At 64.0% G+C, this 57671-nt stretch carries 49 protein-coding genes and 1 pseudogene (2 of these 50 cut by a window edge); 26 read left to right on the forward strand and 24 right to left on the reverse strand.

Annotated features, from left to right (window positions below):
• A protein-coding gene (locus QCE64_RS22245; protein WP_309933341.1) for an SDR family oxidoreductase crosses the window boundary here: on the forward strand, positions 1-631 show its 3' portion. 119 nt of this gene lie to the left of the window's left edge; the window shows 631 of its 750 coding nt (coding positions 120-750); its start codon lies off the left edge, out of view; its stop codon occupies positions 629-631.
• A 30-nt stretch (positions 632-661) separates the two neighbouring features.
• Positions 662-1699, forward strand: a complete 1038-nt coding sequence (locus tag QCE64_RS22250) for an NAD(P)-dependent alcohol dehydrogenase (protein WP_309933342.1) — start codon at positions 662-664, stop codon at positions 1697-1699.
• 17 nt (positions 1700-1716) lie between these two features.
• Here QCE64_RS22250 and QCE64_RS22255 read toward each other — a convergent pair whose 3' ends face one another.
• Positions 1717-2082, reverse strand: coding sequence for a VOC family protein (locus QCE64_RS22255; protein ID WP_309923624.1), 366 nt, complete (start codon positions 2080-2082; stop codon positions 1717-1719).
• A 94-nt stretch (positions 2083-2176) separates the two neighbouring features.
• Between QCE64_RS22255 and QCE64_RS22260 the strand changes: the two genes are divergently transcribed.
• Positions 2177-2965 carry an aspartyl/asparaginyl beta-hydroxylase domain-containing protein gene (locus QCE64_RS22260; protein ID WP_310006290.1) on the forward strand — a complete coding sequence of 263 codons (789 nt, stop codon included), beginning with the start codon at positions 2177-2179 and terminating at the stop codon, positions 2963-2965.
• A gap of 5 nt (positions 2966-2970) precedes the next feature.
• On the opposite strand, the gene QCE64_RS22265 is transcribed toward QCE64_RS22260, so the two are convergent.
• Together QCE64_RS22265 and QCE64_RS22270 are read right to left on the reverse strand one after the other, a co-directional pair.
• Positions 2971-4095 (reverse strand): VIT1/CCC1 family protein, encoded by a 1125-nt coding sequence (locus QCE64_RS22265; RefSeq protein WP_309933344.1) that lies wholly within the window; start codon positions 4093-4095, stop codon positions 2971-2973.
• A gap of 118 nt (positions 4096-4213) precedes the next feature.
• Positions 4214-5218, reverse strand: a complete 1005-nt coding sequence (locus QCE64_RS22270; protein ID WP_309923631.1) for a zinc-dependent alcohol dehydrogenase family protein — start codon at positions 5216-5218, stop codon at positions 4214-4216.
• Between the two features lie 101 nt (positions 5219-5319).
• On the opposite strand from QCE64_RS22270, the pseudogene QCE64_RS22275 reads away from it, so the two are divergent.
• From QCE64_RS22275 to QCE64_RS22290, 4 genes and pseudogenes are all read left to right on the forward strand, one after another.
• Positions 5320-6187: pseudogene (locus QCE64_RS22275) on the forward strand (LysR family transcriptional regulator).
• Positions 6188-6493: 306 nt separating this feature from the next.
• Positions 6494-6949 carry a 2Fe-2S iron-sulfur cluster-binding protein gene (locus tag QCE64_RS22280; protein ID WP_309815769.1) on the forward strand — a complete coding sequence of 152 codons (456 nt, stop codon included), beginning with the start codon at positions 6494-6496 and terminating at the stop codon, positions 6947-6949.
• 1 nt (position 6950) lies between these two features.
• Complete coding sequence (locus tag QCE64_RS22285; protein ID WP_310006292.1) at positions 6951-9185, forward strand: xanthine dehydrogenase family protein molybdopterin-binding subunit; 2235 nt, start codon at positions 6951-6953, stop codon at positions 9183-9185.
• A gap of 12 nt (positions 9186-9197) precedes the next feature.
• A complete protein-coding gene (locus QCE64_RS22290; RefSeq protein WP_404987427.1) occupies positions 9198-10496 on the forward strand; it encodes a c-type cytochrome in 1299 nt (432 codons plus the stop codon).
• A gap of 33 nt (positions 10497-10529) precedes the next feature.
• Here the strand turns inward: QCE64_RS22290 and QCE64_RS22295 are convergent, their stop codons facing one another.
• Positions 10530-10799, reverse strand: a complete 270-nt coding sequence (locus QCE64_RS22295) for a DUF1488 family protein (RefSeq protein ID WP_309923637.1) — start codon at positions 10797-10799, stop codon at positions 10530-10532.
• 460 nt (positions 10800-11259) lie between these two features.
• Between QCE64_RS22295 and QCE64_RS22300 the strand changes: the two genes are divergently transcribed.
• On the forward strand, positions 11260-11706 hold the full coding sequence (locus tag QCE64_RS22300) for a DUF3331 domain-containing protein (protein ID WP_309923638.1): 447 nt from the start codon (positions 11260-11262) through the stop codon (positions 11704-11706).
• A 374-nt stretch (positions 11707-12080) separates the two neighbouring features.
• Positions 12081-12575, forward strand: coding sequence for an H-NS histone family protein (locus QCE64_RS22305; protein WP_309923640.1), 495 nt, complete (start codon positions 12081-12083; stop codon positions 12573-12575).
• 5 nt (positions 12576-12580) lie between these two features.
• On the opposite strand, the gene QCE64_RS22310 is transcribed toward QCE64_RS22305, so the two are convergent.
• The 6 genes from QCE64_RS22310 to QCE64_RS22335 all read right to left on the reverse strand — a co-directional run bounded on the left by QCE64_RS22310 (position 12581) and on the right by QCE64_RS22335 (position 18503).
• Entirely contained in the window at positions 12581-14062 is a 1482-nt protein-coding gene (locus tag QCE64_RS22310) for an amidase (protein WP_310006295.1), read from the reverse strand.
• 26 nt (positions 14063-14088) lie between these two features.
• On the reverse strand, positions 14089-15021 hold the full coding sequence (locus QCE64_RS22315) for an LLM class oxidoreductase (RefSeq protein WP_310006298.1): 933 nt from the start codon (positions 15019-15021) through the stop codon (positions 14089-14091).
• 123 nt (positions 15022-15144) lie between these two features.
• Positions 15145-16626, reverse strand: a complete 1482-nt coding sequence (gene mctP / locus QCE64_RS22320; RefSeq protein ID WP_309923647.1) for a monocarboxylate uptake permease MctP — start codon at positions 16624-16626, stop codon at positions 15145-15147.
• Positions 16623-16823, reverse strand: a complete 201-nt coding sequence (locus QCE64_RS22325; protein ID WP_309923649.1) for a DUF3311 domain-containing protein — start codon at positions 16821-16823, stop codon at positions 16623-16625. The genes mctP and QCE64_RS22325 overlap by 4 nt, the downstream gene beginning before the upstream one ends.
• A gap of 205 nt (positions 16824-17028) precedes the next feature.
• Positions 17029-17772: a tRNA (5-methylaminomethyl-2-thiouridine)(34)-methyltransferase MnmD gene (gene mnmD / locus QCE64_RS22330; protein ID WP_309923651.1), complete on the reverse strand. Its 744-nt coding sequence runs from the start codon at positions 17770-17772 to the stop codon at positions 17029-17031.
• Between the two features lie 17 nt (positions 17773-17789).
• Positions 17790-18503 carry a YceH family protein gene (locus QCE64_RS22335; RefSeq protein ID WP_310006300.1) on the reverse strand — a complete coding sequence of 238 codons (714 nt, stop codon included), beginning with the start codon at positions 18501-18503 and terminating at the stop codon, positions 17790-17792.
• Positions 18504-18900: 397 nt separating this feature from the next.
• Here QCE64_RS22335 and QCE64_RS22340 point away from each other — a divergent pair, with 397 nt between their 5' ends.
• Both QCE64_RS22340 and QCE64_RS22345 read left to right on the forward strand, forming a co-directional pair.
• Positions 18901-20373 (forward strand): circularly permuted type 2 ATP-grasp protein, encoded by a 1473-nt coding sequence (locus QCE64_RS22340; protein ID WP_309933348.1) that lies wholly within the window; start codon positions 18901-18903, stop codon positions 20371-20373.
• 75 nt (positions 20374-20448) lie between these two features.
• A complete protein-coding gene (locus tag QCE64_RS22345; RefSeq protein ID WP_310006301.1) occupies positions 20449-21495 on the forward strand; it encodes an alpha-E domain-containing protein in 1047 nt (348 codons plus the stop codon).
• A 16-nt stretch (positions 21496-21511) separates the two neighbouring features.
• Here QCE64_RS22345 and QCE64_RS22350 read toward each other — a convergent pair whose 3' ends face one another.
• Positions 21512-22585, reverse strand: coding sequence for a putative zinc-binding metallopeptidase (locus QCE64_RS22350; RefSeq protein ID WP_309923659.1), 1074 nt, complete (start codon positions 22583-22585; stop codon positions 21512-21514).
• Between the two features lie 171 nt (positions 22586-22756).
• Here QCE64_RS22350 and QCE64_RS22355 point away from each other — a divergent pair, with 171 nt between their 5' ends.
• Genes QCE64_RS22355 through QCE64_RS22365 form a run of 3 tightly spaced genes read left to right on the forward strand, consistent with a single transcriptional unit; the run spans position 22757 to position 29754 of the window.
• The gene (locus QCE64_RS22355; protein WP_309933350.1) at positions 22757-26203 is read left to right on the forward strand and encodes a transglutaminase family protein; all 3447 of its coding nucleotides are present in this window, start codon (positions 22757-22759) and stop codon (positions 26201-26203) included.
• A gap of 36 nt (positions 26204-26239) precedes the next feature.
• A complete protein-coding gene (locus QCE64_RS22360) occupies positions 26240-28861 on the forward strand; it encodes a circularly permuted type 2 ATP-grasp protein (protein WP_310006304.1) in 2622 nt (873 codons plus the stop codon).
• On the forward strand, positions 28858-29754 hold the full coding sequence (locus tag QCE64_RS22365) for a transglutaminase family protein (protein ID WP_309923663.1): 897 nt from the start codon (positions 28858-28860) through the stop codon (positions 29752-29754). The genes QCE64_RS22360 and QCE64_RS22365 overlap by 4 nt, the downstream gene beginning before the upstream one ends.
• 12 nt (positions 29755-29766) lie before the next feature.
• Here QCE64_RS22365 and QCE64_RS22370 read toward each other — a convergent pair whose 3' ends face one another.
• Positions 29767-30621, reverse strand: a complete 855-nt coding sequence (locus tag QCE64_RS22370) for an oxidoreductase (protein ID WP_310006306.1) — start codon at positions 30619-30621, stop codon at positions 29767-29769.
• A gap of 233 nt (positions 30622-30854) precedes the next feature.
• On the opposite strand from QCE64_RS22370, the gene QCE64_RS22375 reads away from it, so the two are divergent.
• A complete protein-coding gene (locus QCE64_RS22375) occupies positions 30855-31832 on the forward strand; it encodes an aldo/keto reductase (RefSeq protein WP_309923667.1) in 978 nt (325 codons plus the stop codon).
• Positions 31833-31862: 30 nt separating this feature from the next.
• Here QCE64_RS22375 and QCE64_RS22380 read toward each other — a convergent pair whose 3' ends face one another.
• The 3 genes from QCE64_RS22380 to QCE64_RS22390 all read right to left on the reverse strand — a co-directional run bounded on the left by QCE64_RS22380 (position 31863) and on the right by QCE64_RS22390 (position 35861).
• On the reverse strand, positions 31863-33419 hold the full coding sequence (locus QCE64_RS22380; RefSeq protein ID WP_310006308.1) for a phospholipase D family protein: 1557 nt from the start codon (positions 33417-33419) through the stop codon (positions 31863-31865).
• Positions 33416-34786, reverse strand: coding sequence for a TAXI family TRAP transporter solute-binding subunit (locus QCE64_RS22385; protein ID WP_310006310.1), 1371 nt, complete (start codon positions 34784-34786; stop codon positions 33416-33418). The genes QCE64_RS22380 and QCE64_RS22385 overlap by 4 nt, the downstream gene beginning before the upstream one ends.
• A 169-nt stretch (positions 34787-34955) precedes the next feature.
• Entirely contained in the window at positions 34956-35861 is a 906-nt protein-coding gene (locus QCE64_RS22390) for a hypothetical protein (RefSeq protein WP_310006312.1), read from the reverse strand.
• A gap of 273 nt (positions 35862-36134) precedes the next feature.
• On the opposite strand from QCE64_RS22390, the gene QCE64_RS22395 reads away from it, so the two are divergent.
• A complete protein-coding gene (locus QCE64_RS22395) occupies positions 36135-37088 on the forward strand; it encodes a D-2-hydroxyacid dehydrogenase family protein (protein ID WP_309933355.1) in 954 nt (317 codons plus the stop codon).
• Positions 37089-37097: 9 nt separating this feature from the next.
• Here QCE64_RS22395 and QCE64_RS22400 read toward each other — a convergent pair whose 3' ends face one another.
• Positions 37098-37520: a hypothetical protein gene (locus tag QCE64_RS22400; RefSeq protein ID WP_310006314.1), complete on the reverse strand. Its 423-nt coding sequence runs from the start codon at positions 37518-37520 to the stop codon at positions 37098-37100.
• A gap of 163 nt (positions 37521-37683) precedes the next feature.
• Here QCE64_RS22400 and QCE64_RS22405 point away from each other — a divergent pair, with 163 nt between their 5' ends.
• Positions 37684-38832: a peptidyl-alpha-hydroxyglycine alpha-amidating lyase family protein gene (locus QCE64_RS22405; RefSeq protein ID WP_309923679.1), complete on the forward strand. Its 1149-nt coding sequence runs from the start codon at positions 37684-37686 to the stop codon at positions 38830-38832.
• Here the strand turns inward: QCE64_RS22405 and QCE64_RS22410 are convergent, their stop codons facing one another.
• Both QCE64_RS22410 and QCE64_RS22415 read right to left on the reverse strand, forming a co-directional pair.
• A complete protein-coding gene (locus QCE64_RS22410; protein WP_309923681.1) occupies positions 38833-40773 on the reverse strand; it encodes an MFS transporter in 1941 nt (646 codons plus the stop codon). It lies immediately after the preceding gene.
• Positions 40774-41074: 301 nt separating this feature from the next.
• A complete protein-coding gene (locus tag QCE64_RS22415; RefSeq protein WP_309933357.1) occupies positions 41075-41998 on the reverse strand; it encodes an AlkA N-terminal domain-containing protein in 924 nt (307 codons plus the stop codon).
• Positions 41999-42190: 192 nt separating this feature from the next.
• Here QCE64_RS22415 and QCE64_RS22420 point away from each other — a divergent pair, with 192 nt between their 5' ends.
• Positions 42191-42367 carry a hypothetical protein gene (locus QCE64_RS22420; RefSeq protein WP_310006316.1) on the forward strand — a complete coding sequence of 59 codons (177 nt, stop codon included), beginning with the start codon at positions 42191-42193 and terminating at the stop codon, positions 42365-42367.
• A 27-nt stretch (positions 42368-42394) separates the two neighbouring features.
• On the opposite strand, the gene QCE64_RS22425 is transcribed toward QCE64_RS22420, so the two are convergent.
• Together QCE64_RS22425 and QCE64_RS22430 are read right to left on the reverse strand one after the other, a co-directional pair.
• Positions 42395-42757, reverse strand: a complete 363-nt coding sequence (locus tag QCE64_RS22425) for a hypothetical protein (RefSeq protein ID WP_309933359.1) — start codon at positions 42755-42757, stop codon at positions 42395-42397.
• 104 nt (positions 42758-42861) lie between these two features.
• The gene (locus QCE64_RS22430; RefSeq protein ID WP_310006318.1) at positions 42862-43602 is read right to left on the reverse strand and encodes a GntR family transcriptional regulator; all 741 of its coding nucleotides are present in this window, start codon (positions 43600-43602) and stop codon (positions 42862-42864) included.
• A 162-nt stretch (positions 43603-43764) separates the two neighbouring features.
• Here QCE64_RS22430 and QCE64_RS22435 point away from each other — a divergent pair, with 162 nt between their 5' ends.
• The 5 genes from QCE64_RS22435 to QCE64_RS22455 all read left to right on the forward strand — a co-directional run bounded on the left by QCE64_RS22435 (position 43765) and on the right by QCE64_RS22455 (position 51712).
• Positions 43765-44985, forward strand: coding sequence for an aminotransferase class V-fold PLP-dependent enzyme (locus tag QCE64_RS22435; RefSeq protein ID WP_310006320.1), 1221 nt, complete (start codon positions 43765-43767; stop codon positions 44983-44985).
• On the forward strand, positions 44982-45746 hold the full coding sequence (locus tag QCE64_RS22440) for a 2-keto-4-pentenoate hydratase (RefSeq protein WP_310006323.1): 765 nt from the start codon (positions 44982-44984) through the stop codon (positions 45744-45746). The genes QCE64_RS22435 and QCE64_RS22440 overlap by 4 nt, the downstream gene beginning before the upstream one ends.
• 25 nt (positions 45747-45771) lie before the next feature.
• Positions 45772-48825, forward strand: coding sequence for an FAD-linked oxidase C-terminal domain-containing protein (locus tag QCE64_RS22445; protein ID WP_310006325.1), 3054 nt, complete (start codon positions 45772-45774; stop codon positions 48823-48825).
• 250 nt (positions 48826-49075) lie between these two features.
• Entirely contained in the window at positions 49076-50365 is a 1290-nt protein-coding gene (locus QCE64_RS22450; protein WP_309923699.1) for an MFS transporter, read from the forward strand.
• A 198-nt stretch (positions 50366-50563) separates the two neighbouring features.
• The gene (locus QCE64_RS22455; RefSeq protein WP_310007330.1) at positions 50564-51712 is read left to right on the forward strand and encodes a DSD1 family PLP-dependent enzyme; all 1149 of its coding nucleotides are present in this window, start codon (positions 50564-50566) and stop codon (positions 51710-51712) included.
• Between the two features lie 7 nt (positions 51713-51719).
• Here QCE64_RS22455 and QCE64_RS22460 read toward each other — a convergent pair whose 3' ends face one another.
• From QCE64_RS22460 to QCE64_RS22475, 4 genes are all read right to left on the reverse strand, one after another.
• On the reverse strand, positions 51720-51842 hold the full coding sequence (locus tag QCE64_RS22460; protein ID WP_310006327.1) for a hypothetical protein: 123 nt from the start codon (positions 51840-51842) through the stop codon (positions 51720-51722).
• The gene (locus tag QCE64_RS22465; RefSeq protein ID WP_310006329.1) at positions 51839-52756 is read right to left on the reverse strand and encodes an FUSC family protein; all 918 of its coding nucleotides are present in this window, start codon (positions 52754-52756) and stop codon (positions 51839-51841) included. The genes QCE64_RS22460 and QCE64_RS22465 overlap by 4 nt, the downstream gene beginning before the upstream one ends.
• Before the next feature lie 175 nt (positions 52757-52931).
• A complete protein-coding gene (locus QCE64_RS22470; RefSeq protein WP_309925265.1) occupies positions 52932-53576 on the reverse strand; it encodes a LysE family transporter in 645 nt (214 codons plus the stop codon).
• A gap of 167 nt (positions 53577-53743) precedes the next feature.
• Entirely contained in the window at positions 53744-54472 is a 729-nt protein-coding gene (locus QCE64_RS22475) for a hypothetical protein (protein ID WP_309933368.1), read from the reverse strand.
• A 387-nt stretch (positions 54473-54859) separates the two neighbouring features.
• Here QCE64_RS22475 and QCE64_RS22480 point away from each other — a divergent pair, with 387 nt between their 5' ends.
• The 3 genes in view from QCE64_RS22480 to QCE64_RS22490 are tightly spaced (at most 6 nt apart) and all read left to right on the forward strand, a layout consistent with a single transcriptional unit that may run on beyond the window.
• The gene (locus QCE64_RS22480) at positions 54860-56068 is read left to right on the forward strand and encodes an efflux RND transporter periplasmic adaptor subunit (RefSeq protein ID WP_309933369.1); all 1209 of its coding nucleotides are present in this window, start codon (positions 54860-54862) and stop codon (positions 56066-56068) included.
• Position 56069: 1 nt separating this feature from the next.
• Positions 56070-56762 (forward strand): ABC transporter ATP-binding protein, encoded by a 693-nt coding sequence (locus tag QCE64_RS22485; RefSeq protein ID WP_309933370.1) that lies wholly within the window; start codon positions 56070-56072, stop codon positions 56760-56762.
• Positions 56763-56768: 6 nt separating this feature from the next.
• On the forward strand, positions 56769-57671 hold the 5' portion of the coding sequence (locus QCE64_RS22490; protein WP_310006331.1) for an ABC transporter permease. It continues 252 nt past the right edge of the window; the window shows 903 of its 1155 coding nt (coding positions 1-903); the start codon lies at positions 56769-56771; its stop codon lies beyond the right edge, outside the window.

Consider the following 57671-nt stretch of genomic DNA (forward strand, 5'->3'; position numbering starts at 1 on the left):
GATCGCGCTGAGCCGCAGCCCCGCCGATCTCGATGCGCTGCGCAACGAGACCGGCTGCGAAACCATAGCCGTGGATCTCGCCGATGCCAACGCCACGCGCGAGGCCGCACGCAGCGCGCAGCCCGTGGACCTGCTGGTCAACAACGCGGGTCTCGCGGTGCTGCAGCCGTTCCTCGAAACGAGCGTCGAAGCCTTCGACCTGACGATGAACGTCAACCTGCGGGCCGCAATGATCGTCGCGCAGGAATGCGCGAAAAACATGATCGAGCGCGGCGTCGGCGGGTCGATCGTCAACGTGTCGAGTCTCTCGGCGAACGTGGGCTTTGCGTTGCATGCCGCGTATTGCGCCTCGAAGGGCGGCATGGACGCGCTGACCCGCGTGATGGCCACCGAGCTCGGACCGCACGGCATTCGCGTGAACGCGGTGCTTCCCACGGTCACGATGACGCCGATGGGCGAACGCGCCTGGAGCGATCCCGCCAAGTCCGGCCCGATGCTGGCGCGCATCCCGATGAATCGCTTCGCGCAGCCGCTCGAAGTGGCGCGCACGATCGCTTATCTGCTCGGTGAGGATTCGAGCATGGTGAGCGGCGTGAGCCTGCTTGTCGATGGCGGATTCCAGGCCTGCTGATCCCGCTTGTTCAACATCAAAGGAAAGATGATGGAAGCACTGGTTCTCGAGGAAGCAAGGCGCATCAGTCTGCGCCCGTTCAGCCTGCCGCAAGTGGTGGGACCGCGCGATGTGCGCATCAAGATTCACACCGTGGGCATCTGCGGCAGCGACATTCATTACTACCAGCATGGGCGCATCGGGCCGTTCGTCGTCAATGAACCGATGGTGCTCGGGCACGAGGCTTCAGGGACCATCGTCGAAGTGGGCGAGGAGGTCACGCACCTGAAGACGGGCGACCGGGTGTGCATGGAGCCGGGCGTGCCCGACATGGAATCGCGCGCCTCGCGCGAGGGGCTGTATAACCTCGACCCGAAGGTGCGCTTCTGGGCCACGCCGCCGGTGCATGGCTGTCTCGCGCCCTATGTCGTGCATTCGGCGGCCTTCACCTACAAGCTGCCGGACAACGTGAGCTTCGCGGAGGGCGCGATCGTCGAACCGCTCTCTATCGGACTGCAAGCCGCGAAGAAGGCCGCGATCAAGCCGGGCGACGTCGCCGTGGTGCTCGGCGCGGGCACGATCGGCATGATGTGCGCGCTGGCCGCGCTCGCGGGCGGGTGCAGCCGCGCGATCGTCTGCGATCTGGTGCAGGAGAAGCTGGATCTGATCGGCGGCGTGCAGGGCGTGACGCCGGTGAATATTCGCGAACGCCGTGCGCTCGACGTGGTCAAGGAACTGACCGATGGCTGGGGCGCTGACATCGTGTTCGAGGCGAGCGGCAACGAGAAGGCCTTCGACGGCATCGTGGACCTGCTGTGTCCGGGCGGCTGTCTCGTGCTGGTCGGCATGCCGCAGCATGCCATTCCGCTCGATGTGGTCGCGGTGCAGATCAAGGAAGCGCGGATCGAATCGGTGTTCCGCTACGCCAATATCTTCCCGCGCGCCATTCAGTTGATTGCCTCCGGCAAGCTCGATGTCAAGCCGTTCATCTCGCGCACGTTCCCGTTTGCGGAAGGCATCAAGGCATTCGAGGAAGCGGCGAGCGGCGTGCCCACTGACGTGAAGGTGCAGATCGTTCTGGAAGAGTGATTCGCGGAGCGCCCGGGTCAGAACAGCGCCTCGGCGACGTGCCACAGCACGCCGGAAGGATCGAACACGAAGCCGACCTTCATTCCCCAGCTCTGCACCGCGGGCGGACGCGCGGGATTGACTGGAAAGCTTCCGCTCAGCGCGGCAGGGTTCGTGTCGCGCCACCAGGCATCGAGATCGCGCACGAGCATCTGCAACATGAAGTTCTCGGCCAGTTCCTTCACGTAGAAGTTCTGCAGGATGAAGCTGAAGCCTTCGGACTTCAGCATCGCGATGTTCTCGTCCTGATGCGTGATGCGAAAGCCGAGTGCTTCATAGAAGCGCTTGGACAACTCGAAGTCTTTAGCGGGAACGAAAGGGCGCAGCGAAAGAAGTTGGCTCATTCGGAAGGTCGGCGAAGTCAAAACGGCAGTGTACCGCGCGCGTCACTCGGTACTATGATGTAACGGTCACCGTGGATCATCGCCGAGGCCGAATGTGAAACGCAAGGATCTGCTCTACATACTTGTTCTGTCGATTCTTCTGTTTTTTGCGCCGGCCTTCTGCATAGCCTTCATTGCATGCGGATTCGCCGACTTCCAGCGCAGCCGGCAATTCAATCTCGCGAGCTGGCGTCGCTACTTTCTCGGCAATGGCCTGCTCACGTGGGTGCTGTCGCCCTTCAATCTTTTGGTGGATCTGATGTGCACGCGCAATCGCGGCATCTATGCGCTTGCGGATTTGCCCGAAGGGCATCAGGAAGAAATTCGTCACGTCATTGGCGCGTTCCGGAAAAACCTGCCTTATGTTCAGGCGCATCTTGCCGCGCAGATGCCCGACAAGCGCCGGGGCATGTGCTTCGCGCGTTGGTATGGCGTGCCGGTGGAAAGCTCGATCGACTTGCCTGAATTCAGCCGCAGCTTCAAGTATGTGCAGACCATCGGCATATCTGTGTTCAATGAGCGGCAAAGCACCTCGGTCCATTACGGGCCTTTGCGGCTCACGTTACGTTGCCTGTATAACCTGAATCCGGTGCAGGACGAGAACGTTTATATCAATGTGGCGGGGCATCGGCATTACTGGCATGACGAGCCGCTCTTCATCTTCGACGATACCCTCGTGCATCAATCCATCAACGATTCGGACCGCCTGCGCTATTGCATCTTTCTCGACGTGCTGCGGCCCACGCACTTCGGCCGGGTGCTGCATGCGCTCGTGATGGGCGTGCGTTTGAGCGTGATGTCGGTGCGACGCGTGTTCTATGCCAACTGGGAGATGATTCGCTGATTGAGTCACGACAGCGATACGCCGAGCAGCTTGCCCAGTCCATAGGTGCCGCCCGCCGCCACGAGTCCGATCAGCACTTGCCTTGCCGCTGAAAAAAGCGCGCTGCGTCCGTTGAACAGTGAAGTAAAGACGCCGATGCCCGCCAGACCCAGCGCGCTCAATGCCATGCATTGCGCAATGCCGTTCGTGCCGCTCGACCAGAGAAAGGGCACCGCAGGAAACATCGCGCCGATGGCGAACAACGCAAACGACGCCAGCGCGGCCGTCCACGGATTGCCGCCGAGTTCGCGTGGATCGAGTCCCAGCTCTTCGCGTGTGAGGGTATCGAGCGCCTTGTCCTTGTCGAGCATGATCTGCGCGGCGACGCGGCGCGCTTCCGCTGGTTCAACGCCCTTAGCCTGATAGATGAGCGCGAGTTCGTGGCGCTCGGCGTCGGGCATGTGATCGAGTTCGTCTTTCTCTTTCGCGATCTGTGTGCGCGCCAGTTCCCGTGCGTTGGTGACGGACAGCCATTCGCCGAGCGCCATCGACGTCGCGCCGGCGATCAGGCCGGCGAACGCGGTGAGCAGGACGGCCCGGCTTCCGGCGCCGGCGCCCGCGACGCCCATGATGAGACAGAAGTTCGATACGAGGCCGTCGTTCGCGCCGAGCACGGCAGCGCGCAGGTTGTTGCCGGAGGCCACGCCGCGATGCCATGTTTCGGCTGCAGCAATCGCGCTGCCCTTGTCGAGTCCCTTGTTGCGGCTCACCACGTCCTGCACGATGTCCGCGTGATGGCGTTCTTCCATCGACATCTGCGCGGCATCGGGTTGTCCGGCGTACTTGTCGCGATCGGCCATCTCGTTCGCCGCGACTGAGCGGAGCACGAAGTCAGGTCCGAACACGCTGGCCAGCGTGCGCATGATGCGCGTTTTCAGGCTCAGGCGATGCTCACGAATGGGCACGCCATTCGCCTTGAGCTTCGCCGCCCAGATACTGGCGTGACGGCGCTCGGCGTCGGCCAGTTCGGCATAGACGCGCCGTTTGTCTTCTTGCGGTTCGGCTCGCGCCAGGGTGTCGTAGAGCGCGGCGCTGTCGAGTTCATCGGCGAGATTGGCCGTGAAGCGCCTGAGTTCAGCATGCGAAGCCATGACATCACCTTGGATGTTTCGTCTTGTACCTCTCAGGGTAATGACGAAGCCGTTCGAGGTTGCCAATAGCCCCATAAGCCACGCTAAGTGCGAATGTCTTCGCGTCTCATCAAGCTGCTCAGGAACTCAGTTGAGCATCCACGTCCACCACGATCTTTCCCTGCGCTGCACCGCTCAGAAAGGCTTCATACGCGGCTTCCGCGCCATGCAGATCGAAGCGGCGCGGGTCCACGCGCGGCGCGAGCCTGCCCGCTTCAGCGAGTCGCGCGGCTACACGCAGCATCTCACCGTGATGAGCGCGATGTTCTCCGGTCAATAGCGGATACAACGTGAACACGCCCGAATAGCTTGCTTCACGGAAGGACAGCGGAGCCAGCGCATGATTGCCCCATCCGAGTGCGCTGACGACATGGCCGAAGTGCCGGACCGCTGCGAAGGATGCGTCGAGCGAGGCGCCGCCGGCCGTGTCCACCACGATGTCGAAACCGGCGCCTTGGGTATGTTCGGCGACGTAGTGTTCGGCGCTCACAGTCTTGTAATCGATCGGTGTGGCGCCCAGGCTTTCGATAAAGGCGTGATCCTTCCGGCTGGCGGTGGCAAACACCTGTGCGCCCAGAGCCCGGGCAAGTTGCACGGCGACGTGTCCCACGCCGCCGGCACCGCCCTGGACCAGCACGGTCTGTCCGGCCTGCACGCGCGCACGGTCCACGATGCCCGCATGAGCGGTGATGAAGGCGAGCGGCAGGGCGGCCGCATCGTGCAAGGAGAGATTCGCGGGCTTGTGGGCGAGCAGCGCGGCATCGACCGAGGCGTATTGCGCGAGCGAACCCTGTATGCCGCCGACGCCGCCGGTCATGCCATACACGGCATCGCCGGGTTTGAAGGCATCGACGCCGGGTCCGACTGCTTCGACGATGCCCGCGATGTCGATGCCCAGCACGAGCGGCAGCGGATGCCGTGCATGCTCTGCGGCGCCTGCACGAATCTTGGTATCTAGCGGATTGAGGCCGCTTGCGGCAATGCGCACAAGTACTTGCCCGGGGCCGGGTTCGGGACGAAGCATGTCGACGAGTTCGAGCGGGCCGTTGTGCCGGTTCAGAACGAGTGCGTGCATGGTGGGCATCGCGAGCTCCTTGAGAGGTTGAACGCTGGTTTCGTTGCGCTCATACTCAGTCATGCAGGAAAGCATGTAAATCCACAGATTCGCACGGCAATCATGCAAAAATGAATGGACCCGATCTCGACTGGAGCGACGTGCGCGTGTTCCTCGCCATCGCGCGAAGCGGCACGCTCGGCGCCGCGGCGCGCGCGACAGGCCAGACGCAGCCCACCATGGGCCGCCGCCTGCGCGCGCTGGAGGAAACGCTGGGTCATGTGCTGTTCCAGCGCACGAGCGACGGCTTCGTGCTGACCGATGAAGGCGCGGCGGTCTTGTCGCATGCCGAGCGCATGGAAGAAGAGGCGCTAAGCTTCACGCGCGGTGGCCGGACAGGAAGCGTCGCTTACCGGCTTGCTGCGCATCTCGTCGTCGGACTGGTTCGGGGTTCATGTGCTGACGCCGGTATTCGCGCGCTTTCTCGCCAAGCATCCGGATGTGCAGATCGAGCTCGTGACGGATGCGCGCCGCTATAACCTTGCGCGTCGCGAGGCGGACCTCGTGTTCCGCATCACGCCCTTCGATGAGCCTGATGTAGTGCAGCGCAAGCTCATGCATATCGATTACGCACTGTACGGACGCCGCGATCTCGCACAACCTTCCCTGGGCGATGGAACAGGGCAGACACTCATCAGCATGGACAGCGCCTTCGATCATTTGCCGGACGTGCTGTGGGTCAAGCGCGCGCTGCCTAACGCGAGGATCGTCTTCGGCAGCAACAATCGCGATGCCCAGGCGCGGATGTGCGCGTCCGGTGCAGGGTTCGCGGTGCTGCCCTGTCCGCTCGGCGATGCCGATGTCCGCCTGAAACGCTGCGACCTTGGCGAAACACCGCCGGGCCGCGACGTATGGATGGGTTATCACCGCGACCTCAAGCGAGTCGCGCGATTGCGCGCGCTGCTTGAGGAAACGCTGTTTGCTCTAAGCAAAGCTTAGTCATCGCATGTTATCGGCGCGGACTAATTTGCATTGCAACTAACCCTCTTTTTTGCCTGAAGCCTTTGAGTTTGTTCAAAGCCAACGCTTACACAAGTCTCAAAGGAATATCGAAGAGAATAGGGCTGCGGAGATTAAGGCAAGTCGATAGCGGTCGGGAGCGATTGCGCGTGCCGCCTGTCGAGCTTGTTTTAAAAAGCGAGGCTACAATCCGCTAGCTCTTTCCGCTCGATTTCACGCCGGCTGTCTCCCCGCAGCCGGCCATTTGCGCTATCCGCCATATCTACTCTTAAGCCGGAGCCGCTCATGACCACACTTGATATCAACGGCCAGACTCATACGGTCGATGCCCCGCCCGACATGCCCGTGTTATGGGTCTTGCGCGATCTCGTCGGACTCACCGGCACCAAGTTCGGCTGCGGCATTGCCCAATGCGGCGCCTGCACGGTTCATCTCGACGGCGTCGCCGTCCGTTCCTGCGTGTTGCCGGTGGCGGCAGTCGGCGAGCGCAAGATTACGACGATCGAAGCAGTCGGCGACACGCCCGCAGGCAAGAAAGTGCAGGCGGCCTGGCGCAAGCTCGATGTCGTGCAATGCGGCTACTGTCAGTCCGGGCAGGTGATGTCCGCCACGGCCCTGCTCGCGACCGTACCCGATCCTGGCGACTCTGACATCGATGCCGCCATGGCCGGCAACATCTGCCGCTGCGGCACTTATCACCGCATTCGCGCCGCCATCAAGCAGGCAGCGAAGGAGGCGTGACATGTCGCAAGGACTGATCGAGGCGGGCCGACATGCGGCTCGTACCGGCTTCTCGCGCCGCGCATTCCTCAAGTGGGGCGTGACGGCGAGCGTGGCCGCGGGCGGCGGACTGCTGGTCGGCTTCAGCCTGCCCGCCGCGAGCCAGGATCAAGGCAAGGGCAAGTCGGTGATCGGCGGCGATGGCGTCGAGACGCCGCAGGACGGCGTGTTCGCGCCGAATGCCTTCGTGCAGATCGACAAGAGCGGCAAGGTCGTGCTCATCATGCCGAAGGTCGAGATGGGCCAGGGCGTCTATACGTCGCTGCCGATGCTGATCGCAGAGGAACTCGAGGTGCCGCTCGATCAGGTCACGATCGATCACGCGCCGCCGAATGAAAAGCTCTTTACCGACCCGCTGCTGGGCGGTCAGCTGACGGGCGGCTCCACGTCCATTCGCTATGCGTGGGAGCCCTTGCGGAAGGCCGGCGCGGCTGCGCGGATGATGCTCGTCGCGGCAGCCGCGCAGCAGTGGCAATGCGATGCGGCGTCGTGTCAGGCGCAGAGCGGCAAGGTGGTCGATGCATCGGGCGAGCGCAGCGCAAGCTATGGCGATCTCGCCGAAGCTGCCGCGAAGATGCCCGTGCCCACGGACATCAAGCTCAAGGATCCGAAGGACTTCAAGATCATCGGCACGCCGGTGAAGCGGCTCGACTCGCCCGAGAAAGTCGACGGCACCGCGATGTTCGGTCTCGACGTGCGCTTGCCTGACATGGTGTATGCCGCCATCGTCAACTGCCCGGTCTTCGGCGGCACGGTCGTGTCGTTCGACGACAGCGCCGCGAAGAAAGTGCCGGGCGTGCGCCAGGTCGTCAAGTTCGACAACGGCGTCGCGGTCATCGGCGATCACACATGGGCCGCGAAGCGCGGTGCGGCTGCGCTGAAGGTCGAATGGAACGAAGGCGCGGGCGCGAAGCTGTCCACGCGACAACTCGTCGACGACATGGCGCAGGCCTCGCAGCGCAGCGGCGCCGTCGCGCGCAAGGAGGGCGATGCCGGCAATGCATTGTCGGGTGCGAAGACGCGCGTGGATGCCGTGTACGTTCAGCCCTTGCTTGCGCATGCAACCATGGAGCCGATCAACTGCACCGTGCATGTGCGCCCGGACGGCTGCGACATCTGGCTCGGGACGCAGGTGCCCACGCGGGTTCGCGATGCGGGCATACAGGCCACGGGCTTGCCCGCCGACAAGATCGTCGTGCACAACCATCTGCTCGGCGGCGGCTTCGGCAGACGGCTCGAATTCGACATGGCGACGCAGGCGCTCAAGATCGGCAAGGCGCTGGGCGTGCCCGTCAAGGTGACGTGGTCGCGCGAGGAAGACATCCAGCACGACATGTACCGTCCGTGCTATTACGACCAGCTTTCGGCGGGACTCGATGCCAACGGCAAGCCGGTTGCGTGGACGCATCGCATCGTCGGGTCGTCGGTGCTGGCGCGCTTCGCGCCGCCTGCCGTGAAGAATGGCGTGGATCCGGACGCCGTGGAAGTCGCGGCCGATCTCCCCTACGACCTGCCCAATCAACTGATCGATTACGTGCGGCTCGAACCGCATGATGTCCCCACTGCCTTCTGGCGCGGCGTGGGACCGACGCGCGGCACCTTCGTCGTGGAGAGTTTCATCGACGAACTCGCGGCGCAGGCCAAGGCCGATCCGGTCCAGTACCGGCGCGACCTGCTGGGCAAGTCGCCGCGCGCGCGCAACGTGCTCGATGTCGCGACGCAGGCGGCCGGCTGGGGCCAACATGCGCTGCCGCAAGGTCAGGGACGCGGCGTCTCGGTGATGCACGCCTTCGGCAGCTTCTTTTCGATCGTCGCCGATGTGAGCGTCGACAAGGAAGGCGAGGTCAAGGTAGAGCGCATCGTGTGCGCCGTGGATTGCGGCATGGCCGTGAACCCGAACACGATCGAAGCGCAAGTGCAGGGCGGCATCATCTTCGGCATCACGGCGGCGCTCTATAGCGAGATCACGATCAAGGACGGCCGCGTCGAGCAAAGCAATTTCACCGACTATCGCATCCTGCGCATTCATGAAACGCCGCCGGTGGAAGTGCATATCGTCAAGAGCACCGAAGCGCCTGGCGGTATCGGCGAACCCGGGACGGCCGCGCTCGCGCCGGCCATCACCAACGCGATCTACGCGGCAACCGGGAAGCGGCTGAGGCAGCTACCGGTCGGCAGCCAGTTGCGCAGCGCCTGAGGGAGCCCGTCCATGAAGAACGCATTCAAGCCTCTGTTCGCGGCGCTGTATGCGGCAGGCATGGCCTTCTGCCTGTCGCCCTCTGCTGCCACTGCCGCCGATACGGCGAACGACGCGCTCGTCGCACGCGGCGCCTATCTCGCGAAAGCCGGCGACTGTTTCGCGTGTCACTCGATTCCAGGCGGCAAGCCGCTCACGGGCGGCCTGAAGATGATGACGCCCGTCGGCGCCATCTATTCGACCAACATCACGCCGGACCCTGAAACCGGGATCGGCCGTTACACGGAAGAAGACTTTGCGCGCGCCTTGCGCAAGGGCGTGGCGAAGGATGGTCATAACCTCTATCCCGCGATGCCTTATCCGTCGTACGCGAAGATCAACGACGACGACATGCACGCGCTCTATGCGTACTTCATGCATGGCGTCACGCCGGTGAAGCAGGCGAATCGCGAAGCGGACATCAAGTGGCCCATGAACATGCGCTGGCCGCTCAAGTTATGGAATATGGTATTCCTTGAGAACGGCGTGTATCAGAACAAGCAGGGCAAGGATGTCGCGTGGAATCGCGGCGCTTACCTGATTCAGGGGCTGGGACATTGCGGCTCGTGTCATACGCCGCGCGGTATCGCGTTCCAGGAAAAAGCCCTCGATGAAAGCGGCAGCGCGTTCCTGACCGGCAGTCCGCTCGATAACTGGTTCGCCTCGAACCTGACCGGCGAGCACAACACGGGCATCGGCCGCTGGTCGGAACAGGATGTCGCCACGTTTCTGAAAACGGGCGCCAACGCGCATGCCTCGGCATTCGGCTCGATGACGAGCGTCATCAACAACAGTACGCAACATATGGACGATGCCGACATCACCGCCATGGCGCAGTATCTGAAATCCCTGCCGGCAGCAGGCGGCAAGGGCGCGCCGGCGTATTCGTATGATCCCAGGGCGACGCGCGTTTCGCTCACGCGGCCGGCCGCTTCGGACGCGGGGGCGCGTGTTTATACGGCGTACTGCATGCATTGCCACGGCGTGGACGGACGTGGTTTCGCACCAATGCTGGCGCCGCTCGCGGGCAATCCGAATGTGCTGGAAAAGGATGCGTCGTCGCTGATCAACGTCACGCTCAACGGCACGGAAGATATCGTCCTTCAGGGCGTCCCCGCGCCTTATCCGATGCCGCGCTATGCACCGGTCCTGAATGACCGGCAGATCGCCGACGTGCTGACCTTCATTCGCGGCGCGTGGAACAACAATACGCCGGCGGTCGCGCCGGACGACGTGGCAAAGACGCGCAAGGCAACCCAGGCTGCGCGCTAGACGGATGCATGGCGCGCGCTTGAGCGGTTTGCCTCACGAAGCAAAGTCGATGACGTCGAGGTGAATGGCACTGGCCGGATGAGCAAGAAACTTCCGGTGTACCCGCGCGCTGATGCGTTCATAGCCATCGCTCAAGGCTTTCAGCAGACGCTCGTCGCTAGCGCCGGCGGGCGCCCAGAAACATTGCTCCAGCGCCTTGCGGGTGATGTTGCACTGAATGGCCTGCTCGCGGGAAAACGCAACGAAACTGACGGACGCACGGTCCGCAGAGATGCTTGCATGGATCGGGAGCTTGCTTGTCATGATCCGACAGGAGTGTCCAGGGCGCCGGTTTTATTGTGTCAGAAATCGACGCATGCGCGCACTCCGGATCGAAAGCGAAACCTGTCTGGATCGCCTGATGTTCCTTACTTCATTCAAGTGAAGAATTCCGCCTTGAGCCTGCCTGGCGGCGAACGTCCGTTCGTTCAAACGAAGTTTGCTTGAGATGGCCTGGCTTGCAAAAGCCTGAGCGCGTCGCACTTGAGTAAGCGATGGCGTTCGCGAACATGTATTTCAGGAAAAATGGAAACAAAACACGGTCCATGTGTACTACTCTAGGAACGATAATCCTAAGCGGCAGTGTCGCCCGGTTCATTGGGCGAATTCACTAGCGCGACAATCCGGCTCGGCAAGCGGAACGTGTCTCGCATTCCCGTCATCACATCGGCAACGTTCACCCGGTCGCTGTTGCGGTGCGCGTCGTCGCGAACAGGAGCGGAACATGAAGAGTCCATCGATGATGGATCCCTGGAGCCGTACCCTGGCCATGCTCGACAAATCGGGCCGGCTGTCCGAGGCAGCCGACAATCCCGCGTCCCTGACGCGAACTCTGGTGCGCAAGGTGCCGGTCAGAGGCAGCTTTGCGCCGGACAACGAGACTGGCCGCGTGAACATTCGCGTGCTCGAACGCCTGAGCGCTTCGACTCTTGCGCTGTCCTGGCACGATCCCACCTCCTTCAACTATTCCGAGCAGGTCTGGTCGCTCTGCACGGCGCGCAAGCGCGGCACGTGCGCATTGAGCGGACAGGCGATCCGGCGCGGTCAGCCGGTGTACCGGCCAAGACGGGTCGGCAGGTCGATACCCCTCAACAGCGGCGCGATGATCCTCGCCCGGGCAGTCATGGTCACGCCGCTGGAGCCGGAAGAAGAGGCGCTCGCAGTCGGATGACGAAAGTCATCTCAGGACAGGCGCGCGTCCCAACTATAGAGAAGACGTTGCACCAGGATTGCGCGTCCTGTTCATTCGTCTGATCGGCAGCTCGACATCGGGCGCTTGATAAAGACCGGATGAAGTAAGAACAGGCTGGTCTAGTGCCTCGTCAGAGCGCGATAAAGGTAATCTTTTGAGCATGAGCGCATCGCCGCGGCGTGCGCCGGATAAGATTTCCTGCAGCACAACTTCGCAGGATTGCAAGGTTATGCCGAAGTTATGGCGCAGCCTCAGACAAGCCATGGACTGTCGCTGCTTGACCGGGCCACGTGGCCGCTTCAAGTGTCGCTCTAGGTGTCGTTCCAAGGCCGCTTCATGTTTCAGGAGGAACAATGGCTACTCTGGCGCAGCTGGAAAACCAGATTCAGGAATTGCAGCGTCGCGCGGATGCCTTGCGCGAGGAAAAGTCACTGGAGGCTATCGCCAGTATCCGCGCGCTCATGCAAGAGTACGGGTTGACCATGTCGGATCTGGTCAAGGCAGGGTTGGGAAAGATGCGCGGCCGTCCTGCCGGCTCGCGGAATACATCAGCCAGGACCGGCAGAGGTCAGGGAACGAAGCTGCCGCCGAAGTATCGCGATCCTGAATCGGGCGCTACCTGGAGCGGTCATGCGCGAGCGCCCGCGTGGATCAAGAATGCGCCGGACCGCAGTGTCTATCTGATCGACGCGGCGGCGGACAAGCCTGCCTCGAGCAGAGCCGCATCGGCTTCGCGCGCCGCGGGTGCGAAGCGTGCGCGCAAGAGCGGCGCGAAGAAGGCCCCGAAGCTGTCGGACCGTGCCGAGCCCGGTACCAGTCAAAGAGCCGCGCAGCGCGCCGTCGCTTGACCCGGTCAAGTCAGCTGGTCAAGCAACGGGCTCCGTTGTGTGGCGTAGTTGCTTGCACGTTCATATGCAAGCCCAAGCCGAAGTACGTCGAGATCCTGCTGCACCGGTCCCATGATCTGCAAGCCCGCCGGTAAGCCGTCCGCATTGAAGCCGGCAGGCGCACTGAGTGCGGGAAGCGAAGCCATCGTGGCGGGGACCACCGTCTCCATCCAGCGGTGATACGAGTCCATATTGCGCCCGGCAATGGCATGAGGCCAGTCGAGTGAGGCATCGAACGGAAAGACCTGGGCCGAAGGCATCACCAGGAAGTCGAAGCGTTCGAATAGCGTATTGATCGCCTGATACCATGCGGACCGCTCGCGCACGGCGCGCGAAATGTCTTCGCTTGTCAGCTTCAGGCCGCGTTCTATCTCCCATACCGCCTCGGGCTTGAGCAGCGCTCGTTTAGCGGTGTCGCGCCAGAGCGGGCCGTTCGTTCCTGAAAACGTCAAGCTGCGCAGATCGATCCAGGCGCGCCACAGGCGTTCCGGATCGAACTCCACGCGCGCGGCTTCCACCACGCAGCCGATGGTGTCGAAATGGCGCAAGGCCGCTTCGCAGGTGGCCATCAAGCCCGGCTCGGTCGGCAAGTGTCCGTTCAGGTCGCCAAGCCAGCCGATGCGCTTGCCCCGCATGTCGCACTCCAGCGCGTGTGCGAAGTCGGCGGGTTGTTCGCTTCTGCGTGAAAGCGGCGCGCGGGCGTCGAAGCCGGCTTGCACGGACAACAGCAGGCCAAGGTCCGGTATCGAACGCGCCATCGGGCCCGCCACGCTGAATTGCTGGAAGAACACGTCGTCGCTTGGCGCATAGGGCACGCATCCGGGCGTCGTGCGAAAGCCGAATACATTGTTGAACGCGGCCGGCGTGCGCAGCGAGCCCATCATGTCCGATCCATCCGCGCAGGGCAGCATGCGCAACGCCACGGCAACAGCCGCGCCGCCGCTGCTGCCGCCGGCGGAGCGCGTCGGGTCGAATGCATTGCGCGTGGTGCCATACACCGGGTTATAGGTGTGGCCGCCCAGGCCGAATTCCGGCGAATTCGTGCGGCCCACGAAGAGCGCGCCGCCTTCGCGCATGCGCTCGAAAATCACCGCATCGGTCTGGCTGACTTCACCGGCGTAGATAGGCGAGCCCTTGCTCGTGACCATGCCCGCAACCGGCAGGATATCTTTCGGCGCTTGCGGAAAGCCGTGCAGCGGCCCGAGGCTGTTGCCCGCGGCCAGTTGCGTGTCACGCTCGCCGGCTTGCCTGAGCAAGGCGTCCCTGTCCTGCAATGCCACGATGGCATTGACCACCGGATTGAACCTGTCGATTTGCGCGAGATGAGCCTGCATGACCTCGACGCATGAAACCGCGCGTGAATGAATCGCGCGCGACAGCGCAACGGCGCCGAGGGACACGATATCGTCGCTCGGCGGAAGATCGGGAGTGGCGTCGGATGCGGTCATGGTCTCGTTGAAGATAAGCCGTGGGTTCAGTGATGAAACTGCGGAAGCACGCTGGCCGCGAGTTCCTCGATGATGTCGCGCGCAGGCCGCCGCTCTGACGTCACGTTGAGCGTGACATGATGCGTGCCGTTGTCGCGCATCCGTTGCAGGATGTCGATCAGCGCGCGATGCCCGGTGCGATAGCCCAGCGCAAGCTCGTGCGCCGGTTCGGCGGGATCGTCGGCGAGTTCGAGGCGCATCGCCACACCGAAGGCGCGAAACGCACCGCCCGCCGCGCGCTCCACGGCCGCGCGCCACATGCTGTAGCGGCCGCGCTGTGCTTGCGGTTCGCGGTGATAGGTCATCCAGCCGATCGAATGGCGCGCGATCCAGTCCACGCTCTGGCCGCCCGACCCCACGGCAAGCAACGGAATGGGCGCGGCCTGGCGCGGCAGCAAATAGAACTCGGGCGCAGCGTCGCTTGCGTGATCGGGGATGACGGTCGAAGGCGTGGCAACGGCCGCGGAAAGCGTGTCCCAATGCCGTCGATACAACTCGCGCCGTTCCTCCGGATCGCGGCCGAATGCGGCATATTCCGGCGGCCGGTCGCCTGAGCCCACGCCAAGCACGAAGCGTCCGCGCGACAGATCATTGACCGAGAACGCCGCCTTGGCGACATGCAGCGGATGCCGCAGCGTGAGCACGATCGCGCCGCTGATCAGCGCTGCGCGCTGTGTATTCGATGCGAGCGCACCCAACAGCACCCATGGGTCGAGGTGTCCGACGGGGTCCGGATAATCGGCGCTGTTGAGCGGCACGTCGCGCACCCAGAGCGCGCGAAAGCCCAACTGGTCCGCCAGCCGCGCGAGTTCGATCTGCTCGTTGAAGTCGACCACGCTCTGGTGGTCGCCGGTGATCGGCAAGGTCAGGCCGATGGAAAGCGCATTAGGGGCGAACACCTGGTTCGCGATGGAGGACATGACACGCAGGGCATCGGAATGGAGTCGACGTCGATGGTATCACCGCGACTCGTATCGGCGCGTGGATGAAAAAGAGCCCGGCGCCTGTGCGGGGCCGGGCTCCTTCATGCCGCTGATGTGGAATCAGGCGGCGGCGACTGCGGTGCGTCGCGTGACCAGCGACACCGCGAAGGTCACGATCACATTCACGACCAGCGCGATGATGCCGATGTACAGCGGCCAGCTGGCGTCGCCGGCATGCAGCACATAGACCGGCTTGAGTCCTTGCGAGATGGCGAGTCCGGTGCCGAGCACGATGCCGCAGAGCCAGCCGAGGAACAGCCCCGGCGTCGTCAGGCGGCGCGTGAAGAGCGTGAACACGATGGCCGGGAAGATCTGCAGGATCCACACGCCACCGAGCAATTGCAGGTCGATGGCATATTGCGTCGGCAGGAACACGATGAACAGCAACGCGCCGAACTTCACGACCAGCGACACGACCTTGGCCGTCGATGCTTCCGAAGCCGGCGTCATGTCGGGCGAGACGAGCGGACGCCAGAGATTGCGCGTGAAGAGATTCGCGGCGCCGATGGACATGATGGCGGCGGGCACGAGCGCGCTGATCGCGATGGCGGCCGCCGCGAAGCCGACGAACCACGACGGAAACAGCGTGCCGAACAGCGCCGGCACCACGTCTGAAGCGGACTTCACGTGGATGCCTGCGGCAATCGCCATATAGCCGAGCAGGGCGATCAGGCCGAGCAGCAGCGTGTAGGCGGGCAGGAAGATCGCGTTCTTGCGCACGGTTGCGGCGGACGACGACGACAGCACCGCGGTCATCGTATGCGGATACATGAACGCGGCAAGCGCCGAACCCAGCGCGAGCGATGCATAGGCGGTGAACTGGCCGGGCTTGAGAATGATGCCGGTCGGACCGCCCTTCGCCTTGAAGTATTGATCGGCGGCGTCGAAGACGTGGCCATAGCCGCCCAGCTTGGCCGGAATCAGCCACACGGCGGCGATCACCACGATATAGATCATGATGTCCTTCACGAAGGCGATCATGGCCGGCGCGCGCAGGCCGCTCGTGTAGGTATAGAGCGCGAGGATCACGAACGCGACGATGAGCGGCAGTTCACCCGTCACGCCGAGCCCCTTGATGACGACCTGCATGCCCACCAGTTGCAGCGCGATGTAAGGCATCGTGGCCACGATGCCGGTTATTGCCACGGCTGCTGGAAACCATTTGCCGCCATATTCGCCCTGTACGTAATCGGCGCCGGTGATGTGGTTTTTCGCATGCGCGATTTTCCATAGCTTCGGCATGACGGCGAAGACGAACGGATACACGATGATCGTATAGGGCAGCGCGAAGAAGCCGTACGCGCCTACGGAATAGACGAGCGCGGGCACGGCAATGACGGTGTAGGCCGTATAGAAATCGCCGCCGACCAGGAACCACGAGATCACCACGCCGAACTGACGGCCGCCGAGGCCCCATTCGTGCAACTGGGTGAGATCGCCGCGTTTCCAGCGCGCGGCAAAGAAGCCGACGATGGTCACGAGCGCAAAGAACGCGATGAAGATGCCCATCGCGAGCGGATCGACTGGAGTGAGATCGTTCATTTGAGGCCCCTGTACACGACGTAAAGCAGGAGCGACGTGAGCGGCACCCACAAGAACTGATACCAGTAGAAGAATGGGAATCCGCCGATTGAAGGACGGGTGTCGTTATAGAACGGCAGCCACAGCAAGGCTACGTACGGAATGAGTAGCGCAATCCACAGCCAGGGGCTGCGTGGCGCATCGTTATCGGGTTCCAAGACCTTTCTCCTCGTGAATCTGCGCTGACAAGAACGTGCCGCCGCGTCCGCGCCATTCGATTCGCCGATCGAAGCGAGGACCGCGCCGCCAACGGGTGCGCATTATCCGGGATATTCCGGAATATTGCCGGAAGCTTCAGAGAAGAGATGAACGGAAAAAGCTGTATTACTGATAGCTTTCTGTCGTGATTGACGACCGCAAAGATTACAAAACAATTTCATCGCTAACCGATGCGCGCTTGCCGACTAGCATCGCGCGCTTGCCGCCAAAGCCGCGCACCTTGCGATATTCGAAACCGTTCTGAAGCAGCGCGCGCTTGACCTGGCCCGCGCTCGTATAAGTGGCGAAGCTGGCGTCGTCGCTTGCGATGGCGGCTAGCGAGGCGAACAGTGCAGGCGTCCACATGTCCGGATTTCTGGCAGGCGCAAAGCCGTCGAGATAGATCGCGTCCGCTGTCGTGCCGTCCTGCTTCAGGCGCGGCATGACATCGATCACATCGCCGAAAGCGAGCGTGAGCGTCACTGCGCGTTGTTCCAGTTCAATCCGGTGACTGCCCGTCACGAGCACCGGCCACGCGGCCGCGAGCGTGTCGGCCAGGGGCATGACGGAGGCATCGTCGATGATTGCCGCATGCGCGCGGCGCAGGTCGGCGGCACTGAACGGATGCTTCTCCACCGAAATGAAGTGAAGAGACGCGGGACGTTGAGGATCGGTGCGCCACGCGGCCCAGGTCGCAAGAAAGTTGATGCCCATGCCGAAGCCCGTCTCCAGCACGTCGAAGCGCGGCTTGCCGCGCCATCGTTCGGGCAGGCCATTGCCGTTCAGGAACACATGGCGCGCTTGCGACAACGCCCCGGCGGCGCTGTGATAGATGTCGTCATGACGGGGCGACCAGGGCGTGCCGTCGTCGCGAAACACGAGCGGTGCCGGGACAAGCGGTTCGTGCATGGGCGCATCCCGATGGATCAGGCATCCGGCGACGGTTGATCGAGTGCAATGCCCAGTTCGCCGGCCATGCGCACGACCATTGCACGCAATTGCACGACTTCGTGAGCCAGCCGCTTCTGTTCCGACTTGAGCGCTTCGAATTCCGAAGCCGAAAACCCTTCGCCGCCTTGTGCCTCGCGCGCAAAAGGCTCGCTTGCGCTCACGCTGATTTCGCCGCACAGCAAGTGCATCCAGCGGCTTTCGCGCTCGCCGGGCACGCGCGGCAACCTGACGACACGGGGCGGCTCGTTGCCGGCCAGTTCATCGAGAAAGCTTTCCACCGACGATATGTCCGCAAACGCGTGCAACCTCGCGCTATTCGCGCGCAGTTCGGCGGCCGTTTGCGGTCCGCGTAGAAAGAGCGTGGCGAGCAGCGCGACCGACTGGCTCGGCACGCCAAGCACGCGGTTGACGTTGTGTTCGAAGCGCGGCACACGGCTGCTGCTGCCCTCGATCACGAGGCTCAGCCGCTTGAGACCGTCGATGGTCGTCAGCACTTCGTCTTCGCTGACGTTCATCACGGGAGAACGCGCAGTCTTCTGGTTGCAACCGGAGGTCAGGGAATTCAGCGACAGCGGATACGTGTCTGGCACCGTATGCTGTTTCTCGACGAGCACGCCAAGCACGCGCGCTTCGAGCGGGGTGAGTTCGCGCAACGCGGGACGGGGAGCGGCTTCGGATGGAGTGTTCATGGCGTCGTTCGGCTTGCTGGAAGACGCCTATCATACCGGTGGGGCGCGCACTGTCTTGCGGCATGGACCCGGACGGCGCGTCGTTCTGGTGCATGAGTTGGCATCGAGTTTATCGGCTTGCGAGTTTTTACGAGGATCCAAACCGTTTTATCGATTGGCATTGAAGTTGCTTTTTTGTATTCGGCACTGGGCTGCCCACGCAAACGATGCGCGGTACGATCGACCTTGCTGAGTCGACTTACCTGCACGCATCTCGCTTCGAGGTCGCCTAACGGCGTGACCGGTATGACCGGCGCGCCGCGTCTTTCAGGCTCTTCAGGCATTGCGGGAGTGCAACCAGAAATACGAACGCCGGGGCACCGCCACCCCGGCTTGCACTTCATATGGAAGACCGGTTATGACGCAAGCATTCTTCAACGAGATGTTCGAGCGCAACGATCTCGAAGCGCGGGGCATGCCGGCAGCGGCGTTTCGCGCGGCGGGCGATCCTCGCACGCATTACCGCGACTTCATGAACTGGCTGACCGTGCAAAGCGAGCAGCAGATCGACATCAAGCGTGCGGAAGCCGATCTCAACTTCAGGCGCGTCGGCATCACCTTCGCGGTGTATGGCACCAGCGACGTGCCGGGCATCATTCCCGAGCGCACGATTCCCTTCGACGTCATCCCGCGCATCTTCCCCGCCGATGAATGGCGCGCGCTCGAACGCGGCCTGCGGCAACGCGTGAATACGCTCAATCGCTTCATTCACGACATCTATCACGAGCAGGACATCATCCGCGCGGGCATCATTCCCGAGGCGCAGATTCTCGGCAACGCGCAGTATCGGCCGCAGATGCGCGGCGTGAACGTGGCGCGCGACATCTATGCGCATATCGCCGGCATCGATATCGTGCGCGCGGGACAGGGCGAGTTCTACGTGCTGGAGGATAACCTGCGCGTGCCGTCGGGCGTGTCGTACATGCTCGAGAACCGCAAGATGATGATGCGGCTTTTTCCGGATCTCTTCGCGCGCAATCGCGTGGCGCCGGTCGCGCATTATCCGGATCTCCTGCTCGATACCTTGCGCGCCGCCGCGCCCGCCGCCGCCGGGAATCCGACCATCGTCGTGATGACGCCCGGCATGTACAACTCGGCGTATTTCGAGCATGCGTTCCTGGCCCAGCAGATGGGCGTGGAGCTGGTCGAGGGACAGGATCTGTTCGTCGATGACCATCAGGTCTTCATGCGCACCACGCAGGGACCACAGCGGGTCGATGTCATCTATCGTCGCGTGGACGACGACTTTCTCGATCCGCTCGTCTTCCGTCCGGATTCGGCGCTCGGGGTGCCGGGTCTGATCGACGCATACCGGATGGGCAATGTATCGCTATGCAATGCAGTGGGCACCGGCATTGCCGATGACAAGTCCATTTATCCGTACGTACCGGACATGGTGCGTTTCTATCTGGGTGAAGAACCCATCCTGAACAACGTGCCGACCTGGATGTGCCGCAAGCCCGACGATCTCAAGTATGTGCTCGATCATCTGCCCGAACTCGTCGTGAAGGAAACCCACGGCGCGGGCGGCTATGGGATGCTGGTGGGACCCGCGTCCACTACGGCGCAGATCGCGGAATTTCGCGCGGTGCTGGAGGCGCATCCGGAGAAGTACATTGCGCAGCCGACGCTGGCGCTGTCCACCTGCCCGACCTACGTGGACGCGGGCATTGCGCCGCGTCATATCGACCTGCGTCCGTTCGTGCTCTCGGGTACCGACGTGCGCATGGTGCCGGGCGGACTGACGCGAGTGGCGTTGCGTGAAGGATCGCTGGTGGTCAATTCGTCCCAAGGCGGCGGAACCAAGGACACGTGGGTACTGGAGCGCTAGAACATTCACTGACGAAAGCTTGAGCATGGCACGCCATGCGGTATTGAAGACAACGACAAACCACCGGGAACACCCATGCTGAGCCGTACCGCGGATCATCTCTTCTGGATGGCGCGCTATACCGAACGCGCCGAAAACACTGCCCGGATGCTCGACGCGAACTATCAGCTTTCGCTCCTGCCGCAGTCCGACGAATACGCGGAACTGGGCTGGCGCGCGATGTTGTCGATATCGGAGTTGAGCGGGATCTATTCAGCGGCGCACCATGGCATGAAGAGCCGTGACGTAATTGATTTCATGGCGGCCGACCTCTCCAATCCTTCGTCGATCATCAGTTGCCTGCGGGCCGCGCGCGAGAATGCGCGCGCCGTGCGCAGTTCCACCAACAGCGAATTGTGGGAGTCGCTCAATACGACCTGGCTCGACGGTCAGCGCATGCTCGCCGATGGCATTCTCGAACGCGAGCCTTATACCTTCTTCGAATGGGTGAAGTTCCGCTCGCATCTGTCGCGCGGCGTGCAGCTGGGCACGCTGGTGAAGGACGATGCTTTTTATTTCATGCGTCTCGGGACTTTCATCGAACGCGCGGACAATACGGCGCGGATTCTCGATGTGAAGTTCGAGATGATGGAGCAACGCGACGATACCGCCGCGCAGCCGTTCGACTATCACCACTGGGTGGCGGTGCTGGGTTCGGTGTCGGGCTTCGAGGTGTATCGGCGGGTGTATCGCGATGTCATCACGCCGGAGCGCGTTGCTGGACTGCTGATCCTGTATGGCGACTGGCCGCGTTCGCTTGCCGCGAGCATCGCCGAAGTGGAGCAGCTGATCGCGCAGGTCACGAAGGGCCGCGACACGGATGCCGGGCGACTGGCGGCGGAGTTGAGCGCGGAACTGAGGAACGGGCGGATCGGCGACATCCTGCAAGCCGGATTGCATGCCTACCTCGTCAGTTTCCTTGCGCGCGTGAATGACCTGGCGGGCCGGGTGAGCCGCGAATTCCTGTTGCCGATTGCGCCTGAGCCTGAGCCTGAGACTGAGCCTGAGCAGACCCAGTCCCAGTCCCAGTCCCAGACGCTGTCGCTGTCGCAAACCCAGACGCAATCGCAGAGCAAGGGCTGAACGCGTGCCTTGGGCTTCAGCGTTTGGCCGCCGCCGCGACGACGCGATGCACGAAGCGCAGCTTGTCGAGGACCGGAGGCGCAAGCGTGAACGGATAACCGTCCGGCATGCCGAGACTGCGATTCAGGCTATTGAGCACATAGGTCAGCGGATACCAGCGCTTCATCAGGTTATCGAAGCTGGCGTCCTCGACAGGCGTCTGGTCGGTGAGCGTCGGCTCGTCCGGCGTGTCCGGCACGAGCACGAGGCCGCAGGACACCGCCGTGTCGAGCGTGTCGACGATATGCAGGTAGTGCGCCCAGGTTTCCGCCCAGTCTTCCCAGGGATGCATCGTCGCGTAAGCGCTGATGAAGTTGTCCTCCCACTGCGCGGGCGGTCCTTCGTGATAGTGGCGGTCGAGTGCGGCGGCGTAGTCGGCCTGTTCATCGCCGAAGGCCGTACGGAACGGGTTGATGCGCCCGGTATCGGCGATCAGCCGGTCGAAGAAATAGTGTCCGGACTCGTGCCGGAAATGCCCGAGCAGCGTGCGATACGGCTCGTGCAGCGAAGCGCGCGTTTTCTCGCGATGCGCGTCGTCGGCTTCGGCGACGTTGAGCGTGATGATGCCGTTGTTGTGCCCGGTCATCACGCCGTGGCCTTGCGAATCAGCTTCGAGGAACTGGAATTCGAGGCCGCGCTCGGGGTCGGTCTGGCGCGAGACAACTTCGAGGCCGAGTTCGGCGAAGGTATAGAGCAGCCGGCGCTTGGCCGCTTCGATGCGATACCAGAAGACGCGGTTATCTGGATTCGACAGATTGGGAATCACGCTGGTGAGCTGGCAGGAGCAGCACAAGGCATCCGCGGGCGTGTCCTCATCGGTGGCAGGAACGACCCAGTTGCAGACGTTCTCGACGGCGTAGTTGTGGCACGGCCGATAAAGCTGATCATTCGCGAGCGGATGCAGACTGCGCCAGCGGCCGTCTTCGGTTTCGTCGAATGCGCTGATCTGATTGATCTCGGGAATGTAACCGAGTCGCGCGCCACACTTTTCGCAATGCGTGTTTTCGAAAAAAACAAGCTGATTGCAACGGTTGCAGTGGAAGGTTTTCATCGTGTGGCCGGTATGAGTAAAGCCGCGCGGGATGGAGATTGCGGGCGCTGGCGGCGGAGCTTTGCGCAAGCTTCGTGCCGCGCGGGCGAGAAGGCTTCCACGACTAGCACGAGCGCGCGGGCCGTCTTTTTCGGTGCGCGGCGTCATTCGATTTGAACAGAGGAGTGCGGTGTGTCCATTCGTGTCGCGTTGAACCATGTCACGCATTATCGTTACGACCGGCTCGTCGGTCTCTCGCCACAAGTCGTGCGTCTGCGGCCGGCTCCGCATTGCCGTACGCCGGTCGTGTCGTATTCGATGCGCGTGGAACCCGAAGAACATTTCATCAACTGGCAGCAGGACGCGTTCGCCAATTATCAGGCGCGGCTCGTGTTTCCCGAGAAAACGCGCGAGTTCAAGGTGACGGTCGATCTCGTCGCCGAGATGGCCGTCTACAATCCGTTCGACTTTTTTCTGGAACCGGCTGCGGAAAAATTTCCGTTCGCTTATGCGCCGGAATTGCTGCACGACCTCGCGCCATACATGGTCAAGCGCGAGCCGACGCCGCGATTTGCGACTTTCGTCGAAAGTATCGATCGCACGCCGCAGCCGACCGTGGATTTCCTCGTTGCACTGAACCAGCGGCTGGCGAATGAAATCCGCTATCTGATCCGCATGGAGCCCGGCGTGCAGACGCCGGAGGAAACGCTCGAAACGGCGGCGGGATCGTGTCGCGATTCCGGCTGGCTGCTGGTTGAGGCGCTGCGGCATCTCGGGCTGGCTGCGCGTTTCGTGTCGGGCTACCTGCTGCAACTGGCGCCGGACACGAAATCGCTCGATGGTCCGAGCGGCACGGAAGTCGACTTCACCGATCTCCATGCCTGGTGCGAGGTGTACTTGCCGGGCGCGGGCTGGATCGGCTTCGATCCGACCTCGGGCCTGCTGGCGGGAGAGGGCCATATTCCCGTCGCCTGCACGCCCGAGCCCGACAGCGCCGCGCCCGTCTCCGGCGCGGTGGACAAGAGCGAAGTGGCGTTCGATCACACGATGTCCATCGCACGCGTGCTGGAAACGCCGCGCGTGACCAAGCCGTACAGCGAAGAAGACTGGCAGGCCGTGCTGCGCATGGGCGAGCAGGTGGACGTCAAGCTGGACGAAGGCGATGTGCGCCTGACGATGGGCGGCGAGCCGACCTATGTGTCGGTGCGCGACCGCGATGCACCGGAATGGAACACCGATGCGCTGGGTCCGACGAAGCGCGCCTACGCGGTGTCGCTGATGGACAAGTTGCGCGCGCAGTACGGTGCGCGCGGCTTTTTGCATATCGGGCAAGGCAAGTGGTACCCGGGCGAACAGCTTCCGCGCTGGGCGCTTTCCCTGTTCTGGCGCGCGGACGGCGAGCCCTGCTGGCACGATCCAGCGTTGTTCGCGGACGAGCGTCAGCCGGCGTCTTTTACCTCCGACGATGCCGGGCGTTTTATCCGGCATCTTGCATGCAAGCTTTCGCTGGATGCGAAATACGTTCAGCCCGCCTACGAGGACACGTGGTACTACCTGTGGCGCGAGCGCCGGCTGCCGGTGAACGTCGATCCGTTCGACTCGCGTCTCGATGACGAACTCGAACGCGCGCGCCTGCGCCGGGTCTTCGACGCCGGTCTGCCTTCCGTGACCGGCTATGTGCTGCCCATTTCCCGCGACGAAGGCCCCGCGTTGCAGCCCGGCGTGTGGACCAGCGGTCCGTGGTTTTTCCGCGATGAGCGCATGTATCTGATCCCCGGCGATTCGCCGATGGGCTACCGCTTGCCGCTGGAGTCGCTGCCTTGGGTTTCGCAGGCCGACTATCCGTGGCAGCACCAGCACGACCCTTTCGCTCCGCCCGTGCCGCTGCGTACGGCAACGGAATTACGCATGCAATATGCCGATCTGGATGTTGCATCAGGCATGCAAAATACCGGCTCGGCGGACGCGGTCGCTCGGGGCGAAAGCGGTGCTTCGACCAGCGGCGCGAGTGCAGGCCTTCCCCGGCGCGGTCAATCCGCCGCCGACACCCTCCGCACGGCGCTCTGCGTGGAAGCACGCGATCCGGCGCGCGCCGCCGGACCCAAAGCGGAAGCCGAGGCGTTCGAGAAACTCGGCAACGGCAACAAGCTGATCCACGTGTTCATGCCGCCGCTGACCGCGCTCGATGACTACCTGGACCTGCTGGCCGCCGTCGAATCGACCGCCGCCGATCTCGCCATGCCGGTGATCGTCGAGGGCTATCCGCCGCCGCGTGATCCGCGTCTGAAGATGCTGCAGGTCACGCCGGACCCGGGCGTGATCGAAGTGAACATTCATCCGGCGGCAAACTGGACAGAACTCGTCGAGCACACCGAGTTCCTGTACGCGGCTGCCCACGAGACCTACCTGAGCCCGGAGAAGTTCATGCTCGACGGCCGCCACACCGGCACTGGCGGCGGCAATCACTTCGTGCTCGGCGGGGCCACGCCCGGGGACAGCCCGTTCCTGCGGCGTCCTGATGTGCTCGCCAGCCTCATCGCGTACTGGCTCAATCATCCTTCGCTGTCGATGCTGTTCTCGGGTCTCTTCATCGGGCCGACCAGCCAGGCGCCGCGCGTGGACCAGGCGCGCAACGACCAGGTCTTCGAACTCGAGCTGGCGTTCGCCGAATTGCAGCATCAGTTGGACCGGCTCGGCGGGCGCGACAGTGCGGCGGTGCCGCCGTGGCTCATCGACCGCATCCTGCGCAATATCCTGATCGACGTGACGGGCAACACGCATCGCGCGGAATTCTGCATCGACAAGCTGTATTCGCCGGAGGGCGCCACCGGCAGGCTCGGGCTGCTCGAACTGCGCGGCTTCGAAATGCCGCCGCATGCGCGCATGAGTCTGGTGCAGCAACTGTTGCTGCGCGCGCTGGTGGCGCGCTTCTGGGACACGCCCTACACGACGCGCCTGACGCGCTGGGGCACCGAGCTGCATGACCGCTTCATGCTCAGCACCTTCGTGCAAATGGATTTCGACGACGTGCTCGCCGAATTGCGCGAGGCCGGCTTCGCCTTCGAGCGCAGCTGGTTCGAACCGCATTTTGAATTCCGTTTCCCGCTGGTGGGTTCATACGACACCAACGGCATCGCGCTGACCATCCGCAACGCGCTCGAACCGTGGCACGTGATGGGCGAAGAGGGTTCCGCCGGCGGCACGGTGCGTTACGTGGATTCGTCCGTCGAGCGGCTGGAGGTGCGCGCGCTGGGGTTGAACGGCAACCGGCACGTCGTGACCGTGAACGGCGCAACGCTGCCGTTGCAGCCGACCGGACGCGTCGGCGATTACGTCGCGGGCGTGCGGTTTCGGGCGTGGTCGCAGGCGGCGTCGCTGCATCCGACCATCGGCGTGCATGCGCCGCTCACCTTCGATATCGTCGACACCTGGACGGGGCGCGCCATAGGCGGGTGCCAGTACCATGTCGCGCATCCCGGCGGACGCAACTACCAGACTTTCCCGGTGAACGCCTATGAAGCAGAAAGCCGCCGCCGCGCCCGCTTCTTCGCGACCGGACACACGCCCGGCACGATGTCCGTCGAAGCGCGCGAACGCAGCCTTGAATTTCCGTTCACGCTCGACCTGCGTTATCGTTGAAATGCATTCATCATTCAAAAGATAAGCGGGAAGACTTTGGCCTATCAATCGACCTTGCCCTTCGACATCGCCGCCGCCCGCGCCGATGCGCTCGCACTGCTGCGCACGTTGCCGGGGCGGCCGGGGCACTGGGACGAGTTGCGCGCTGCCTCGGGCGCCTTGCGCGAGCCGTGGCGGCAGTTCTTCGATCTGCTGGGCGAGCAGGGCATTGCGCGCCTCGACGACGGCGTCGCCGCAGTGGCCCAGCAAGTGCGCGACAACGACATCACCTACAACGTCTATGCCGACAACGGCAAGCCGCGTGCGTGGTCGCTCGACCTGTTGCCGCTCATCATCGACGAGGCGGAGTGGGCGGGCATCGAGCGAGGCGTCGCGCAGCGCGCGCGGCTGATGGAAGCCATCGTCGCCGATGTCTATGGTCCGCAGACCTTGCTGCAGCGCGGTCTGCTGCCCGCTGCGCTCGTGTTCGGAAATCCGGGCTATCTGCGTTCGGTGAAGGGCTTCGTGCCGCCGCTCGGGCGCTTCCTGCAGATCGTCGCGGTCGATCTCGCGCGCGCGCCGTCGGGCGAGTGGACCGTGATCGCGCATCGCACCGAGGTGCCGTCGGGCCTGGGCTATGTGCTGGAAAACCGGCTGATCGTCGCGAGCCTGTTCGCCGATCCGTTCCGCGCGATGCGCGTGAGCCGGCTCGCGGCGTCGTATGCGCAGCTGATCGCGACCATCGCGCAGGCCGCGCGCGCCACGATGCGCGACGACGAAGGCGGCCGCAGCAGCGCGGACGACGTGCCGCACATTGCGCTGCTGAGTCCCGGCCCGTTCAGCGAAACCTATTTCGAACATGTGTTCCTGGCGCGCTATTTCGGCGTGACGCTCGTGGAAGGCAAGGACCTCACGGTGCGTCATGACAAGCTCTATCTGAAGACGCTGGCCGGCCTGTCGCGCGTGCATGCCGTACTGCGCCGTCTCGACGACGCCTTCTGCGACCCGGTCGAACTGCGCGCCGATTCGAGCATCGGCGTGCCCGGTCTGCTGCAGGTCATGCGCGCGGGCAACGTGATGGTGTCGAACGTGCCGGGCGCGGGCTTCACGGAATCGCCCGCATTGAACGCGTTCCTCCCGGGCATCGCGCGGGCCCTGCTCGGCGAGACGCTCGCACTGCCCACCGTGCCGACCTGGTGGTGCGGCGAGGAAGCGGCCCGTCGCGAGGCCTTCGAACGATTCGACAGCGCACTCATCGCCCCGACCTGGCCGGGTGCGCAGGCGGACCGGGCGCCGGGCATCGATGCGGGCGTGCAGGTGCTGGCGGACTGGCGCGAGCGCATCGAGCGCGCGCCGGATGTCTTCACCATTCAGGCGCATCAGCCGTTCTCGTGTGCGCCGCGCTTTCACGATGGCGCGCTGGGTTCGCGCCCCTGCGTGCTGCGCGCCTATGCGGTCGCCAATCCCGAGGGCGGCTGGAGCGTCGTGCCGGGCGGCTTCACGCGGCTGGCGGCCGACCATCGCGCGACGGTGTCGATGCAGTTCGGCGGCAGCAGCGTCGATACCTGGGTGATGTCGAGCCAGGCGGGCGGTTCGGTATCGCTGCGTCCCACGCCGATCCGGCCCGGCGATCTTCGCAAACATCGGACCGTGTCGAGCCGGGCGGCCGAGAATCTTTTCTGGGCCGGCCGTTACGGCGAACGTGCTGAAAACAATGTGCGCCTGTGCCGTCTGCTGCTCGGCATGCTCGAAGGAAGCGATGCCGAGGAACTGTTTCCGACGCTGGCCGAACTGGCCGCGCAAAGCGGCCTGATCCCGTCGGGCGATACGCTCGCGCGCGCCACGCCACAAGCATTCGAACGCGTGTTGATCGCGGGCTTGCCGGAGACGCGCATCGGCACCAGCATCGGCAGCAATCTCGCGGATCAGGCGCGCGTGGGCGGCGAGATTCGCGACCGGCTCTCGACCGATCACTGGCGCGTCATTCTCGCGTCGCGCAACGACTTTCGTGATGCGCTCGTGCGCCTCGATCTCGACGAGTCCCGCGCCGAAGGCATCCCGCGTCTCGGCCGCAGCTACGATCGCGTGTTGCTGATGAACGCGCTCGAACATCTCGCGACCCAGCTCTGCGCGATCAGCGGCGCACAGGGCGACCGCATGACGCGCGACGAAGCATGGCGCCTGCTGTTCATCGGCCGGCATATTGAACGCGTTTCGACGATGGCGACCATCCTGCGCGTGGTCGCCGAATGCGGCACGCTGGCTTCGCCCGCAGGCTTCGACCTGCTTCTGCAATTGTTCGACAGCACGCTGACCTATCGCTCGCTATATCCGGGAAGACTCGAAGTGCCGGCGTTGATCGATCTCATCGTCGTCGATCAGACGAACCCGCGCGGGCTATACGGCGTCCATGCGCGCTTGCGCGTGAAGCTCGAGGAAATCGCGGCGGCGGCAGGCGGCGCACGGCGCTTGCAAGCCACGCGCTTCGCCGATCTGCTCGCGCCTGCCGACGCCTTGCCGCCGCTCGCCACGCTGTGCAAAACGCGCGGAGCCGGCCGCCATGATGCGCTGGTTGGCTTGTGCGACAGGCTGGTTGCATCGATGAACGCCGCGTCCAACGAAGTGAGCGCGCGCTATTTCAGCCACGCGAACACGCCGGCCGCGCAGGTGTCGTCATGAACATCGGCATGCACGATACCGTGCTCGCGGTGACGCACCGCACGACCTATCGCTACTCGACGCCGGTGGAGATCGCGCAGCACCTGGCGACCATCCGGCCGTTGCACTGTCCGTGGCAACAGGTAATTTCGCATACAGAACGCATTGAACCAGTGCCATCGTATGTGCATAGCCGCGTCGATTCATTCGGCAACGACGTGCTGTACTTCTCGCTGGACGCGCCGCACGAGCGTCTTTCGATGACGAGCGAAACCACCGTGCGCCTGACGCCGCGCTGGACCGCACTGGATGCGGAGGCGACGCCGCCTTGGGAAACCGTCGCGGAACGGCTGCGCTATCACGCAGGCGAGGCGTTCCTCGCGCAGGGCGAGTTCTGTTATGCGTCACCCAATATCCCGCTGGCGCACGCGTTTCGCGAGTATGCGCAGGCGAGCTTTCCTGCGGGCAGGCCGCTCGTCGCGGGCGCAATCGATCTGATGCACCGTATCCACGCGGATTTTGAATACAAGCCTTCTTCCACGTCGGTCGATACGCCAGCTTCGCGCGCATTCGAATTGCGGCATGGCGTATGTCAGGACTTCTCGCAGGTGATGATCGGCTGCCTGCGCGCGCTGGGCTTGCCCGCGCGCTATGTGAGCGGCTACCTGCGCAACGATCCGCCGCCGGGACAGCCGCGCCTCATCGGCGCGGATGCCTCGCATGCGTGGGTGTCGGTGCATTGTCCGCAGAGCGGCTGGATCGACCTCGATCCGACCAATGACGTGCTGGCCGATCTGGATCATGTGACGCTCGCCACGGGCCGCGACTACAGCGACGTGTCGCTGTTGCGCGGCATGATACTGGGCGGTGGCGCGCATCACATGGATGTCGCGGTGAACGTGCTGGCCTTGTAACGGCCTCTTGCGTTACTCGCCTTCAGGAAAGTCCGCGCCCACGGAAACCGCTTCCCAGCTGTCGAAGTCCTTGCGCAAGGCGTCGATCTTCACGCGCGCATTCGTCACCGCGGCCTTGCCGAGCAGCAGGCGCAGTGGCGGGTCCTTGCTTTCCACGGCCTGGATGATCGCTTCGGCGGCGCGCACCGGGTCGCCCGGCTGCTTGCCGCTGTAGCCACGCATCGTATCGGTGCGCGCCTGCGCGGTGCCGGCGTAATCGGCGATCGTGCGCGGCGCCTCGTTCGCCGAGCGTCCCGCCCAATCCGTGCGGAACGGACCCGGCTCGACGATCAGCACCTTGATGCCGAGCGGCGCCAGCTCATGCGACATCGATTCCGACATGCCTTCCACCGCGAACTTCGTCGCGTGATAGAAGCTCACGCCGGGGAACGCGATGATGCCGCCAATCGACGAGACATTCACGATGGTGCCGTGCTTCTGCTTGCGCATCTGCGGCAACACCGCGCGCGTCATGTCGACCAGGCCCCAGACGTTGATGTCCACCATCTTGCGCACTTCGTTCAGGTCGCTCTCTTCGAACGAACCGAAGTAACCGATGCCCGCGTTGTTCACGAGCACGTCGATGCGCCCGAACTTGTCCGTCGCCGCTGTTACCGCGGCCTGCACCTGCTCGGGCACGGTGACGTCGAGTTGGAGCACGAGCGCGAGGTCGCCGTATTGTTCGGTGAATGCTTCGAGCGTCTTCGGATTGCGCGCGGTAACGACAGTCGGATAGCCGAGCGCGAGGGTCTTTGCGGCAAGATCGCGGCCGAAGCCGGTCGAGCAGCCGGTAATGAACCAGATGGGTTGAGCAGCGGGTGTCGTCATGGGAAGCCTCTTCAGTTCAGTCAAGGGAATGAAAGCGTTCGGCGGGATGATGCGACGCAGGGCATGTTAGCAGGGGCTGCGTATTCCAGCGCAAATGGTCCGGATGGTTCACGTGACTCTGAAACATGCCGGGCAGCGCGATTCGCTGCATTGTTATAAGGTGCGAAGTTTCGCAGCATGCGCAAGAGCATGCGCGCTCGCAGTTCCTTTCGCTTCGCAAGGAGATTTGCACGATGGATTACGTGAAACTGGGTACGACCGGCCTCGACGTCTCGCGGCTCTGTCTCGGCTGCATGACCTATGGCGTGCCGGAACGCGGCACGCATCCGTGGTCGCTCGACGAGGAGAAGAGCCGTCCGCTCATCAAGGAAGCGCTGGACGCAGGCATCAACTTCTTCGACACCGCCAATGTCTATTCCGACGGTACATCTGAGGAAATCGTGGGACGCGCACTGCGCGACTTCACGAAGCGGGACGACATCGTGATTGCGTCGAAGGTGTTCAACCGCATGCGGCCCGGCCCGAATGGCGCGGGCTTGTCGCGCAAGGCCATTTTCAACGAGATCGACAACAGTCTGCGGCGCCTGGGTACCGATTATCTCGACCTGTATCAGATCCATCGCTGGGACTATGCGACGCCGATCGAGGAAACCCTTGAAGCGCTGCACGATGTCGTGAAGGCGGGCAAGGTGCGCTATATCGGCGCGTCGTCGATGTATGCGTGGCAGTTCAGCAAGGCGCTCCATACCTCACGCGCGAACGGCTGGACCGAGTTCAGGACCATGCAGAATCACCTGAACCTGCTCTATCGCGAGGAAGAGCGCGAGATGCTTCCGCTGTGCAAGGACCAGGGCATCGGCGTCCTGCCGTGGAGCCCGCTCGCACGCGGCCGTCTCACGCGTGACTGGGACACGACCAGCGCGCGTCAGGAAACAGACACCTTCGGCAGCACGCTGTACAAGACCGACGAAGCCGATCGCGCCGTAGTCGAAGCCGTGGCGGCGCTGGCTCAGAAGCGCGGCGTGCCGCGCGCGCAGGTGGCGCTGGCATGGGTCGCGCAGAAGGCGCCGGTGAGCGCGCCGATCATCGGCGCCTCGAAGCCCGGTCATATCGGCGATGCGGTCGCGGCCTTGTCGCTGAATCTCACCGCGGAAGAGATCGCTGCGCTGGAAGCGCCGTATGTGCCGCACGCAGTGTCGGGATTCAAATGATCCATGCGCGTTGAAACGAGACCGCGCGGCTCATAGCTGCGATTCGATCGGCAGCAGCCCGAGCATCCAGATACCCGCGCGTTTCAGCTTGGACACATCGGGCTCCGTTTCAAGCACGGTTGTCGTGCCGTCGGCGGCAGTGTCGATCCAGACCATCCGTTGCTGCCCGGCGCCGTCGTCCTGCAACTCGACGCGCCAGGCCAGGCGGTCGATCTGCTTGCCGATGCCGTCCGCCACTTCCGTAGCGGCCTGCGCACTCTCGCAATACACGCCGATTTCCGTATTCAGCTGCACGGAGCGCGGATCGAGATTCATCGAGCCGATGAAGATGCGCGTCCGGTCGAACACATAGGTCTTCGCGTGGAGTGAAGCCTTGGACGAACCGAATGTGCTCTGCTTTTGCATTTTGTCTTCATTATTCGATGTGACGGGCTTGAGTTCATAAAGCGTCACGCCGGCTTCGAGCATGTCGCGGCGATAGCGCTGATAGCCCGCATGCACCGCCGCCACATCCGTGGCCGCGAGCGAATTGGTGAGCACAGTGACGTGCACGCCGCGCGCGGTCATCGAACGCAGCCATTGCACGCCTTCGCTGCGCGGCACGAAATACGGCGACACGATCAGCACGTCCTTGCCAGGCTCGAAGTCCAGCGCCTTGAATTGCGACATCAGATGCCCTTCGCTGTCGCCGGGCGCGCGGGTGATCTTCGCGGGATCGTCATAGAGCAGCGTGGCCTTGCCCCAAGAGAAGGCTTCATCGTGTGCCTGAAGCACGTCGGCCATGCGCTGCCGGACTTGCGCGACATAAGGCGAATGACGTTCCGCCAGCAGATAGGCATCCAGTTTGTCGCGATAGCTCCGCAGCGCGTCGGGATCGGCGGGACGGCCCACGAGATGTTCGATGGGATAGGCCGCCGCCGAATTCCAGTAGAGATCGAATGCCTTCGACACGTCACGCACCACGGGTCCATGCACCAGCACATCGAGATCGCCGAACGACACCGTGCTGGATGCGCCGAAGTATTCATCGCCGATATTGCGGCCGCCGAGAATGGCCGCCTGGTTGTCGGCGATGAGCGCCTTGTTGTGCATGCGGCGATTCACGCGGAAGAATTCCATCGCTGAGCCGAGCTTCTTGAAGGTGCGGTTCGCCACCGGATTGAAGAGCCGCACCTGGATGTTCGGATGCGACGCGAGCGCGAGCAGGAAGCGGTCGTCGGCATTGGTGCCGAGGTCGTCGAGCAGGAGACGCACGCGCACGCCGCGATCCGCTGCCCGCATGATCGATGCCGCCATTTCGCGGCCGGTCAGGTCGTCGTGCCAGATGTAGTACTGCAGGTCGAGCGAACGTTCGGCGCGCTCGCTCAGGATCACACGGGCAATAAGCGCGTCCATGCCGTTGGGAAGCAGATGGAAGGCGTTGTCGCCCGGATGCGCTTGTTCGCTCGTCGAGAACGCCCGGCCCAGGGACGTGCCGGCGGTGTCGGTGAAGGCTTGCGTCTGCATGCGTCCCGCCTGCGGCGGCAGGCTGGCGCAAGCGCCCAGCAATAGCAGCGCCAGCGCAGCCAGCCATGCGCGCAGGCTCATCGCGGGCTCTCCGCCGCGCGATCATGCAGCGGCGCCGTACCGGCACGCCGCCTGCCTTCGCTGAGACGCGCGCGCACGAAGCCGATGTGTTCGCGCAGTACGTAGAGTGCATCGACATGGGCGAGCGGCATCTTGAGCGTGTTGAGCGACTCCTCGATGTAGTCGAGTTCGACGAGCAGCGTACGCCTTTCGTTTTCGTCGACGAGCTTCATCGCGCCGCGTTCCACCGCGATCAGCGCGCCGTAATAACGATAGATGCGCGAACGCACGCGCCAGCGATAGAGCCAGGGCACGATGCGCAGCGCCGGAAGGATCAGCACCGCGACCGGCAGCAGCAGCACGAGCGCGCGGTCCGCGACGTTCGCAAGCCAGAACGGCAGCGTGCGATACAGGAAGCTCTTGCCCGAGCGGTAGTAGCGGCTGGCATCCTCGCTGATCGGAAACTCGTGCGCGACGGCGCGTGGAAACTGCCCGGCGGGTTGCAGCAAGCTTGCCGTGCCGTGGACCTCCTGCGCGGCTTCGATGAGCAGATCGGACAGCGCGGGATGCAGGCTCGGCCGCGCGACCAGTTCGAGCATCGGGCTCACCAGATGCACGGTCTCGGGCGGAATGAGGCGGCCCAGGTCGAGTATGCCCGGCGGCAGTTCGATGTCGTCCAGATACGGGAAGAGGCGCGTATAGGCGCGCGCTTCCGTGAAGTTCATCACGGAGACGCCGGGCACGCGCAACAGTCGCAGCATGAGGTCGCGCGTGGCGGAGTCGCCGGAGAGCAGCACGGCGTCCGCTTCGTTGCTGACCAGTTGCGTGGCGGCCTCGAGGCCGTCAGTCGGGAGCAACTGCGTGCCGGCGCCCGGATAGATGCCGTTTGCTGCGAGCAGCTTGAGCGACAGCGTGCGCGTGCCGCTGCCTTCACGGCCGATGGCAATCCGCTTGCCCTCCAGTTGCGACAGCAGGCTTAGCCCCTTGCCGCGATAGAACACCACCAGCGGCACATACGACACGCTGCCGAGCGAGACCAGCTTCGACGCCTGTTCCTTCGTCGCGATGCCGCCTTGCACGAGCGCGAGATCGACATGCTGTTGCGGATCGAGCAGGCGGTCGAGGTTCTGCACGGAGCCGTCCGAAGGCAGTACGTTCAGCGTGATGCCGTTGCGCGCGAGGATGCCCGCGTATTGCTTCGAGATGACGTAGAACGAGCTGTCGGGCTGGCCCGCGCTCATGGTGATGGTGCGGGGCGGCGCGGGATCGACGAGCCAGTAGACCAGCGCGGAGATGATTGCAATGACCAGCACGACGGGGCCCGCGGTCCAGATGACGTCGTGCAGGACCCCTTTCACGTGATCGTCGGGCAGATGAGGGCGCTTCATGCGATGTCTCGTCATGAGCGCGTGCTCGTGGTTGCCTGGGCGTCGGGGAAGACATCGGGCATGGCGTGCCTCTGCCGGAAGCGGCGTTGATCCGCAGTGTAACGCCTCGTGCCGGCAAAGCGACAGGGCCGGCGCAAGGGCGTTCGAACCATGGGTTCGCGGCTGCCGGTCATGCCCAGTGCGCAGGCACCCACACCGCGCCGGCATAGTGGCCCGGAATCCAGATGGCACGGCGCGGCGCGACATAGATGACCTTGACCGGCGGCGGGGGCGGGGCTACAACCACCGTCTTGACCGGCGGTGGCGTCGTCACGACGACTGCGCGGGGCGGCGGGGGAGGCGTCGTCACGACCACGGTCGCCGGCGGCGGAGGCGGCGGCACGATCAAGGGCGCGGCAACCACGGCAGCCGACCCCGTGACGACAGCCGCGCTCGTCGTGGTGACCGTGCCGCCGCCCGATACCGTCGTGACATGCGCGCCGTTCGTAGCGGTCGCGCTGCCCGACGTGACCACGACGCCCGGCGCCACGCTCGTCGCGCTGCCCGCATGCGTGACGGTGCCGCCGCTGGCCGTATTGACCGTTCCGGAGCGGTTGCAGGCATAGCCCGCGCATTGGGTCGATGCCGTATGTGTCGACGTGTTGCCGTTCGGACCCGTCACCGAGCCCGACGAGTTGTATTGGCCCGGCGCGGTGCGCGTGACGGTATCGGTGCCGGTCGCGGTCTTGCCATTCGGGCCGGTCGCGCTGCCGGTGTGCGTGCAGCTGCCGCCGGCGCAGCTCGTGTCGCCGGCATGCTGGACGGAGCGGCCGTTCGGGCCGTATGCAGTGCCCGTGTTGCTGAACTGTCCCGGCGCGGTGCGTGTCACCGTGCCTGAGTTGGTGGCCGTGCGGCCCCAGGGATTTTCGACGCCGCCCGCATGCGAGCAGCTGCCGCCGCCGCAGGAACCGACATGCGCGCCCTGATACTCGCCGCGCCCGGTATAGGCGGTTCCGCCGCGTGCCCAGCCCGCGAAAGCGGAGCCGCTGCACAGCGCGAGCGCTGCGGCGGTGGCGGCAACGAGCAGGGTATGCATGCCGCGCTTCTGAAGACTTCTGTTTGATGCGAAAGTCGAACGGGTATTCACGGGATGTTCCTCTCGGTTGCCTGAGCCACGTTGTGCTTCGTGTGGCGACGGAACGGACTATAGAGGCAGCCTCGTCGAAAGTCCCGCGATGACTTGTTTCACGCGATGTCATCGGTCGCAGCGGCCCGCCGCAAGGCGTCCCGACACGATTTCGCGGCTTGCGTCACACTAGCGGCTGCCGCGGATCCGCGCATTCGTCACAACAAAATCGAAGGCTTCATCATGTCCAGTTCTTCACGCATCAAGGTCGCGGTGCTCGACGATTATCAGAACCTCGCCCGGTCGATGGCCGACTGGTCCGCGCTCGAACCGCGCGCCGACATCACCGTCTTCAACGATCACATTGCCGAACGCGAGGCGCTGCTCGAACGACTGCAACCGTTCGATGTGATCTGCGCCATGCGCGAACGCACGCCGTTCCCGCGCGACATCATCGAGCATCTGCCTAACCTCAAGCTGATCGCATCCACCGGCTCGGCCAACGCATCGATCGATCTGGAAGCCGCGGCGAAACGCGGCGTTGAAGTGCGGCATACGGGCTATTCGTCCACGCCGACGATCGAGTTCACCTGGGCGCTGATCCTCGCCATGGTGCGCGACATTTCCGGCGAGAACCGCTCGCTGAAAGAGGGCGGGTGGCAGATCGGTCTCGGCACCGAGCTTGCCGGCAAGACGCTCGGGCTGCTCGGGCTAGGACGTGTAGGGTCCGCGGTCGGCGTGATCGGCCGCGCGTTTCGCATGAACGTGATCGCGTGGAGCCAGAATCTCACCGCCGAACGCGCGGCGGAGAAGGGTATCGAACGCGTCGACAAGGACACGCTCTTCAAGACCTCGGACGTGCTCTCGGTTCATGTGCGCCTGAGCGAACGGACGCACCATCTCGTCGGCGCGGCGGAGCTCGGTCAGATGAAGCCGACCAGCCGGATCGTCAATACATCGCGTGGGCCGATCATCGACAATGCGGCGCTGATCGATGCGCTGAAGTCGAAGCGTCTGGCGGGCGCGGCCATCGACGTGTACGACCAGGAGCCGCTCGCCGCAGACGATCCGCTGCGCTCGCTGCCCAACCTGCTCGCGACGCCGCATATCGGTTATGTGTCGGAGGAGCTGTATCGCACGTTCTATGGCGATACGGTGCGCAATATCGTCGAATGGCTCGATGCCCGCAAGGACTGAATGCCACGCCTATTGGCCCTGTGAAGGCGGTTGCGGATTGTTCGCGGGATTCGTGTCGTACTTGCGGATCTCCGTGATCGCCTCGCTTGCTAGCGCGTGGAGATCCGCTTCCAGTGCATCGGCCAGGGCCTGCTCATAGACCTCGTCGCCGTTCACGTAGAAGGTGAACGCTTCGAGGTACTTCGCCTTCTTCGCGGGATTTTCGATGGTGTCGCGCGTCCATCGATACAACGGATAGCCATCGACGCCATCCCGCTCCGCCTGCGCCACATAGTCCGCGAAGGCGTCGTACTGGCAGATCAACGTCGCGTGATGTTTCGCGAGCTGGGCGCCGAGCGGCGCAAGCTTGCCGTCGAACCGATCCTGACGCGCCATCGCGGCGCATTCAGGCGTGAGCCTGATACGAACCTGAAACAGCAAGCTTGAGTTCATGACGTCCTTTCAGTATTGAAAGCAATGGAAGCGCTCGCGTGCGCGCGCTGCAACTCTTGCACTACACTCCCGAAGCATCGCGAAGCACGCCAGCCCACGCCAGCCATCACCGTCTCTTCATTGCAGTTCTTCATTGCAGGCGACGAACAGGAGGAGGGTAACAATGAGTCTTCGGCATTCGATGTACTGCCCATGTTGCGATACTCATCCGGCTGGCGCAAGCCGCCGCCGTTTTCTTGCGCTGGCGGGTCAGGGCGCCGCGGCGCTCGCGCTGTTCCCGCATCTCGCGTACGCCGATAACGACGTGCCGTCGATTCCCTACGACTCCGTGCCCGATCCCGTGCGCTTGCCGCGCGACATGTACTTCGGCGAATGCTCGGGCGTCGCGGTCAATTCGGCGGGTCATGTGTTCGTGCTGTCGCGCGGCAACAGCACCGGGCCGGCCTATGGCGCGGCGGCCGCGCAATTGCTGGAGTTCGACCGCAATGGACGCTTCGTGCGCGAGATCGGTCATCGTCTCTATGCGTGGTCGTTCGCGCACACCGTGAAGGTGGACCGGCAGGACAACGTCTGGGTCACGGACAAGGGCTCGGACATGATCATCAAGTTCACGCCGGAAGGGCGTGTGGCGATGGTCTTCGGCCGCAAGCAGGAAGCCGCGGATGAAGAGACCGCGCCGCTCAAGCATCCGAACCCGCCCTTGCCTTCGGAGCCGGGACGCTTCCGCCAGGTCACGGACGTCGCATGGGATACCTCGGGCAACACCTACATCAGCGATGGCTACATCAATTCGCGCGTGGCGAAAGTGGATCGCGACGGCAACTGGCTCAAGTCATGGGGCGACCGCGGCACGGGACCGGGGCAGTTTCATACGCCGCACAGCATTGCCGTCGATGCGAACAACATGGTCTATGTCGCGGACCGCAGCAATCGCCGCATCCAGGTCTTCGACGGCGAAGGCAACTTCCAGCGGCAGTTCACCATCGACGTGCCGGTGCCGCCGGATGCGCGTCCGGCCATCGGCAACATGCCCGATGAGGCGGCGCTTGCAGCAGGCACCTTCGCGCCGGGATCGCCTTGGGCCATCTGCATCTCGCCGGGTCCGAATCAGGTGCTCTATTCCGCCGATGCGTTCCCCGGCCGCATCTACAAGCTGTCGCTCGACGGCAAGCTGCTCGGCGTGCTCGGCCGCTCCGGCAAGCAGCTCAAGCAGTTCGGCTGGATTCACGAGATGGCATGTCCTGCCGAGAACACGTTGTTCGTTGCCGAGTTGCTCAACTGGCGCGTGCAGAAGCTGGTGCTGCATGCGTGATCATGGACCGCTGCGTCGCCTGGAGCCCATCGACATGATGGGCCTGGGCTGTGCGTCGCGCCGTTCTTCGCGCCATGCCCGCAGCGTGTCGAGGGCCACCGAGTTGCGCACGTAGCGATGCCAGACGAAGGCGAGATCGAAGATCAGGATGGCGAGCCACCACGCATAGAGGAAGAACAGGCCGCCGAGCACGACGGGCCACAGTGGCTTGCCCGCCAGATCGCCCCATAGCCTCACGCCGACGATGAGCACCATCATCAGCGTGCCCAGCGCGACGAGCATGCGCCGTCCCCAATGCGGTTTGCGCGGCGCTATCCAGCCGCTGAGCGCGCAGACCAGTCCGGCCAGCACGAAGACCGCTTTGCCGACGAGTGGATCCGCGACATCGCGATGCAGGATGTCAGCGAACGGGCTTGCAAGGAACGCGGCGACGCCGCTCACCAGCACGAACCAGAAGAGGAGCGCGCCGGCCGCGAATGCGGCGAGGGCGACGATGCGCCATCGCAGCCATGCGCCCGTGCGATGCGTGCCGCGTGCCTTCACGAGCCGTGGGATGCGCGCGGCGATCGTGGTGCCCATCAGCAGGCAGGCGAGGGCGAATACCGAGCGTGTGAGATAAATGAACTCGGGCGCCGTGCTGGCGGAACCCGCGCCCGAATCCGATGATGCCGTGACGGCCTTGTAGATGAAGAACACCGCCAGAAGATGCAGGGCGAAGCTGAGCAGATAGGGAATCGCCGTGCTGACGAAGCCGCGTGCGCGCCTGTCTCCCGGAGGAGTTGCTGTCTTCTCGCCGAGCACGACGTTGTCGATGAAGTGGCCGAAGACTTCGGAGTCGGTCCAGTAATCGGTATGCGCCTTGCCGGGCAGCCAATAGCGCGAGAAGCCGATGTCGTCGGCGTGTTCGTCGAACTCGAATGCGCGGCAGCCGCGGTGATCCAGGAACGCGCGCGCCGTGTCGAGCGCGAAGCCGACGGGATCTCCGTAATCGTAATAGTTGCGCCACTTGATCGGCGCCGGCAGCGTGAGCGCTCCGCCCGGACGGTCGACCTGCGTGACCGTATCGCCCTGTACTTCGCTTCTCAGCTGCATGCCTTCCCATAGCTTGGGCCAGAGCAGGATGTGCTTGTCGATGGGCGAACCGATGGTCATGAAGCCGCGCAGGCTCTGCACCCAGTCGGTGCTGATGACCTGCTTGCCGTCCTTCGGGTCCGCCACGGTGGGCATGGACAGCGCCTGCAGGATGCCGAGAAAGCTGATGACGGTGCCTTCGCTGTGCGCGACGACATAGACCTCGGGCGCGCATTGGCAACGCTCGGTGGCGAGCGCAACGAGTCGTTCCATCACGCGATGAAAACGGAAGACGATGGTGTCGCGATGCTGCTTGAAATCCGCGACGAGCTGCACGTCGCCGACGTAGTCGCGCAGCATCGGCGCGAGATCGAACTTGAAGATGCCTGCTTTCTCCGCGACGGCAAGCAGGCTCTGCATGACTGCGACGGTCTCGACGATCTCTTCCACCACGCCCGCGGCCAGCGAGAAGTCGGCAGGCTCGAGCTTGCGTTCTTCGACGTTGAGCATGTAGGCCGCCTGCGCGCGGCTGACGATGGAAAGGCCCCAGGCCTTGCTCTCCTCGAGCGTGTCGTCCTGCTTGACCACTTCGCGCGGGATGTCGGCCCAATAGACCTCGGCGAAGCCCAGCGCCGAGTAGAAGTCGCGCTGCGCCGGCGTGTAGGGGCTGGTCGCCGGAAGATCGAGCTGGCGCACGTCCACTTCGCCGACTCCGGCGATATCGAAGTAGCCGAGGGGCATGACGGGCAGCGGCGGATCGTAGCGCGCACCGAACTGGCTGGCGACCGAGCGCACCGTGTCGCTGTGCAACTGGTTGCCGATGCCGTGAATCGCGACCACGATCTTCTGCACGCGTGGTGCGATGGGCATTTCAGCCGCAGATTCAGTAGGGGGTGAGCCAGACCATGCGTTCCCAGAGCCGGCTTGTGCGTCGAGGGATGAGGCGTTCATGTGCGTCTCCCGATGGCGTTGCGTCAGCGCTTCTTGGTGTCCCTGCGTGGTATGGCATGAATGGGCCGGTCTGGTGGGTCGCCCGCATGCCCGGCCGCGTTCGCGATGCTCGAAGGAGATTAGTTCATTTTCAATGACAAGGGGACGACTTTGGGCGTGGGGCATTCGCGGGCTGACGCGGCGCCTTGGCATTTTGCGTGCGTAATGCTGCATGCAAGATTCAACCGCCGCGCGACTGTCCCGTGGCGATCGCCACGCCGTTCCACAGATGCATTGCCGCGTAGGCGCGCCATGGCCGCCAGCGTTCCGTGCGAGCGCGTTGCTGCGCGGGTTTGACGAGCGACGGATCCCGTCTGGCGATGGCCTGCATGAGCACGAGGTCGGCGTCGGGCCAGGCATCGGGATCACGCAACGCGCGCATCGCGACATAGCCGACCGTCCAGGGTCCGATGCCGGGCATCGCGAGAAGATCGCGCTGCAGTTGGGCGGTATCGGCGCCGGGTGTGTCGAGCGGCAGCGCGCCGGAAGCAACGGCCTGGGCGAAGTGCTGCACGGCCTGGACGCGCTTCGTCGGCATGCCGATCTTGTCGAGATCCGCTGCGGCGAGTTCGGCCGGCGTCGGAAAGCGCCACGCGGTACCCTCGTGCGGGTGCCCTTCGATAGGCCTGCCCGCACGCTGGACGATGCGATTCATGATGGTCGAAGCGCCTTTCACGCTCACCTGCTGTCCGACGATGGTGCGCACCACCAATTCGAAGCCCGACCATGCGCCCGGCACGCGCAGGCCCGGCGCGGCTTCGACGAGCGGCGCCAGGATCGGATCGGCGGACAGGCAGCGAGCGATCTCGCGCGGGTCGGCGTGCAGGTCGAACATGCGGGATAGCGGCGTCGCGAGTTCCTGCGCATGGCGCGCCGCGGCGCCTTCCACTGTCACGACCAGACGATGTTTGCGTGCATGCGGCCGGACTTCGATCGTACCGTCGTCGCCGCGCCATTCGATCGCCCGCCGATAGACGCCGTCATCGACCGATTCCACCCCCGCCGACGCCCGCCCGCCGATGAAGCCCAACATGCGGGTCCAGTCGAACGGACGCCTGAAGGGCAGTTCGAGCGAGGCGCTCGGTGCGTCAATGGTTGAATGCATTCTGAATGCAGGATGCCGGATGGTCGAATGAACGCCGATCTTAACCCCTTCGGCCAGGCTGACCGGGCTGCACGGGAAGCGGATGAAGCAGCGGCGCACTCATTCCCTGCTAAGTCTCGGCGATGACAATGCTTCTCACAGGCAGCACAACCCGCAGCCCGATCCAGCCAACGCAAGATAAAGGAGCTTGTCATGAACGCCTTCTCGATCAGCATCGCCGCCATCCTCTTGACCGCCGCCCTTGCCGCCCTTGCCGCCGTAGCGCCCGTCTCGCACTATGCGCAGCACGAAATCGCCGCGCTGCGCGCGCACGAAGCCAACACCCGCGCCCTGGTGCAGCCGGGTGCGGGAAGCGGTCTTCAGGCCTGAGAGGGCAGGTGATATAGCGAAGGTGCGTTACGGGCGGCGCGCAAGCTGCAGGGTTTGCGCGTTCACGAGCTGTTTGAACTCCGCATCCTGGGACAGCAGCTGGCGCGCACTCATGATCAGTTGCGGGCGGCGGTCCCACTGATCGGAACGCACGATGCAGCGCGACAGGACATCGGTATAGATGGGACGCATCCCTTCCCGGTCATGGCCGGCGGTGAGATGGGCGAGGCGGAATTTCTCGTCGCGCGTGAGACTGCGGCTGAGGCAGTCGACAGTCTGCCGGTCCATTGCGGCTTGCGCCGCTTCGAAATCCGGCGATCGGTAGGTAGCGAAAGCTGTGACGGCAAGCACCGCGCCGAGCGCAATGCACGCAGCTCGAAATCTGGTCAAGTTGATCCCCGATGGAAGGCTCTGACGGCCAATCGGGTCGTATCCTACCTTACATCTGACGTTATGGTGCGGACGCTACATTACTTCGTGTGGTCTGACGCGCGTTAGTCTCCAGCCGACTTTCTTTTCCTTGCCGCCGGCGCCTTCACTGTCGTCAGCGTGCGTTCGGCCAGCACCGCGTCGCGCTTGGAAAGCAGGTGCCGGCGCAGGATCTCGCCCATGCGCTTGCTGTCGCGCGTCTCGAGCGCCTCGATCATGTCTTCATGATCGTGAATGGCGCTGTCCCACTTGGGCGTCTGGAAATTCGAGCGAAAGCGCAGCGCCATCAGGCGACGGTTGATCGATACGTAGGTCTGGCGCAAGGCCGTATTGCGCGCGGCTTCGTTGATCCTGTCGTGGATGGCCTGATTGCGGCTGTAATAGCCGGAGAGGTTGTTCTGCGCGCGGCAGGCGAGCATTGCATAGTGCAGCGCCTTGATTTCCGCGATTTCGAGCGGCGTGATGCGCTCGCACGCCAGTTCGCCTGAAAACGCCTCGAGCCCGCTCATCAATTCGAACATCTCGCGAATTTCCAGCTCGCTCATTTGCGATACCGACGCGCCGCGATTCGGCGAGATATCGATAAGGCCTTCGGCCGCCAGCACCTTGAGCGCCTCGCGCAAGGGGGTGCGCGAAATCCCCAGCGTCTCGCAAAGCTTGCGTTCATTGAGCTTGACGCCAGGCGCGAGCAAGCCTTCGACGATGAAGCCGCGCAAGTGATCGACAACGGTGTCGTGCAGGCGCAGACGCTCGACCCTGGGCAGCGACTGGGCGAGATGGGATGACGGTAAATCGGGATTTTGCATTCAATACCTCGAGTTTCTTTTGCGGCAATTTTAACCCAGCCCTAACGGAAAAAACCGCCAGCGGGTTATCCCTAGGCCGTTCGGCCTATGTTTTCCTTTACCCCGGCAAGTCACCGCGTTATTGTATTTTGCATGCAAAATCACATTTAAGGACGCGATTTCATGCTCAAGCTCGACTTCCATCCCGCCGGCCGTCACTTCCTTCAGATTCCCGGACCGAGCCCGGTGCCCGACCGGATCCTGCGGGCGATGAGTTATCCGACCATCGATCATCGCGGTCCGGAGTTCGGCGCGCTGGGGCTGAAGGTGCTGGAGGGCATCCGGAAAATCTTCAAGACGGACCAGCCCGTGGTGATCTATCCGGCGTCGGGGACGGGAGCATGGGAAGCGGCGCTTTGCAACACGCTGAGCCCGGGCGACACGGTGCTGATGTATGAGACCGGCCACTTCGCGACGCTGTGGAAGAAGATGGCCGAGAACCTCGGGCTCAAGCCGGAGTTTCTCGGTTTGCCGGGTATCGAAGGCTGGCGGCGTGGCGTGCAGGCGGACCAGATCGAAAAGCGTCTGCGCGAGGACACGCAGCATGCGATCAAGGCGGTCTGCGTCGTCCACAACGAAACCTCGACCGGGGTGACCTCCGACATTGCCGCGGTTCGCCGTGCCATCGATGCCGCCGCGCATCCCGCATTATTCATGGTGGATACCATTTCCGGGCTGGCCTCGGCGGATTATCGGCATGACGAGTGGGGCGTCGACGTGACTGTTTCCGGCTCGCAGAAGGGGCTCATGCTGCCGCCGGGAATCAGCTTCAACGCGGTGTCGCGGAAGGCGCGCGAGGCAGCGAAGCGCGCGACGCTGCCGCGCGCGTTCTGGGACTGGACCGACATCATCGAGATGAACCAGCAGGGCTACTGGCCCTATACGCCGAATACAAACCTGCTTTACGGGTTGTCCGAGGCGCTCGACATGATTTTCGACGAAGGGCTGGATCAGGTCTTCGCCCGGCATCAGCGGCTGGCGGCCGCCTGTCGTTCGGCGGTCACGGCTTGGGGGCTCGAGATCCAGTGCGCGGATCCCGCGGTCTATTCGCCAGTGCTGACCGGCGTGATGACGCCCGAGGGCGTCGATGCCGATGCCGTGCGCAAACTCATCTACGAACACTTTGATCTTTCGCTGGGGACGGGCCTGGGCAAGGTGAAGGGCGGCATGTTCCGCATCGGGCATCTGGGCGACTGCAACGATCTCACGCTGATGGCCGCGCTCACCGGCTGCGAAATGGGCCTCAAGCTGGCGGGCGTCGCGCTGAAGGGCAGCGGCGTAACGGCCGCGATGGACTATCTGACGAGCCACGTCGCGAAGCCAGCGTTCAAGGCGGCTGCATGAGCGCCGCATTCGACGCCCACGCGCTCGCCCGGCTTTTCGTGGAAACGCGCGCGCATCGCGCGCAGCTGGATTCGCTCCCGGCGGGCTTGCGTCCCGGTCATTCCGACGAAGCCTGCGCCGCGCAGGATGCCACGTTGCGCGCGCTGGATGCGGCCATCGGCGGATGGAAGGTGGGCGCCAAGTCGGCGGACGGACCCATTCAGGGCGCGCCGCTTCCTGCCAGCGGCGTGCAGCCGTCCGGTGCGCGCCTTGCGATGTCCGCGTTCGGCCGGGCAGGTCTCGAACTCGAAGTGGCCTTCAGGCTTGGACGGCGTTTCGAGCCTGGCAGCGGGCCGTATGCAGAAGAGGAGATCCTCGCGTCGATCGAGTCGGTGCACGCCGCGATCGAGATCGTTGCGAGCCGCTTCGCCGCATGGCCCGATGTGGACAAGCTCTGGCAACTCGCGGATCTGCAGAACCACGGCGCGCTGATCGTGGGCGACGGCGTCCCGTACGACGCTTCCTATCCATTCGTCGCGCCGGTCATGACGTTCGAATACGACGGCGCCCCCCTGTTCGACGACACGCCCGCCAACCCGGCGGGCGATCCGCGCAGATTGCTGGCGTGGACGGTGAATCACTGCGTGTCGCGCGGACATGCGCTCGAACGCGGCACGGTGCTGACGGCGGGCTCGTACACCGGCATGGCCTTCCCGAAGGCGCCCGGCACGGCGCTGGGCAGGATCGAAGGTCTGCCGCCCGTCGAATTGCATTTCGCATAACGCATTCAGCATTCAGACAGCGACAATGCTCAACTCTCCGACCGACCGGCTCGTCAAACCCATCCATCTGATGCCCGCTTCGGCGCGCGCTCGTCCGGGGTCGTCGCCGACGCCCTTGCAGGCGCGCCTCCAGCGCGAACTGAAGGGCGACGTGCTGTTCGATCCGGCGTCGCGCGGACGTTATGCGACCGATGCGTCGATCTACCAGATCATGCCGCTCGGCGTCGCCGTGCCGAGGGATCAGGCGGACCTGCGTCTGGCGTTGCAGATTGCCGCGGATCAGGGCGCGAGCGTGCTTGCGCGCGGCGCGGGTACGAGCCAGTGCGGGCAGACGGTGGGCGAGGCGCTCGTCATCGATACGACGAAGTGGCTCAACAACATCGTTCACTTCGACAAGGAGGCGCGCACCGTCACAGTCGAGCCGGGTGTCGTGCTGGATCATCTCAATGCGTGGCTGAAGCCGCACGGGCTGTGGTTTCCGGTGGATGTATCGACGAGCGCGCAATGCACGATTGGCGGGATGGCGGGCAACAACTCGTGCGGGTCCCGGTCGATGGAATACGGGATCATGGTGCACAATGTCGACGCCATCGATGCGATCCTCGCCAACGGCCATGAAACGCGCTTCGGCAAGCTCGCGGACATGCCGCAGGAAGCGCGTAGCCGGGATCTCGTCGAGGCCGTGCGCGGCATTGCGCTGCGCGAACGCGCTGAACTGCGTGAACGCATCCCGAAGGTGTTGCGGCGCGTGGCCGGCTACAACCTCGATCTGTTCGACTGCCAGAGCCCGCTGCCCTTCAACGATGACGGCCAGCCCAACCTGGCCAATCTGCTCGTGGGTTCGGAGGGCACGCTCGCGTTCAGCCGGCAGTTGACGTTGAAGCTTGCGCCGTTGCCTGCGCACAAGACCTTGGGCGTGGTGAACTTCCCGACCTTCTGGGCGGCGATGGACATGACGCAGCACATCGTCAAGCTCGGCCCGGTTGCGGTGGAGCTGGTGGACCGCACGATGATCGACCTGGCTATGTCGAATCCCGCTTTCCGTCCGGTGATCGGCAAGGCGCTGACTGGCAATCCCGAGGCGATATTGCTCGTCGAATTCGCAGGCGCCGAGCGCGATGAGCAAGTGACCAAGCTGGCCCGTCTCGTCGAACTGATGAGCGATCTCGGCCTGCCGGGTTCCGTCGTCGAAATGCCCGAAGCGGGCCCGCAAAAGGCGCTTTGGGAAGTCCGCAAGGCCGGGCTGAACATCATGATGAGCATGAAGGGCGACGGCAAGCCGGTGTCCTTCATCGAAGACTGCGCGGTGCCGCTCGAACATCTCGCCGACTATACGGCGCGGCTGACGGAAGTGTTCCGCAAGCACGGCACGGAAGGTACGTGGTACGCGCATGCGAGCGTCGGCACGCTGCATGTGCGGCCGATCCTCGACATGCGCCGCGACGGCGCCGGCAAGATGCGCGCGATCGCGGAAGAAGCCGCGGCCATGGTGCGTGAATACAAGGGCGCGTATTCGGGCGAACACGGCGACGGGCTGTGTCGCGGCGAATGGGTGGCCTGGCAATACGGTCCGCGCATCAACGAAGCGTTTCGCGACATCAAGCAATTGTTCGATCCGGAGAACCGGCTGAGCCCGGACCGGATCGTGGCGCCGCCAAAGATGGACGATGTCGCGAATTTCCGCTTTCCGCCTTCGTATCGCGAGTGTGCGGTCGAACCGTTGCTCGACTGGTCGGCGTGGAATGTCACGCGCGATCCGCTGACGGGCGACGAAGGCGCACCGGGTTCCGGCGGCGATCGTTCCGGCGGTCTCGCGAAAGCGCTCGAAATGTGCAACAACAACGGCCATTGCCGCAAGTTCGACGCAGGCACGATGTGTCCGAGCTATCGCATCACGAAGGACGAGCAGCATGTCACGCGCGGCCGCGCCAATACGCTGCGTCTGGCGCTATCGGGGCAACTCGGCGAGGCCGGCCTGGCCAGCCAGGATGTCAAGGAAGTGCTCGACCTGTGCGTGTCATGCAAGGGCTGCAAGCGCGATTGTCCGACGGGTGTCGACATGGCGCGCATCAAGATCGAGGCGCGCGCGGCCTGGACGAAGCGGCATGGCTTGCGGCTGCGTGAAAGAATGATCGCGTATCTGCCGCGCTATGCGCCTCTTGCAAGCCGCATGCCGGCGCTTGCCAACGGGCTCGAGGCCAACATGCCGGGCGCGGCGCGCTGGCTGAAGACGAAGCTGGGCCTTGCGCCGCAGCGTGGCCTGCCGCGTTTCAGCACGCCGTTTCTCGGCGATGCAGCCGCAAAACAAGTTGCGTCCGCAACCAAAGAGGTCCTGCTGTTCGTCGATACGTTCAACAACTATATCGAGCCTGAGAACGCCCGCGCTGCGCAGCGGGTGCTCGAAGCGGCGGGCTACGCCGTGCATCTGAACGTGAAGGCGGGTGAGCGGCCGTTGTGTTGCGGCCGCACGTTCCTGTCGGCGGGACTCGTCGACGAGGCGAAGGCCGAGGCGCGCCGTACGCTCGATGTATTGCTGCCGTTTGCCGAGCGCGGCGTGGCCATCGTCGGACTCGAGCCGTCGTGCCTGCTCTCGTTACGCGACGAATTCCTCGGCTACGGCTATGGCGAAGCGGCGCGCAGGCTTTCGGAGCACTCGTTCCTGTTCGAGGAATTCCTGGTGCGCGAAAAAGCGCAAGGGCGATTGCATCTTGAATTCAATATGCTGGATGCAAAGAAGGCGCTGCTGCACGGACATTGCCATCAGAAGGCTTTCGACGCCGTGCGTCCGATCGAACAAGTGCTGGGCTGGATTCCGGGCCTTAGCGTGAAAACGATCGAATCGTCGTGCTGCGGCATGGCCGGAAGCTTTGGCTACGAGGCGGAACATCATGCGGCGTCGCAAGCGATGGCGGAGTTGTCGCTCCTGCCGGCGGTGCGCGAAGCCGGCGACGCGCTGATCGTGGCGGACGGGACGAGTTGCAGGCATCAGATCGCGGAGGGCGCACAAAGAGACGCACTGCACGTGGCGCGCGTCCTTGCCATGGCATTGCATACACGGGCAACGGATTCAAGAGACTGAATACCGCTTCATCCATCGACGCACACATCGAGCACACAAGCGGGCCGTAATGAGCCGCGAAGGAGACGAGACATGACATCACCGCGCAAGCCCCGCATCCGCAAGCTGCGTCGCCGCATGCAATAGCCGCCTTAGGCCGGCTGCCAGCAATCTCATTCGACGTACCCAAAGGAAGTCCCGCATGACGTGATGACCGGAGCCCGGCCTGCGCAGGGCGCCGTGTTCACGCACGCGGCTACACAAGGAGACGATGATGTTCCGTCGAGCCACGACGCGCGTGCTGCTGCTGCTATGCGCGATGTATTTCATCACCTATATCGACCGCGTGAATGTCAGCACGGCGGCCAGCCAGTTCGGGGCTGAACTGGGTCTTTCGCATACGCAGGTCGGCTTTGTGTTTTCGGCCTTCGCGTACCCGTATCTCGTGTTCCAGATCATCGGCGGCTGGGTCGGGGACCGCTTCGGGCCGCGCCGCACCCTGACGCTGTGCGCGATCATCTGGGCCGGCGCCACCGTGCTGACCGGCCTCGCGGGCGGCTTCGCGTCGCTCATCGTGGCGCGAGTGCTGCTGGGCCTGGGCGAAGGCGCGACCTTCCCGACGGCGACGCGCGCGATGTCCAACTGGATGCCGGCCGATCAGCGCGGCTTTGCGCAAGGGACTACGCATGCCGCATCACGCATCGGCAATGCGGTTGCGCCGCCGCTCATCGTGTGGCTGATGGTGGCGACGAGCTGGCGCGGCGCGTTCCTGGTCACGGGTGTCATCAGTTTTGCGTGGGCCATCGCCTGGGTGTTCTATTTCCGCGACAACCCGCGCGACCATCCGCGCATCACGGAAACCGAATGCGCCACCCTCGCCACGTATTCCGGCGTGAAGGAGCGCGCGCCCGTGCCGTGGCGTACGCTGCTGGGCCGCATGGCGCCGGTGACCGCCGTGTACTTCTGCTACGGCTGGGTGCTCTGGCTGTTCCTTGGCTGGATTCCGCAATACTTCCTGCACAGTTATCACATGCAGCTTGGCAAGTCCGCGCTGTTCGCGTCGGGTGTGTTCTTCGCGGGCGTGCTTGGCGACTGGCTCGGCGGCTCGGTCACGGATCGCATCCTGCGCAAGAGCGGTAACGTGCGCCTCGCCCGCAACGTGATGGTCGGCGTGTGCATGTTCCTCACGCTGCTGTCGCTTGCACCGATCATGTTCGTTTCCAACATTTCGATCACACTCGCCGCCGTCTGTCTGTCCGCGGGCTTCTTCTTCAACGAGATGACGATTGGCCCGATGTGGTCCGTGCCGATGGATATTGCCCCCAAGCATTCCGGTACGGCGGCCGGCATCATGAATTCAGGTTCGGCGCTGGCGGCGATCATCAGTCCGGTGGTGGGCGGCTGGCTGATCGACCGTACCGGCAACTGGAACCTGCCGTTCACGGTTTCAATGATCCTGATGGCGGCGGGCATCATCCTGTCGTTCATGATGCGGCCCGACCGGGTGCTGGAGGTGCAAACGGAAGGGCAGGATGCAGCGCACGCGCGCAAGTTCGTCTAGTTGGGTGAATGCCGCGGTTCAATGCGTTTTGCATGCATTGGACCGCGGCAAATGGAGCCTTCTTGCAGCGTTCAGACCGAGGCCGCGCAACCCGTAAACACCCGCAACGAAAAAGCTGGAATTTTGCGTAATGCATTCATCATGCCGCATGCAGCGATATGATCGGAAACTGACTTGACATTGACTACCGCCATCGCCATGACGCTTGCGCCTCCACCCGCCGCCCGATCTGGCGATCCGCTCACCTCGGTTGCCACGCCGTCGCTCCTGCTCGACCTCGAAGCCTTCGAGGCCAACCTCGCCGCGATGGCGGCATTCGCCGCTCATCAGGGCGTCGCGCTGCGCCCGCATGCAAAGGCGCACAAGTCCAGCGAAATCGCGAAGCGGCAGATCGAGGCCGGTGCGGTGGGCGTGTGCTGTCAGAAGCTCTCGGAGGCGTATCCGTTCGCGGCAGCGGGTATTCGGAGCATTCATGTCAGCAACGAGTTCGTCGGCGCCGACAAACTGGCGATGGCCGTCGAACTTGCATCGCACGTGCGGCTCTCCGTGTGCGTCGATGCGCTGCCGCAGGTGCAGGCCCTTGGACGTGCAGCGGCGGAGGCCGGCGTCAAGATCGACGTGCTGCCCGAAGTCGATGCAGGACAGCATCGCTGCGGCGTCACCGGTGAGGACGCCTTGCTCGAACTCGTGGACGCCATCGCGGCGCAGCATGCCCTGCGCTTCGCCGGCATCCAGGCGTATCACGGCGGCATACAGCATGTCGTCGACTGGAATGCCCGCAAGACCGCCGCTGGCCACGCGGCCGATATCGCCGCGGGCTACGTCCGGGCGCTGGACGCGCGCGGCGTGCGCTGCGGCGTCGTGACGGGCGGCGGCACCGGTACGGTCGAATTCGATGCTACGAGCGGCGTGTTCACCGAATTGCAGCCGGGCTCATACCTTTTCATGGACGGCGACTACGGCGGCATCGGCTGGGACGGGGCATTGCACTGGCGCCATAGTCTGTTCGTGCTTTCGACCGTCATGAGCGCGACCCGTCCAGGCATGGCCGTGTGCGACGTCGGCTTGAAAGGGCTTGCGGTGGATTCAGGCTTGCCGCGCAGCGCCCACTGGCTCGACGGCCGCAGCGCGCCCGTGTTGAATTACGTTGCCGCGAACGATGAACACGGCATGCTGCATGCAAAAGACCATCCCGAGAACGATTTCGGAGCGCTCGTCGGGGAACGTCTTCTGTTGCCGCCGGGTCATTGCGATCCGAGCGTCAATCTCTACGATGAGTACGTCTGCTATCGCGGTGGGCGCGTCGTCGACATCTGGCCCATCGACGCACGCGGCCTCTCACGCTAGCTCCGCGTCACTTGGGCGGATAGAGCGTGCTGATCAGCGCATCGAGATCGGCGACGATGAGACCGATGACGAATTGCGCCGCTTCCTGTGCTCCGTGAGTCGGCGCCTGCGCGGCGAGCGCCGTCTTCAACGCGCTGACTGAAGCCCGCGCCTGCTCCAGTTTGTCGCCATCCTGCTGCGGGGATGCCAGCACGCCTGCCAGCAACTCGAAGAGCGCCTGCAACGTCCGGCCCATATCGCCGAGACGCGCCGCGCAGGATTGCCGGTCCAGCCCCGCCACGGCTTTCGCGAGAAAGTCGTGTCGCTGTGCAGGCGCTGCAGAAAGGGCGCAGCCTTGTCGATGCCATCGGAGCGGCTGTTATGTACGAGCACGACGATGTGCTCGCGCTCCGCTTCCTTCAGGGCGTCGTCGAGCGCCTTCTGTGCAGCCACGCTTTGCGCTTCGAGTTGCGATTCGCGCGCCGCGTCCTGCGCGCCGGTCAGATAGAGGCCGATGAGCTGGCCGAGACTTCTCAGCGTATCGGCGACGCTGTGATGCGCGGCCCGCAACGCGCGATTCGGCCAGAGCGCGGTCACGACAAACGCGGAGATGGCGCCAATCAGGATCTCCAGCACGCGATGCAGCGGGCGCTCGAACGGTGAACCTGAACCTGCCGGAATCAGCACGACGATCACCAGCGTCACACAGGCCAGCCGGAACGCGGGACGCTTCGCGCTGACGGCCGCAAGCGGGATCAGGGCAACGGTGAAGACCGCGAGCGGCGGCGCGCCATACTGCATCGCGACGATGCCGAGCACGCCGGCCAGCGCACCGATGCACGCGCCGATGATCTGATCCCGCGCCGTGTCCACGGCTTGCGTGAGGCTCGGCTGTGTGACGACGACGAGTGTCGTGATGAGCGCCCAATAGCCTTCGGGCAGTGCGGCGAGACGCGCGGCGCTGTAACTGATGGCGCAGCTCATCAACGTGCGCAACAGACGGCGTGCTTCGGGTGCGCCGAAGAATGCATGCAGGCGGCGCCGGGTGCGGGTGATCGCAATCATGCTTGGCATGGTGTCGACGAACGGGTCGGTGCTGCATTATGCCAAGGTGTCATGCCGCAAGCCCGCGCCATGCACAAGAAAGCAGGTGAGTCAGCGAAACGAAAGGAACACAGAGCTCGCCTTCAGTCTTTTGCATTCAAGATGCCGGATGGCGTTTTGTGTCCTGCATGCAAAATCACAAGCCGGCTTTGCCCGCGGTCAACAGGAGCCGCAAGCCGAGCGCCGCGATGACGCCTGCCGCGACGCGATCGATCCACTTCTTCGCTCGCAGATAGAGGTCGCGCGGCCGCTTGCTGGAGAAACCCAGCGCGACGATGGTGTACCAGCCAGTCTCGATGGCGAACACCATCGGCGGCAGGACGAAGTAGCACCACAGCGGCGGGTGCTGCGGCAGGAGCGCCGCGAAGATGCTGCCGTACCAGATTGCGGTCTTCGGATTGCTCAGTTGCGTCGAGAGGCCGAGCCAGAACGATCTTCCGGGGCTCTGTTTGCGGGGCGAGGCATCGGTTGGGATCGACACCTGCATGGGACGGGCAGCGCCGCGCCAGATGTTCCAGGCGATGTAGACGAGGTACAGGCCGCCGGCTGCCTTCAGAGCCACATACAACCATTCGACGGCAACCAGCAGCGTGTACAGCCCGGCGAGCGCGATGCCGCCGAAGAAGATGCCGCCAACGCCCATGCCGAGCGCCGTCGCCAGTCCGTCGGCGCGCGAAACGCCGATCGAGTTGCGCGCCACGACCACGAAGCTCGGACCGGGAATCATCGCGCCCAGCAGCAGGGAAAACAGAATGGCGAGTACGGCGTTCGAAGCATGCATCGAGGCGGACATCGTATCGACTCCTTGTATGAGGCATGCAAAACGCATGATGCAATACGCGTGATGCAAAGCGCATGATGCAAAACGCACGATTGCATGCTGCATGCATGATACGCCCGGGCAACACGCACACCTCGGGCAGGACGCGTCGTGTACGACTCCCCCGGCTATTTGACGAGCCGCAGCCGCCGCGTCACGATCGACCCGTCCTTGCGGTCGACGAGCCATGCCGCCGCGACGCTGCCGTTCAATGTCGAGGTTCTGCGCGTGATGTCGGTGGGTTCTTCCTCGGAGGGGGCGCTGTGCGTGACGTCGTCCGTCAGGTAGGGCGGTTCGAGGGCGCACACGAGGACGATCGCGAAATCGCCGTCGCCGTGTTCATGCGAGAAGTTCGGCAGCAACGCCCGGCCCGTCACCGTGGTGCGCGCGCCGCCGTCCGGTTGCAGTTGAATGACGTCGAAGGTCTGCACGAACCCCTTTGCCCTGGCTTCGGCCGCGACGACGAGCTTGCGGCCGCTTTGCCCCTTGACCGTCTGCTTCAGCAGGATGGCGTTCGGGTTGCCGGGCGCCGCGAGCGAAACATTGACCGTCAGAACCTTCTTCTTCGACTGATAGCGCACGCCGTATGTCACTGGAATGACGAACACAAAAGTGCGGTCTGCCTGCGTGGCGCCCGCGCCCTGCGGCTGACTGGCGCCCTGTACGCCGCGTGCAACCGATGCGCCGTGCTCCCATCTGCGGAACGGCTGTGACAGGAACGTCCGCACCCGGCTCGTGATCGAGGGCGCCTGGCCCGGCGCGGGACGGCCGGCGAGTGCGTCCCGCACGTGCTCGGGATCGTCGCCCGCGAAACCGGGCGGCAACGACTCCACCGCAAGAATGTTTTCACTCGTCACCCCGCTCGCAGCACCGGTCGTCCGTTCCGCATGCGCGCCATGCGCCTCCGCGGCGCGCGCGGAGGCGCAGCAGCATAACAATGCCCAGACGGCACAGGCGACAAGGCGTCTTTGTTTCGAGAAAAGCACGTACTTCTCCTGGCGCAGGACGCCGAATCCACCATATAGGCCGTATCTTAAATGGAAGCTTCTGCTTTGGCAGTCTGGCTCGCAGCGGACGCAGCCGCCGGATCACGCGAACGAGCCGCCGGCATTTTGCACGCAGAATGATGCATTCAAAATGCCATTCCCCGCGCGGCCGCGGATGGGCCAGGTCGCGGCGCTATACTGGACGTCCATTCACCGCACACTGGTCCGCGATCCCAAGCAGCGGCGCACGTTCGAAAATTGGCTGAACACGACCTCGAAAAATTAAAGATCGACCGGGGACCCTCCGCTGCGGTGCCACGGCGCCGGCGCCACTGGCTCCGCTGGGCAATCGCCGCGCTCATCGTCCTTGCGTTGATCGCCGTCGCATTCAGGCTCACCGGGCCGCAGGCCGTGGAAACGGCCACTGTCACTTCCGCCTATCCATCGCAGAGCTATACGCTCCTGAACGCGACCGGCTATGTCGTGCCGCAGCGCAAGGCCGCAGTGGCGTCGAAGGGGCAGGGCCGCGTCGAATGGCTCGGCGTCCTCGAAGGCTCCGTGGTCAAGCAGGGCGAGGTGATTGCCCGTCTCGAAAGCGACGACGTCGCCGCATCGCTCGCACAGGCTCAGGCGCAAGTGAAGGTCGCGCAGGCCAACCTGCAACTCCAGCGCGCCGAACTCAAGAATGCCGAAGTCGATCTCAAGCGCTATCGCATTCTCGTGCCGCAAGGCGCCATTCCCGCGACGCAGTACGATGCCGCGCTCGCCCGTTTCGACAAGGCGCAGGCGTCCATAAACAGCGACGAAGCCGCGATCCTCTCCGCGCGCGCCAATGCACAGGCGGCGCAAGTGGCCGTCGACCAGACCGTGATCCGCGCACCGTTCGACGGCGTCGTGCTCGAAAAGCACGCCAACGTGGGCGACAACATCACACCGTTTTCATCGGCGTCCGACAGCAAGGGCGCGGTCGTCACCATCGCGGACATGAAGACGCTCGAAGTCGAGGCCGACGTCGCCGAGTCGAACATCGCCCGTATCGCCGTGGAGCAGCCGTGCGAGATCCAGCTCGACGCGCTGCCGGACGTGCGCTTCGCGGGCCGCGTGTCGCGCATGGTGCCCACCGTCGACCGCTCGAAGGCCACCGTGCTCGTGAAGGTGCGTTTCGTCGATCGCGACGCGCGCGTGCTGCCGGACATGTCCGCGAAGGTCGCGTTCCTGTCGAAACCGGTGCCGCCCGATCAGAAGCAGGCGGTCATCGCGGTGCAGCCATCGGCGGTCGTGACGCGCGGCGGCAAGCAGGTGGTGTATGTGATCAGCCAGGACATTGCGCACGAAATACCGGTGACGTCCGGCGCGCGCATCGGCGATCTGCTCGCCGTGCAGGGCGTCAAGCCCGGCGACGTGGTCGCGCTGTCGCCCGGCGAAACGCTCAAGGACGGCGCCCGGGTCACCGTGGCGAAGAAGTAGCGTGAGCACGCCGCCGCTCGTCCAGATCAGCCACGTCGCGAAGTCGTATCGGCGCGGCGTGCAGACCGTGCCGGTGCTGACCGACATCACGCTGTCGATTGCTGAAGGCAACTTCGTCGCGCTGATGGGGCCGTCCGGTTCCGGCAAGAGCACGCTGCTGAACCTGATCGCGGGCATCGACCGGCCCGACAGCGGCGAACTGCTCGTCGGCGGACTCGACATCACGCGCCTGCCCGAAGCCGCGCTGGCGGACTGGCGCGCGGCGAATGTCGGCTTCATCTTCCAGTTCTACAACCTGATGCCGGTGCTGTCCGCGTTCGAGAACGTCGAGCTGCCGCTGATGCTGACGCGCCTCACGCGCCACGAACGGCGCGAGCGCGTCGCGATGGTGCTCGACATGGTCAACATGGCCGACCGCATGAGCCACTATCCGTCCGAGCTGTCGGGCGGGCAGCAGCAACGCGTGGCGATTGCGCGGGCGCTAATCACGGACCCGAAGCTGATCGTCGCCGACGAACCCACCGGCGACCTCGACCGCACCTCCGCCAGCGATGTCCTTGCCATGCTGCAACGCCTGAACAGCCGGCTCGGCAAGACCATCATCATGGTCACGCACGATGCGCACGCCGCCGGCGCGGCGAAGGCGCTCGTGCATCTGGAAAAGGGAGAGCTGACCGATGGCGCCCGGCCTTGAACTGTCATGTATCTCGCCAAGCTGATCCTGCGCAACGCGCTGCGCCACCGCTTGCGCACCGCGCTGACGGTGCTCGGGCTCACCATCGCGGTGCTCGCCTACGGCCTGCTGCATACGGTCGTGGACGCGTGGTATGCGGGCGCATCGGCGGCGTCGAATGCGCGGCTCGTCACGCGCAATGCCATCTCCCTCGTGTTCCCGTTGCCGCTCGCCTACGAGAACCGCCTACGCGGCGTGGAAGGCGTCACGCTGGTCGCGCGCTCGAACTGGTTCGGCGGCGTCTATCGCGATCCGAAGAACTTCTTCGCGCAGTTTGCCGTATCGGACAACTATCTCGACCTCTATCCGGAGTTCATCGTCAGCGAAGAAGCGCGCGCCGCATTCCAGCGCGATCGCAAGGGCGTGCTGATCGGCAGGCAGCTTGCCGATCAGTTCGGCTTCAAGGTCGGCGACGTGATTCCGCTCAAGGGCACGATCTATCCGGGCACTTGGGACTTCGTCGTGCGCGGCATCATGGAAGGACGCGACGAATCCACCATCACGCGGCAACTGCTGATGCACTGGGACTATCTCAACGAGACCATCCGCAAGACGACGAAACGCAATGTCGATCAGGTCGGCGTGTATGTGGTCGGCGTGAAGGATCCGGACCAGGCCGCGGCCGTCTCGCGCAATATCGACAGCGTCTTCAAGAACTCGCTCGCCGAGACGCTCACCGAAACCGAGCAGGCCTTCCAGCTGGGCTTCGTCGCGATGTCGAACCAGATCATCGCGGCCATTCGCGTCGTGTCGTACGTGGTGATCCTCATCATCATGGCCGTGATGGCCAATGCCATGGCCATGAGCGCGCGCGAGCGCATCACCGAGTATGCAACGCTGAAGGCGCTCGGCTTCGGCGCGGGCTTTCTC

Origin of the sequence: Caballeronia sp. LZ043 (genome assembly GCF_031451075.1) — a bacterium.
In the GTDB taxonomy this organism is placed as follows: domain Bacteria; phylum Pseudomonadota; class Gammaproteobacteria; order Burkholderiales; family Burkholderiaceae; genus Caballeronia.

What these genes read in the sequence shown, in the direction of transcription:
- QCE64_RS22250 (WP_309933342.1), top strand. Translation starts at nt 662, where the DNA reads ATGGAAGCACTGGTTCTCGAGGAAGCAAGGCGCATCAGTCTGCGCCCG.
- QCE64_RS22255 (WP_309923624.1), bottom strand. Translation starts at nt 2,082, where the DNA reads ATGAGCCAACTTCTTTCGCTGCGCCCTTTCGTTCCCGCTAAAGACTTC.
- QCE64_RS22265 (WP_309933344.1), bottom strand. Translation starts at nt 4,095, where the DNA reads ATGGCTTCGCATGCTGAACTCAGGCGCTTCACGGCCAATCTCGCCGAT.
- QCE64_RS22270 (WP_309923631.1), bottom strand. Translation starts at nt 5,218, where the DNA reads ATGCCCACCATGCACGCACTCGTTCTGAACCGGCACAACGGCCCGCTC.
- QCE64_RS22280 (WP_309815769.1), top strand. Translation starts at nt 6,494, where the DNA reads ATGACCACACTTGATATCAACGGCCAGACTCATACGGTCGATGCCCCG.
- QCE64_RS22285 (WP_310006292.1), top strand. Translation starts at nt 6,951, where the DNA reads ATGTCGCAAGGACTGATCGAGGCGGGCCGACATGCGGCTCGTACCGGC.
- QCE64_RS22290 (WP_404987427.1), top strand. Translation starts at nt 9,198, where the DNA reads ATGAAGAACGCATTCAAGCCTCTGTTCGCGGCGCTGTATGCGGCAGGC.
- QCE64_RS22295 (WP_309923637.1), bottom strand. Translation starts at nt 10,799, where the DNA reads ATGACAAGCAAGCTCCCGATCCATGCAAGCATCTCTGCGGACCGTGCG.
- QCE64_RS22300 (WP_309923638.1), top strand. Translation starts at nt 11,260, where the DNA reads ATGAAGAGTCCATCGATGATGGATCCCTGGAGCCGTACCCTGGCCATG.
- QCE64_RS22305 (WP_309923640.1), top strand. Translation starts at nt 12,081, where the DNA reads ATGGCTACTCTGGCGCAGCTGGAAAACCAGATTCAGGAATTGCAGCGT.
- QCE64_RS22310 (WP_310006295.1), bottom strand. Translation starts at nt 14,062, where the DNA reads ATGACCGCATCCGACGCCACTCCCGATCTTCCGCCGAGCGACGATATC.
- QCE64_RS22315 (WP_310006298.1), bottom strand. Translation starts at nt 15,021, where the DNA reads ATGTCCTCCATCGCGAACCAGGTGTTCGCCCCTAATGCGCTTTCCATC.
- mctP (WP_309923647.1), bottom strand. Translation starts at nt 16,626, where the DNA reads ATGAACGATCTCACTCCAGTCGATCCGCTCGCGATGGGCATCTTCATC.
- mnmD (WP_309923651.1), bottom strand. Translation starts at nt 17,772, where the DNA reads ATGCACGAACCGCTTGTCCCGGCACCGCTCGTGTTTCGCGACGACGGC.
- QCE64_RS22335 (WP_310006300.1), bottom strand. Translation starts at nt 18,503, where the DNA reads ATGAACACTCCATCCGAAGCCGCTCCCCGTCCCGCGTTGCGCGAACTC.
- QCE64_RS22340 (WP_309933348.1), top strand. Translation starts at nt 18,901, where the DNA reads ATGACGCAAGCATTCTTCAACGAGATGTTCGAGCGCAACGATCTCGAA.
- QCE64_RS22345 (WP_310006301.1), top strand. Translation starts at nt 20,449, where the DNA reads ATGCTGAGCCGTACCGCGGATCATCTCTTCTGGATGGCGCGCTATACC.
- QCE64_RS22350 (WP_309923659.1), bottom strand. Translation starts at nt 22,585, where the DNA reads ATGAAAACCTTCCACTGCAACCGTTGCAATCAGCTTGTTTTTTTCGAA.
- QCE64_RS22365 (WP_309923663.1), top strand. Translation starts at nt 28,858, where the DNA reads ATGAACATCGGCATGCACGATACCGTGCTCGCGGTGACGCACCGCACG.
- QCE64_RS22370 (WP_310006306.1), bottom strand. Translation starts at nt 30,621, where the DNA reads ATGACGACACCCGCTGCTCAACCCATCTGGTTCATTACCGGCTGCTCG.
- QCE64_RS22375 (WP_309923667.1), top strand. Translation starts at nt 30,855, where the DNA reads ATGGATTACGTGAAACTGGGTACGACCGGCCTCGACGTCTCGCGGCTC.
- QCE64_RS22380 (WP_310006308.1), bottom strand. Translation starts at nt 33,419, where the DNA reads ATGAGCCTGCGCGCATGGCTGGCTGCGCTGGCGCTGCTATTGCTGGGC.
- QCE64_RS22385 (WP_310006310.1), bottom strand. Translation starts at nt 34,786, where the DNA reads ATGAAGCGCCCTCATCTGCCCGACGATCACGTGAAAGGGGTCCTGCAC.
- QCE64_RS22390 (WP_310006312.1), bottom strand. Translation starts at nt 35,861, where the DNA reads ATGCATACCCTGCTCGTTGCCGCCACCGCCGCAGCGCTCGCGCTGTGC.
- QCE64_RS22395 (WP_309933355.1), top strand. Translation starts at nt 36,135, where the DNA reads ATGTCCAGTTCTTCACGCATCAAGGTCGCGGTGCTCGACGATTATCAG.
- QCE64_RS22400 (WP_310006314.1), bottom strand. Translation starts at nt 37,520, where the DNA reads ATGAACTCAAGCTTGCTGTTTCAGGTTCGTATCAGGCTCACGCCTGAA.
- QCE64_RS22405 (WP_309923679.1), top strand. Translation starts at nt 37,684, where the DNA reads ATGAGTCTTCGGCATTCGATGTACTGCCCATGTTGCGATACTCATCCG.
- QCE64_RS22410 (WP_309923681.1), bottom strand. Translation starts at nt 40,773, where the DNA reads ATGCCCATCGCACCACGCGTGCAGAAGATCGTGGTCGCGATTCACGGC.
- QCE64_RS22415 (WP_309933357.1), bottom strand. Translation starts at nt 41,998, where the DNA reads ATGCATTCAACCATTGACGCACCGAGCGCCTCGCTCGAACTGCCCTTC.
- QCE64_RS22420 (WP_310006316.1), top strand. Translation starts at nt 42,191, where the DNA reads ATGAACGCCTTCTCGATCAGCATCGCCGCCATCCTCTTGACCGCCGCC.
- QCE64_RS22430 (WP_310006318.1), bottom strand. Translation starts at nt 43,602, where the DNA reads ATGCAAAATCCCGATTTACCGTCATCCCATCTCGCCCAGTCGCTGCCC.
- QCE64_RS22435 (WP_310006320.1), top strand. Translation starts at nt 43,765, where the DNA reads ATGCTCAAGCTCGACTTCCATCCCGCCGGCCGTCACTTCCTTCAGATT.
- QCE64_RS22440 (WP_310006323.1), top strand. Translation starts at nt 44,982, where the DNA reads ATGAGCGCCGCATTCGACGCCCACGCGCTCGCCCGGCTTTTCGTGGAA.
- QCE64_RS22445 (WP_310006325.1), top strand. Translation starts at nt 45,772, where the DNA reads ATGCTCAACTCTCCGACCGACCGGCTCGTCAAACCCATCCATCTGATG.
- QCE64_RS22450 (WP_309923699.1), top strand. Translation starts at nt 49,076, where the DNA reads ATGATGTTCCGTCGAGCCACGACGCGCGTGCTGCTGCTGCTATGCGCG.
- QCE64_RS22455 (WP_310007330.1), top strand. Translation starts at nt 50,564, where the DNA reads ATGACGCTTGCGCCTCCACCCGCCGCCCGATCTGGCGATCCGCTCACC.
- QCE64_RS22465 (WP_310006329.1), bottom strand. Translation starts at nt 52,756, where the DNA reads ATGATTGCGATCACCCGCACCCGGCGCCGCCTGCATGCATTCTTCGGC.
- QCE64_RS22470 (WP_309925265.1), bottom strand. Translation starts at nt 53,576, where the DNA reads ATGCATGCTTCGAACGCCGTACTCGCCATTCTGTTTTCCCTGCTGCTG.